Below are 52,456 nucleotides of genomic sequence, written 5' to 3'. Positions count from 1 at the left end.
CCCGGCAGGACAGAGCATCACGGGGTGTCAGTCATAACCGCGTTGGTGTAGACATCGCCCAGGGACCCGTCAAGGTCCATGGCGTCAATGGTCAGCTGGAACTGCTTAGCCTGAGTCCGCTGAAGGGTGATAGCACCCCGCTCAGAAACCATGGAGCGGTTGAGGACGACCCTCCAGTACTCGTTCTTCTGCTTCCAGTCCACAACAAGGCTGAACTCAGCAAGCTCAGGCAGGGAGGACAGGTTCAGCTTGTAGGTACCCGTGGGGGTCGGAACGCCGGCAACGTCCTCCACAACCTCAGTCCACTTGGTCCCGAAGAACGTCTCAGTGACGAGCTTGCTGGCCTCCAGAAGGGTGGCCTGGACCTGGAAGGCAGCGGAGTCGACGTTGTAAAGAACAGGGGCCGCGGACTGCCAGGCCGGCAGGGGCGTGGTCTGAATGGTCGGGGTCAGGGTGACGCCCTCTTCAGTGACATACCCAAGAGCCTTGTAGCCGGCGGGCACGGTGGTACCTCCGTCGCCAACCTCCGCAGGGACCACAAGGGAACCCCCAGTGGGGGCAATAGAAAGCATGCCGCTAGGGGCAAACCGGATCTTACCGGCATCAGTGTTAGCCATAGGTACTCCTCATCAGGGCAACAAAAAAGGCCCCTCGGAAGGGGCCTCAGGTGTGTTGGTTCGTTCAGTTCTCTACGCAGTAAAGGGAGACAACTCCGCAGTAGACGTGCTCCCTTGAGGAGGCGTCAGGCTCGTAGGTCGGGTACTCCTCGTCATGTGCATCAAGGAAGTACAGGTCTCCCACTGAGACATCCCTGAGGCCCTTCAGGAGGTGCTTACGGACCAGGAGTGCGAGATCTACAGCATCACTTCGGTCTGGGCTGTATACCTCGTAGGCAACGTAGATCCGGTCTCCCACATCCCTGAGGAATTGATAGCCATTGTCCAGGTAGACATAGACCGTGGTGTCTCCGACAGTACGAGAAGTCATGTCAGGAGTGACACTGCCCTCAGGAAGGTCAGGAAGACTCATGAGGTAAGACACCACAGGGATCATCGGGTCAAGACTCATCAGTCCTCCCTAGCCTTCAGCAGGGCCTCACGAAGGTAGTGCTTGCCCGGGTGCCGGCGACCTCGTCTGTCCGTCCAACCACGGTCCTGAAGGAATGCGTGACGAACACGGTCATTCAACTCAATGGTGACGTTGCCGTAATAGCCTCTGGCGTCCCTCTCAACAAAGGCGCTCATGGCCTTCTTGAGCTGGTTCCAGGTGGTCTTGGTCGTACGAGACCGAGGGGCCTCACGAACGACGTAACCACGGATCTTCTCCGTGACCTCAGCCACCAGGGCGCCTGCCTCAAGGGTGGAGAACATCTTGGTTTCCCACCCGCGGTCAAACGTCATATGGAACTTGCCTTCTTGGCTCATCCGTTCTTCGCCCTCCAAATGATCAGATGGGTATGACGGGTAGAGCCGTAAGGCCAGAGATCCGGAGGACCGTCCACCTCGAACCAGACACCGCGCCACTTGACGCGGTGCTGGTCGTCTATCAACTCCGTGTAGGGCAGGTAGACATGGAGACGCTCCTGAGCAAGGTCCCTCTCGGGGGACCTCATCTCGAAGTTCTTCTCAGGCTGTACAGAGGCCCGAGAGGTCAGGACCAACACAGGGTTGGTCCAGTCCCTCTTGGTGTAGATGCCGTCCTTGACCTCAGCCGAGGAGTAGACCTCAACGACCTCGTCCCACTGACTCATCAGCAGTCACCCCGCTTAAGGGTGATGGTCCCGGCAGAGGGCCGGTACCTCCGAAGAGCCTGCATGGCAGCAGCAGACAGAGACTGAGGGGAAGACGCCGTGGCGTACTCGACCTCACGTTCTCCAGTCCGCTCCATAGCAAGGCCAGGAGTTTGAGCCATCCAACGGATGACCTCAGCCGCGGTGGCAGTCTTGAGGACTGCCGGCGGAGTGAAGTAGCCCCAGGAGCCGGTGACTGTGACGACCTGGCCCCAACCGTCAGCACGGTAGAGACCAACCTCCAGATCGTTGAGCACCCAGTCAGTGATGACCTCAGTGCCAAGCTTGACCTCGGTCACCTGGAGGAAGGGAAGGTAACGACGAGGGATCTTGAGGAAGCAGCTCCCTGTAGAGGGGAGCTGGAAGCTCTGGTTCTCTCGACGCTCGAAGTCCTTACCGCAGTAGTCCTCAATGAGGACAGTGCAGTCATCAATGAATGCCTGAACTCGGGTCTGCTCTTCGGGAGTGAGGGGGTATCCAAGCCGGATACCCACCTCATCAACAGTGACAAAAGCCACTAGACATCCCTCCCTTCAAAGGGAAGGGTTGGGTCACGGAGTGGCAGTAGCCGTCGCGTTGTGAGTGCCGATCAGGGCCTCAACACCACGGGCCACAACGATCTGCTCAGGGCGGATCACCTTAGCGTCGTAGATGACACGAGACTTCACAGCCGCGGTGAAGGACTTCTCCGGGGAGTACGCCTTCATCTCAGCGTGCGGAATGACCAGGGACGCAGCCTGAGTCGAGCCCATCAGGATGTCCACGGTCTTGAAGGCGTCGTGCGAGCCACGCATCAGCTTGCCCTTGTTGCCACCGGCACCGCCGGTAGCCGGACGGGTGTGAGCGCCGAGCTGGTTTGAGACGCGAACCGGGAGACCGAGGATCTGACCAACCACACCAGACTGCATGACATTCGCACCGAAGTGAGAGGCGTCAATGAACTTCGGGTCAAGCAGAAGCTCGGAGTACAGGTTGGGGGAGATGAACAGGTAACGGCTCAGCGGAGCATTCTTGATGTTCAGGTTGCGGATCATCGCAACAATGAAGTCGTAGACACCGATGACACGGTCAGTCGGGAAGTCAGTGTCCAGAACCTCATCAATCTTCCCGTGCAGAGCCGGCAGGCCCGTGACAACGGCGTTCGGGTCCCGAGTACCGTTCAGGTCCTTACCGCTGACCGCAGCCAGGATGGTCAGAGCCAGGGTCTTGTCAATCGAGACAGCCGCGGCACGAGCACGCTGGCGAACCAGGTTGCTCATCAGGTCCAGGCCGGCCTTGGTCTGGAGCTGGTGAAGGGAGTCCAGCTCGATGTGGAACGAGGAGCCCTTGTTCACGGTCATCTTGATGTACTCAAGCGCCGCACGGTCCGCCGTGCCGATCTCGCCGTACGCCTCAACCATGCCCTTATCAACCACAGTGTCAACAAAGTGGGGAATACGAACAACGTCGCCTTCCCGGCGGAACACACCGTCATAATCACGGTTGGTGATGGTGGACGAGCTAAGCAGAAGCTCGTCCTCAATGTCGTCAAGGAGCTGGTCAGTCCAAATTTCCGGGATGAAGGTGTCCACAACAGTGCTGTTGTAGGTCCCGCCATCCTGGCTGTACCAGCCGTTAACAGGAGCGTTCTCAGTAGCCATAGATATACCTCAGGTTCTTAGTCATTACCTCCGAGGAGAGCGCTACGAACTCGCCCGTCTTCACGGGCCTTCTTGCGGTCCTCACGAGACATCCGGTTGTATTCCTCACGAGAGAGCCCAGGGGCATTACCGCCCTGGCGACCAAGACCGAGATCCTGTCGATAGCCCTGCTGCTGAGGCTTGGGGAGAGAGCTGACGAATGCTTCAATTGCGCTCTTGTCAGGGCGCCCATCAGCTCCCAGAAGGGAACTGGTGTTAATGAATCGCTCCTCAGGGAGCTGAACGCCATTAGAAGCGGCCTGGGCTCGCAGTTCCGCAGCCACAAGGTCAGTGCCAACCTCGGACAGGGCTGCATTGCGCGCTTCCTGCCGAGCCTGCTCAATCTGCTTCTCAGCGTCTGTCATCTGAGATGCCTTGAGCTGGTCACGCTCCTGAGAGACTTCCTTCCACCGGTCCTCATTGGTCCGGGAAAGGCCCTTCCACTTGGTGACGTTCTGGCGCTCTGCATCAAGCAGAGCCAGAGCCTCTTCAAGCGTGCTCGGGGGAGTCTCGGTGTTCTGGTCGTTCTGGTTGTCGTCAGCCATGGTTTGCTCCGTCCATTTCGGCTCTTGAGCTGGAAATAAAAAGAGCCCCCAAGCCATTTCGGCGGGAGCTTCGTTAGTACAGTGGTTTTACTTGGCCGCGGAAGGGTCCTTCTGCTTCCGGGCCTGGTTGCCGGCGTTGCCTTGAGGGGCCTTGGCTGCCATTGCGGCTGCCTTGTCTCCAGGTCGTGCAACTGGCTTGCCGTCAGGGCCCACAGGGGCTTCCGGCTTGGGAAGGTGCTTCTGAATCTCGGCTTCGTCCTTGGCGTCCTGAATCCGCATTTCACGGAACCGCTCAATCTGGGCTGGTGTGTAGCCAGCAGCCGACAGAAGCTCATCACGGGGAACACCAAGTTCCTTCTGCTTGATCAGAGCATCCATGTGTTGAGCTTCAGTTCTGTTTTCGGGGTCTCGCCATATGATCTCCGCACTGAACATTTCGTCCGTGTGCTTACCCTTGACCTTGAAGGCAAGGCGCATTACGCGCTCCCAACCCTCACCAAGGTGAGTCATACTGTCGCGAGTCTTGGCAATGAGACCTGCTTCAGCAGTTGCATTTGCCTCGCCCGAAGGTGCAGCAGACTTGTTGGCCAGCATGTACGAAAAGGGAATTCTCGTAACCGCGGCAAGGTGCTGCACAAGCATGTCAACCAAAGTCACGTAGTTACCAAGGTCAGCCGCTTCGAACTGACCAAACTTGGACAGAGGGTCTTCTGCCTGGAGGATCTTGGTGATACCAGGGTCCCAAGGCTCTCTGGGGTTTCCCTGGTCATCCTCCTGAATCTCCAAACCACTGACCCAACGCTGAGGCCAAGCCGCATACTCACTTGCCACAAGAGCGTCAGCCGTCACCTTGTTGATCGCGTTCTGAATAGGAATGACCGGCTGGAGGTCAGAGACAGGATCGCCCACAAGGCGAGTCCTGCCCATGAGAGGAACGATGGGAACCTCTCCCATTGGGTTGGGGGCAGGACTACCAAGGACCTGTGCTGCAAGACCGTTCATGTCGAACTGATAGACCTCATTGGGGAGGAACAGAGTTCCATACTCCTTGCCCCAGGCGTCCTTGTAGAACTTGGCGCCGGCCAGCAACTCCCTGCGAGAGCCCGGCTTGTACTCGACTACAACCTCAAGAGGGGACTCCACGGAGATAACAGGCTCACCATCATTGTCTCCCCAGACAACGGCGTATGAGACGCCGTTAATAAGGGCTTCACGGTTGCCTGTGTTGGACTCGGAGTCCATGTAGTTCCGCTGCCAAATGGACCGAGCGTCCTTGTCAGCCTCGGTGTCTTCCTCAGTCATCCTGAAGCCGTCAATAGCCATTCGCTCATTGACGGAGTCAATGATGAGGCCAGAGAAGTTGTCACTCCACTGAGCAAAGATGTGGCCATATTGATTGTGATACCTGGCTTGGGAGAACACCAACTTCTGATGCTGACCTTCGTAGTAAGCCTGATATTTCATGAACGTCTGCTTGTTCCGCAAGAGCTTTGAATACAGCCAGTTGACCCATTCAATGGGAGTCTGGGGGGAAGAGAAAATTCCCGCTGCTGCACTGCCATCGCTGTTGTAAGGAGCTGTCTCAGAAGCCAACGACCCTCCCCCTCCTTCGCTTCATTCGTCCGTCTGCAATGGCGTCTGCTCTCGCCTCAAGGGCGAGGATTGCGCACACAGCAAGGTCGATCTTCCGTTTACTCCGTGGGCTGTCCTTCTGAATGAGAATTCCGACTTCTCCACCAACCATGACTTCACGAGTCACGGCATTGAGGACGTGACGAGTAAGACGCTCGTCCCCGTCATGGCAGAGTTCCTTGGTCATTACTGCGGAGCGGAAACGCTCCGTGGCCTGCGTCATCCTGGTTGGCTTGTTGGTCCAGAACTCAAAGACGTACTCGGTATCCCGAGTGGCGAACTGGATTGCCCATCGGCCCATGGCCTCTTGGAAGTACGGAGGGTCTCCGTAGAACCACTCAACCTGGTAGTCCTTGAAGGCTTTGTAGACCGCGGCTTCAACCGCGAGGGTGTCCACTTCCCAGTCATCCCGAGCGTTCTCGGGCTTTTCCCATACGTCCAGGACGAAGAGCTTGCCGTCACTCAGCCTGCAACCCACCAAACCTGTTGAGTCATTTCGGATACTTCCATCAAACCCAATGGCTATCTGGTCCCCAGGCTTGATGGGGTTCTCCTCCTGGAGAACTAGATCCCATTCATCCTTGGGCATCCAAGTGTCTGCGGACTCAGCAATCTGGTTCAGGTAGAACCGATGAGCCACGTTCTTGGGCGTGCGAGGATCCTGAATGGCTTGGATGATGCTATCCACATCAACCCAGTAGGAATCCGCGTAAGCCTCTATGACAGCCTCTCGGACTGCTTCAGTGTCCTTGAGGTCAATCTCAGGATTGGAAGCTTCTACGCAGTCGTACAGGAGGCCAGGAGTACCGGCCTCGAAGGCATCGAAGGTCCCCTGGGCAACAGACGCTTCGTTGGGGGAGAATGCGTTCGTGCTCTCAAGGAGACGAGAGCCGGCGCCCGCGGTCTTACGAACGTTGCGGTCCAGCACCTCGTAGACGTATACGCCCTGGTTATTGGGGACGAGGTGATGTGACTCGTCAAGGCATACAAACGTCTGCCGGGCGCCTTCCAATCCTCGGGACGAGGCTGTAACCGGCTCGATCTTTCCGGGCTTCCCAGACTTGAACTGAACCAGGGTCTTGCCAATGTCCAGGTCAAATTCCCGCTCTGCGGGGGACTCGGCAAGCATGCCGCGGATGGCGTCGTACACGTTCTTCGTCTGGTCGATAGACGTGGCTGCCAAGTTCACCAAGGGAAGCGCAACACGCTTACCAATGGGATGCAGTTCGTTACCAACGTGATGAGGGCCTCTACCCTCCACCTCACAGGAGTAGCACCGTTCTCCCTGTCGGGCCCAATGGGAGAACCGACAGGGACCAATGAACTCAATGATGCAGAGGGCTGCAAGGACGGGGCTCTTCCCCCATCCTTTGCTGCGACGTAGAGAGCCTGTGGAGTAGACCCACTTACCGCGGTCATCAACCGCGAACCAGTGGGCCAGGAACCTAATCTGTTCTGGAGTGAACTTCCAGGGTTGGCCGGCTCGTTCTCCGTCCGGCTGCACAATGAAACGCTGTGCCCAAGCAAGAAGCTCCCAAGCCAATGTGCGCTTGGGAGCCTCACTAGGGGCGTTGCCAGTCTGAATGGCAATCACCCCCTTGAGCTTATTCAGTTACCAAACGCCTTCAAGAAGTTCTCGGTATCGGACACCAACTGTTCCGCGGCTTCCTCTTCGGAGAAACCCTCTTCCTTCTTCTCCTCAAACTTCATCCGGAGCCTGGCTCGGTCTTCGTTGGTCGCTCCGAACTTGGCAACCCTCTGCCGGATCTCGCCGGCCAACTTACGATCACCCTTAATGAAGTCGTCTACGAGGATGGTTACCATCTCCAATTCGAACCAGTCAGTCTCAAGAAAGGTCTCTGACTGGGGAGATGCGGCCCAGGTCTTCCAGAACTCCTTGGCCATAGCAGTGGAGATAGGAAGAGTCCGCGGAAGAGGACGACCAGGACGGGTGTCCTTGGATATCTCAGTTGCCGACTCGTGCTTGTTCCTGCGCACCGCGTTATCCTTCGGTGCTGGCCCACGGCTTCCCATTGACGAACACCTCCCCAGGACTGACGGTGATGTAGTAGTTCCGAGGAATGGTGTAGCCATAGGAAGCCGTCTCCACATCCTCAACAAGTTGATTGATCCTTTGTTGGATCTCCTTGAGCCGAGTCAACTCGTCGTCAGTCAACACATGCTCTTCAGCGATCTGTCCGTCAGGAAGCACCTCAACACGGCAGTTCTCATGTGAACACATCGAAGACCTCCTCAATGGCGTCCACAATCGTCTTGCCCCAGTCCCGCTTCTCTTTAGCCTTCTGAGACCTCTTGGAACGGCTGTAATCTGGGCAGTCAGGGCCGGACTCACAAGCACACTGGCGACAGTAGGGCCGAGAGAACTTACCTAGCATCCGGGCCATCAGAACCCCATCCGAATGAAGGAACACACATCACAACCCTCATGAGTCTTGAAGAAGTCCTGAGTCTTGGCAGCGTTCCTAAAGGCAATTTCATAGTGCTTGGTCAAGTCATCGTGGTATCGGTCGTCATCAACACCGACTCGATACCGCATGCCTTCAGTACAACGTCCTGTGGCACACATCAGAACTCCATCCCCATGACGTACCTCTGAGGCATGGCCTCATAGCAGAGCAGAATGAATCCGAGCCAACCGACTGCAACCATCTCTTCAGTGGTCATCAGATGCCTTCCCGCACAAACTCAAGAGGGCATCCCTCGTCACAAATGGTTTCCTCACACAGAGGGCAGCAGATGCCATCCCAGTTGAGTTCAACTGCCTGGGCAACTGACATGAACTCCGTGGTATCCACTTCAAACCATTGGGAGAGAATCCGAAGTGTTGCAGCAACAGTTGAGACGACTGTAAGGACTTCCTCATCCGTCACAGGTTCACCTCATTCAGCACGTCTGCATACTCCGGATAGAGGTCTGCAAGCTCCTCCAGGTCCGCCTTGGCCTGTTCCTTCCAGGAACGGCGCTCAGACGCCTTGGAAGGCTTGTTGGCCTTCATCAGAACTTCCTCGGAGAAGAACTCAAGCAGGTCATCATCAAACTCAGGCATTAGCTTCTTCCAGGTTCGTGAGGAGCTGGTACAGGTCACCAGGCGTGGAGTCGCCTGGGAACTTGCCGGGGAACAGTTCAACGCCGGCACGGCGGTATGCCTCTACGACGAGCTGAGAACAGATCAGGTGGCCTGACGAGGCCACTCGTTCCAGAACCCACCGCGGGCGGATACCAAGCCGCTCAAGGGCAATGGAGAGGTAGTCAAGGAAGGAGTACGGAGTACCAACGAGAGCGTTGGCCTCGTCAACAATCGTCAGTCGCTGCCAAGGCTTGAGATCAATCAGTCCCGTAGACCACTTCACAACAGGCGAAGCCTCTTCGAGGGGGATCAGCTCTGCACCAGAAGGCATGGCCTGGACGACCAGGCCATTGCCTACGTAGACCAGGGCGTGTTGGACAGGAGCGAAGTCCCCAACGAACCATTGACCGAAGTTCACGAACAGGCCGGCCAGTCCACCTATCTTGGTGAGTCCAATGTCCCCAGGAAGAGGCTGAGTCTCAGTCATTAACACTCCGAGCAATCGCAGCGTTGGCCCAGAACATGACCTCTTCGAGCTTGGTGAAGGCAAGCCACTTCTCGCGGCCCTCAGGAAGAAGCTCGTTCAGATGGTCCGCAAGCTGCCGGCAGCTCTGTCGAGCTGAGGTGTGCTCGTCCCGCTTCTCCTGCCGGCTGGCAGCATGGAAGGCAAATCGGTGCTCAATGTCTTCAGGACTCATCGGCTGGTCTCCTGAGGAGGTGGGGGAGGGGGAGGACACTGGGACATCTCGCAGTTGTGCGTCCAACACCAGGTGGGGCTACGCATCTCTTCTTCGGTAGGCAAGGCCAACTCCTGTTTGAGGGAATGAAAAAGCCCCGCTCACAAGGAACGGGGCTGGGTTAAATGTTGATGACAGGGCCTAGACTGTTCATGACTCAGTCATCATCAGCCCTGCCAAGTGGATGTGGGGGAGTCGAACCCCTGGCTGAGCCGGCACCTTTCGGTCCCTCTGACTTCCAATCAGACTCACATCCATATGCCCATCACGCCATCGGCCATGGGCTCTGATCCGCGGCAAGTAGTCCAGTTCCCTGGTCCTCACGGTTCAGCAAGTCCTAACCAAACTTCCTGGACTTGGCCTTGTGGTCCTCCTTGCAGAGGACTTGCAGGTTCTCCATCTCCCAGGAACCCCCCTTGGCCACAGGGATGATGTGGTCCACCTCCAGGTCGGACCTTGCTCCGCACATCTGGCAGGTGAACCGATCCCTGGCCAACACCTGAGCCCTGATGGAGGGCCAGTTGGCCGGCCTGTTCTGGTTCCTGGCAGAGGTGTTCTGCCAGGGCCTCCGAGTCTGATGCTCTCGGCACCGGCCATCTCGGAACGTCCTGGTGGTGCAGCCGGCTCGCAGGCATATCGATGCGGCTCTGGGCAACTTGTGCACCCCCAAGAAGTCTTGACGCAGAACCAGGCTCCTGGTCTGCCCCAGGCCACCTGATCCCACTTCCGGCTTCCCGCGGAAGCCGGCTAAGTTCTGGCCCCGGCTGGGTACTTGTCTGGCAGCCGGGGCCCAACACCTTCTTGGATCTCTCAAGACCTGGAGACAACAAAGGCCAAGGCTCATAGAAGCCTTGGCCATCTCAACAGGGAGATCGAACAAGAAGGAAACCTGGTAGAGAGTCTCTTCAGGAGACTCTCCTAGTAGTTACCTACTAGTCGGAAGCCCCTTAAGGGCTTCCTCTGTAGTTCTTGTCTATCGGGGCTCCTTAAGAGCCCCTCTAACTACTTACTCTCTTAACTTCAGTCTAGCATGTACCTGTATCGCATGTCAACCAGGCTCTTCAAGGAGCCTGGTCTCTACTTTCTTCTTCTAATATAGATGTCGGTGTCACTGGAAGGTACTTTGTGACAGCCAAGGGAGAAGTGAGATCCAGATCACAGCCTAGGTGGCTGGTTCCAGTCATCTCCGTTGGCCAGAGGTTAACCCGTGTCCTAGAGTGCCCCTCAGGAGTCCTGTGTGCCTTTGTCCAGGCCAAGGTCCATGTGGAGGTCCCAGTGTCTCGTCTGGGTGGTTTGAGGTCCTCTGAGGGGCGTGTGTGGCGTTGGGTGGCTACAGAGCGGGAATGCAAGACTCCGTATAGACATGTGATGCACGTCACACGTTGATATGCGAGACAGGTCTACTCTCTGCTCGTTACGGTAGGTGGAGCCAGCGGGGCAAAGATGCCCCGATAGGAGGGCCCCTGCATGATTTCCCGCCGACTTAAGGAATTAGCATGCCCACGAAGCACCTCAGCGACGCAGCTCTGATCGAGCTATTCCATGAGGGAGTGTCCGACAAGGACATTGCCGCTGAGTTTGGTATCACTGTTCAAGCTGTAAGTAAGAGGCGTCTCCAACTCAACTTGCCTCGGAAGTCGACAGCTCAGAAGGTTGCTGCCGGCCTCCGAGTGAGGTGGAAGCTGCGGAACACGCAGGACGCCGACAGCCACTCCAGGAAGTACGCCAACATGAGGCTCAGGGAGTGGTTGCGTTACCGGTACGGGGACAAGGATCTGAGCGAGGATCAGATCCGGCTTGCCAAGGGGTGGGTCCGTGAGCGGATGGAGCAACAGGACGTCCTCTGTTACAACCCTGACCTTGAGGAGGAGCCCTTCTACTACCGACCACGCCGGCCCGAGGACGGGCGCCTGTTGATCGACTGGCCGGCAGACCTGCCGTTCCCCAGCACCAGGTTCAAGCAGGCCCTTCAACTCCCCTTGGAGCCGCCATCCCAGGACTAAAACCTCAAACAGACCTCAAGACCTCCTGTTGACCAGGAGGTCTTTGGCGTTTCTTAGGACGCCCTAATGGTTGTATGTCAAGGGGTGTGACTATCGTCACGTTGATATGCGATGTTCATCTCTCAACAGGTTGTGTAGATTTCATGAACGTCGAGCCGCTATTTGGTTCGCTGAAGGTCCAACGGGAGGGCCACATGCTCCACTTGATCACGCGTCAGGACGCCATAGAGGCTCCGCAAGACGTACTGGGGATGATCCACGGGGGCACTGTCGCCCACACGGAAGTCTGGGACGAGACGATGGCCATGCTGATCCTGGAAGTCCATGGTCAGCCGTTTGGACGCTACTTCCAGCTCTTCATCACTGACCTGGTGGACCAGGTTGACGCAGAGGTGCTGGAGGTGTTGTCGGCCGAGCTGGGTAAGAGCTTGGCTGACTGTGTAGTTGGGCGGAAGAGGGTCTTCAAGGAACACCCGGACTTCGTCGGCAGCAAGTACTACGACTCTGTGATGGTGTACGGAGGATGAGACCCTACCCACCGGGGGCCGTGTCATTCAGGGACACGGCCCTCACTCATGTCTGGAGGAAGTATGAGCAAGAGCATTGAGAACCAGCCGCGGTCTGTGTCGCAGGTTGACCAGTACGAGAAGTGTGGTTGGCAGTTCTACCTTCAGCGGGTGGAGCGGGTGACCTCGCGGCCGGCGGCCTGGTCGTTCCAGGGCACCGCGTTCCACTCGGCTGCTGAGAAGTTTGAGAAGGAGTATGGGCTTCCCTCGGAGGAGGAGATGGTTCAGCTCTTCTCTGACCAGTACTCAGCCATGGTCAACGGAGCCATGTACAAGCAGCCTGACCTCAACCGTTGGATGACTGCGAACAAGAAGCCCGCTGGTGCGGACATTGAGGAGAGGTACCGCCTCGGTCAGTCTCAGGTTCGGGACTACGTCAGGTGGTCCAAGGAGAACCAGCCCGAGATCTGGTCTGAAGGAGGGGGCTGGAACGGTTTCGACATCTCGGAGGCTGACGACTACACGCCCCGGGTGGGCCTGGAGCTGTACTTCAAGGTGGAGCTGGGAGGCGTGGTCGTCCGCGGGTACATCGATCAGCTCGTTCAGGAGGACGATGGTTCAGTGAGGGTCCGGGACCTGAAGACGGGGACGACAAAGAGTCACTTCCAGTTGGAGACCTACGCCGTGGCCGTGCGTAAGCAGCTCGGGCTTGAGGTCAACAAGGGGGACTGGTACTTCGGCAAGACAGGCAAGCTGTCCAAGACCGTGGACCTCTCCGAGGTGACCGAGGATCAGGTAGCAGCTCGGTTCGTGGAGATGGACCAGGGCGTGAAGGCCGGCAGGTTTGAGGCCAATCCGGGCTTCCACTGCCAGTTCTGTGACGTGTCGCACGCCTGCCGGTTTTCTCGTGCCCGCTAGTTGATATGCGACATAGACTGTGTCATACTGGAAGTAGAGGGAGGGCGAGATGCACTACGTAGGAAGATTCCGAGTTCCCCGTTGGTTGTACGAACTTCTACCTCCATCGGCACACAGAGTTGCCGATAGGTTCGGTGGAGTCGAGTAAGTAGAGGGATCAGGGGCCCGATGGTTAGGGCCCCTTCCCTCGGCCCATTGGTTGATATGCGATATGAGACGGAGTCTCCGAAGTGAGTCTTGACGAGTTTGGAATAGAGACAACTGATCAGGCACTTGAGGTCTTCGCTCTGGCCATCAGTCTGGTGGCAATGGGTCTGGAGGATGCTCTCCATGAGCAGCCGGACAATCCTGTTCTGGTTCCGCTGGCTGCGGACCTGGTCACTGCCTACGTGCAGAAGTCGTTTGGGACGACTGATGCTATTGCGGAGCACATGGCAGACAGTCTGGTCTCCGCCACCCTGAAGGAGATGGATCTGTGAGTGCACGAGACTGGATCTTTGCTCGTTTGACAGGTGCTCTGATTCACCCTGACGTGGCGAATGAGGCGCTGGACGACTTCGCACATGAGCTTGCTGAGGACATTCGAAACCTCTACGCAAGTGGTGCCCCCTGCTGTGACCGATGTGCCGATGGGATTGACCCGGAGGTTGAGAAGTGACTGAGAAGGACACGCTTGCTGAGTGGCTGTTCAATCGGTTCTCCAAGTCACAGCTCTTCGAGGATCGTGACTGGAACAAGCTCCATGACGATGACAAGTCCTTCTGGGAGCACGAGGCCAACGCTGTTCGTCGGGCTGTTGCCCGCGGTGGATTCAAGGAGGAGCTGTAGTGTCTGAAGACTGGACCCTTGAGGCCGGTAAGCGTCTTGCAGTTCAGCGGAGTGACTTCCTTCGAGACTGGTTCGTCTCGTACTCGCCCCGGAACTGTTCGGAGTACGCCGAAGGTCCGTGGGAGCACTGGGTTGATCTGGCTGTGAAGATCCTTCAGGACCCGTTTACTGCCATCACCCGACCCGAGGCCCACGAGCTGAGCAAGCAGCTCGAAGTCAAGGACTACTACAGCGATGCCAACCGCTACCTGACGGATGAGGAGCTGGTTGAGCGGTTTGGGGAGGATCAGTGAACTCCGTCAATCACGCCCAATCGGCCGCCCGTAAGTGGGGTGGTCAGATGGAGGACTACCTTCCAATCGAAGAGTATCTGGATAGCTCCAAGCAGATCATCGGAGACGTTCGACACCGAGCCATCTACCACCACACCCTTGGCGTGTGGCTGGTTCAGCAGAAGTTTGGACCCACCATCTCTGTCACCAAGTCCAGTGGCAAGGTCGTTCAGGTGCCGACTCGGCTTATTGCCGAACGGCACATCATCGAAGACCTGGGTTGGCTTCCCTCGCCGGCTGACTACCTGAAGAACACTCCCGTTGAGAAGTGGATGTCTGGCTCTCAGCGCAAGGAAGTTCCTCTGTCCACTCTCCTTCTCTCCCAGCCTTCGGAGGTCTGACTATGACGACTGACACCAACTTCCTCGGTATGCCTGTCTCTGGTGACATCACCCAGGGCTCGTCCCGAGTTGACCAGAAGCCTATTGAGGAGCTTGCTCCTCTGTTCCAGGCCCTCCTTGATGACCCGACCATCGTCGAGTTCGGGTGGAGTCAGTACACCCCGTACTTCAACGACGGGGACACCTGTGAGTTCGACGCCAACGAGCCCTGGATTCGGACCACTGCTGAGGTGGACACGGATGAGGAGTTCTTCAGCAAGTGGGAACTGGACGTTTGGGGGCACCCGACCCTTGGTAAGATGAACGGCCACTATGAGGGAGAGTGGCCCAACCGTAAGTACGTTGAGGACGGCTACGAGGGTCCCAACGAGCCTCGCTACCGGGCCGTGCAGGCTTTCTCCTCAGCGATTCAGTCTGGGCACTACGACAATGTCCTCCTGGAGCACTTTGGCGACCACGCCCTGATCACTGTTCGGTACAGCGGCATTGAGGTTGAGTTCTACGAGCACGACTAGCTGATGCCGACTAGCCTCTTTTTTTGGTCTCAGGTTGACATGCGACATCGAACCTCGTAGGGTAGGTACTGGGAGGTCAGGGAGCATCCAACCGCTCCTGGTCTCCGGTAAAGTCCCCTCTCACAGAAGGACTTACGAGGGGGGACCTCATGATCAGGAAGTCTGTGTACGCCGTGGCCGGCGTCATCTCTCTGGCACTCACTCTGGGAGCTTGCTCTTCGGATGAGCCGGCAGAGAGCAAGCCGGCTCCAGCCTCCAGCACGACCGCGGAAGTCAGTCCTGTGGCTGACACTCCGACTCGGAAGCAGGGAGCTGACCAGTACTTGAAGCTGGTGGCTCCCTACAACGAGGCACTTGAGGAGTGCTCGAAGGTGATGAACCCTCTGATGGAATCCCAGGCTTCGTCTCCCGATGACTTCCCCAAGCTCCGAGCTGCTTGCAAGGGCATGCCTGAGGCGAACAGGACGTTCGCTGATGAGCTGTCCAAGGCCAAGTGGCCGGCTGAGGCCGCGGAAGCGGTTAGCCAACTGGTGGACGAGTCCCGTGCTGATCAGTTGGCCTGGCAGGAAGTGTCTGAAGTCAAGACACACGAGGATCTGTTCAACCCCGACCATCCTCTGAGTGAGGATGGGCCGGCTGCCGGTCTGGTGAGGGCTCATCTCGGGCTTCCGCCCGTTGAGGATCTTGAGGAGTAGACGTGAGTGCACGTGAAGACCTGGAAGCTCTTCTGGAGTTCTACGGGGTGGGTCCGGTTGGTCGACAGAAGGTTCAGTATGCAGTAGCTGACCTCCTTCATGAGGAGGCTGAGAAGATTCGGGCAAGTCGACTGGAAGCCCCGGAGGGCTTCACTCACCGGGAGTCCTGGATAAATGCCTGGAACTCTGGTCGTGACGACTCTGCTGGCCTGATCGATCCGTACAGCACCGAGTAGCACCCCCCCTGAACGCTGAAGGCCCCGAGACATCACCTCGGGGCCTTTTTGCATGTCCGGAAGGAGATCGATGTACTCACTCGTACAGAGTGCGAGGATCAAGGGCTCTGCTGGAGAGCCCATTCCCAATCCGTCCAAGGCACTTCAGAAGCTGGACGTGGACTTCCGACGAGGGGAACTCTCCCTTGTGGCTGCTGGTCCTGGTACAGGCAAGTCTCTGTGGGCTCTGAACCTGGCTCTCTACGGTTCTCTGCCGGCTATGTACTGGTCCGCGGACTCGAATGCTGCAACGCAGCTCAGTCGTTCCACGGCAATCTTGACTGGCGAGAATGTGAAGGACATCAAGAAGGCTCTCCTGGAAGACAAGTTCTCGTCCTACGAACGTGTCCTGGGTGACAAGTGGTGGATCAGGTTCTCTTACGAAGCCATGCCTACGCCGGCCGATATGGAAGCAGACCTGGAGATCTACTACGAGGTCTTCGGATGTCACCCGCATTTGTGTGTGGTGGACAACATTACCAACGTGGACACCGGGGGAGCCGGCGATGCCGAGTCCTTCACATTTGGCCTCGAAGGCATGTGTGAATACCTGAACGACATGGCCAGGGAAACCGAGGCTCACGTCCAGGCACTTCACCATGTCACTGGTGAGTGGTCTGACGGCTTGAAGCCCATTCCGTTGTCTGGGGTCAAAGGCAAGATCGGTCGTGTGCCGTCCCTCATCATGACCATCCATCGGGAGCCTGATGAGGTTGGCATGAACCGGGTCTTGAACCTGAGTCCTGTGAAGAACCGTGAAGGCTTTGCGGATGCCTCTGGGCAGAAGTTCGCAGCCATGGAGCTGGACAGCAACACCCTTCGTCTCAAGGACGTTGAGGGGCTCGCCTTCTGATGAGTAAGGAGACAGGCATGTTCAAGGTCGGAGACAAGGTTCGTATCCCCGGCAGGGACGAGAACCAGGGAGTAGTGGTGTATGGGCCCTACCTGGGTGATACAGGTGCTTGGTGCCTGGTTGAGAAGCCATGCGGTCATCACTTTGCTGCGGCTGTAGAGATCCTGAGGTATGTCCCGCGGTTCGAGGTGGGTCAGGTGGTTCGTACTCGTAGCGATGGCTTCCTGTACAGGATTGAGGCTGGTCCCTTCCGGCGTGAGGGCAATCCTATGTACGTCCTGGTGGACCCGGATGGGAACCACAAGGTGAGCTATGAGGATCTCATGTCTCCGGTTGAGGAGTGACGTGGATCACTCCTTCACATCTGCTTCACAGGTTGATATGCGACACGACAGGGAGCACACTAGAGACATGAAGCGCACACAAAACACACACAAGAGCAACGGCTTCGGTCTTCAGAAGGACATCACGGGGGACGGGGCAGTCATCCTCCTTCGGATCACGAACCCTCGCCGGCTGAACGCCGAGGCCCTCGGTAAGACCCTGATGCACCTTTTCCAGGGTGGCTACAAGACCCTGATACTGGACCAGGGCAGGGCGGGCAGGGTCAAGATGAGCCTCCTGGAGTTCCTGGGTCGACTCCAGTCGACCTTCACCGAGTCCAAGTATCTTTTTTTTGAGCGTCAGTTGAAATGCGACATCCGTCGTGTCTTCTAGGGCTAGGACACGGAAGTGCACGAGGTGCCTGAAGAACAGAGCACTCAGGTTCTTCACACCGAAGGGCCGGATCTGTTCGGACTGCCGTAAGAAGAGTCGCTCCAAGGCGACTCACGAAGCTCGGGTCACGGACACATATGGGCTCCTTGACGGGGAGTACGAAGCCCTCCTCCAGGCCCAGGGTGGCGTGTGTGCCATCTGTGGCCAGTCCCGGAAGTACCGCCTCAATGTCGACCACGACCACAAGTCAGGGCTTGTCCGGGGTCTTTGCTGTCGTCTCTGCAATGGCCGGCTGCTGACGGCAGCCAGGGACAACCCTCAGACGCTCCTCAATGCGGCTGAGTATCTGACCAATCCTCCTGCTCTTCGAATCCTTGGAGAGCGTCTTCACAAGACCTTCCGTAAGGACACTGACTGATGAACGAGATCAACTCTTACATCTCTACGTTCCGTGAGTACGCCGGCAACGCGCACTTCATGAAGCAGCTCCAGCGGGAGTACTCCTTCCCCGTGAGTGTCTACCAGGAGAACGAGGACGGTTCCCGTGCGCTGGTCCGAGTCGAGTACTCCGCGGCCTAAGCCGTCGATCCTCGAAGCCTTCGAGCAGTACTACCCCGAAGTTGAGATCCCTGAATGGGGAGGGCCTTGGAAGAAGATCCTCTGTCCGATCCATGCGGAGGACAGGCCAAGCGCCACGATCAACCCTGAAGTTGGTTACTGGAAGTGCCATGCATGCGATCTCTCAGAGGACGCCTACAGCGTGGTCATGAGAGAGGAGGGAGTGAGCTTCCTTGAAGCGAAAGCACGGGCAGATGCCTGGTTCGGTGGAGGCAGCGGAGACGTACAACCGTCAGTACCTCGGGAGCCCAGCAGACGAGTACCTGAGCGCCCGCGGTTTGGGCGAGGGGGCCGCAACGTGGCTCCCCGGGTACGTAGGCGATTTGGTGATGGTGGGTCATGAGAAGTACCGGGATCACCTGGTGGTGCCGTACCTTCGGCCGGCTGGAATCCAGTTCATCTCCACTGTCCGCTTCCGGTGCATCCGGGACGAGTGTGTCAAGGACACGGACGGGATCTACCACTTCCTGAAGAACCAGAAGGAGCACCACGAAGGGCACTCCAAGTACCAGTCCCTTCCTGCTGACTCACCGCGGCTCTACAACACCGCGGCGATGAACCGCAGTGATGTTCCGTACATCGCCATCACCGAGGGCGAGTTCAGTGCCTGGGCTGCTGAGCTGGACGGGATTCCCGCGGTAGCTATCCAGGGTGTGAGTGCCTGGAAGGACTTCTTCGATAGGGCCTTCAAGGGCTATGAGAAGGTCTTCCTCCTGGGAGATGGGGACGAGGCCGGCCAGAAGATGAACGAGAAGTTGGCTGAACGACTCCCCAACGGAGTCCCCATCACCCTGCCTTCTATTGAGGACCCTGATTCTCTTCGTCGCCAACAGGGTGACGGTTCTATCCGACGACTGCTTGGTTTGGAGAAGTGATGCTCAAAGTCGGTGACAAGGTTGAGGTCATTACCCCCGGTGATCCACTGTTCGGTGCTCTCGGGGAAGTGAAGCAGCTCTTTGAGGAAGTTGCCGTTCCTCGGGGCGTCGGAATCGTCCTTGAGGACAGGGCGGCCCTTGGTGAGGTCGTTCTCTGGTTCGGTCAGGAAGAGCTTCGTTGGGTGGTGGAGGACTGATGTTCAAGAAGGATGACCGCGTGATTGTGGTTCGAGACAACCACGACAAGGGTGCCTACGTTTTTGAACGGGGCGTTGTCCATCACGTAGAGAACGCAGAGGAGTACGAGGTCCGTGTCCGGATGGACAAGGGTGGTCGTATCAACTTCGACTCCAGTGAGCTGGAGTATGAGGAGCGCTACGACGCTCTGTCTGCTCCGCTGACCCATGAGGGCAATTCTTTTTGCCCAGAGGTTGATATGCGATACACTGGAGATGAGGGGGAGAAGTCGCCTGGTGAGACTGACATGGTGGCTCATCCCAGTCACTACACCTCTCACCCCTCGGGGGTTGAGTGCATCGAAATCACCAAGCACTACAACTTCCCCATTGGCTCGGCCATGAAATACCTGTGGCGTGCTGGTCTCAAGGACGAGGACACGGAGATTCAGGATCTCCGCAAGGCCATCAAGTTCATTGAGTTCGAGATCGAACGTCTCGGGGGGACTGTCTGATGAGGATCTACGAAGCCTGGATTGTCGATGCTCACCAGAGCATCTGTGAATGGAACGTGGGCTCCATGCAGCTTGGGGACCATGACTTTGATTTCGATCTGGAGAGCGCGGGGTTCTCCGTGGAGGAACTTCTTGAGTCCCTGCCGGCCGGTAAGGCTCTTGTCATCAAGGAGGTACAGCAGTGACTGAAGCAGAGATCATCATTGATTACAGGGACTCACAGGGGTCGAATCAGGTTCATATCGTCCGCTCGGAGATTGAGGCAGAGGACTTCTTGGGAGAAGTCCATGAGGCTGTTGAGGTTATCACCAAGGATGGTTTCTTCCTGGTTATGGAGGAGCCTCGGTACGTCTTCATTCCTCCGGGTCAGGTTCTCCAGATTCAGTTCAACCTCATTGAGACGGAGGGCGGCTCTTGAAGCTACTTACGCTGGACATTGAGACCAGTCCGAACCTAGCTCATGTATGGGGCTTGTGGCAGCAGAACGTAGGGCTCAACCAGCTCCTTGAAAGCGGAGAGGTCATCTGCTTCGCAGCGAAGTTCAAGGGTGAGGAGGACGTTGTCTTTCGGAGTTCCTTCCACGACGGGAAGGAGACGATGGTTACCGCGGCTCATGAACTCCTGGACGAAGCTGATGTTGTAATCCACTACAACGGGAAGAGATTTGACATCCCTCATCTCAACCGGGAGTTCGTTGAGGGGGGCCTTAAGCCACCTTCTCCTTACGCTCAGATCGACCTCTTGCAGGTTGTCAAGAAGCAGTTCCGTTTCCCGAGCAACAAGCTCGACTACGTCACCAAGGCCCTCGGCCTGGACCACAAGGTCCAGAACTCTGGCCACACCCTTTGGGTCAAGTGCATGGCCGGCGACTACCAGGCTTGGGAGGAGATGAAGAAGTACAACGTCCAGGACGTTGTGATTACTGAGCAGCTCTATGACCGACTGCTTCCCTGGATTCCTTCCCACCCTGCCCATGGCCTTTACCAGGAAGGCGATGAGGAGACCTGCCCCAACTGTGGGGGAGTTGACCTCAAGAAGAGGGGATTCGCCTATACGCAGGTCTCAAAGTTCCAGCAGTACCGGTGTGAGGACTGCGGTAAGTGGGTCCGCGGTGGTAAGCGACTTGATGGTGTCGAGATTCGAGGAGTGAAGTGATGGCTATGTTCTGGGCTTTCGTTGCTGGTCTGTCTCTGGGATGGCTGACCATGCTTGTCTTCGTGGCCATGATTGTTGGTAACAAGGAGGCGAAGCGATGAAGACTCGCATCTTCACCCCTGAGGAGCTTGAGGGGATTGGAGTTCCCTTCGAGTGTGACAACAGTGAGGGCACTGCCGAAGAGCTGCATGACGAGCTGTTCGACACCTCTCGGTGGTCTCACATCTATGAGTTCGTCTTTCGAGCCCCGGACGACGGTAAGACGTACCTCGTCTATTACGAGACTGGGGCGACTGAAAGCGTTGATCAGGATCTCTGGAACTGGGAAAAGGAGATTCAGGCTGTTGAGGTCGAACAGGTCCAGGTGACCAAGACCGAGTGGAAGCCGGTGAAGACTGATGGCTAAGAAGACGGTGCTCTTCAACCAGACCATCGGAATCTCCGTCACTGTCGAGACGGATTCCACTGATCCTGAAGAGATCATTGATCAGGCGTGGGAAGAAGCTCCTGGCGGTGTCTGTGCTCAGTGTGGTGGTTGGGGCCAGACCTGGAGTCGGGATGATGACGGGGAACTTGAGCCTGTGGTGATCGATGGCGAGTACCAGATTTACACGGAGGACGAGTGACCGAGGAATTTGACTGGGAGCCGGTCATCGAAATCGCAGGCAAGGTTGCCTGGGAGATCGCTGAGAAATGGTCGGTGGTTGAAGCCGATGATGTGAAGCAGGAGATTCTTGAGCACATCCTTCGAGAGCGGGAGAAGCTCTCTGAGCACCTCGGAGATGAGGAGTTCGTTCGTAAGGCTTGCATGGTGGCCGGCAAGCGGTTTGCTGCCAAGGAGCGAGCCCACTATGACCTGATGGATGACCAGTACTGGTACACGCCTTCTGAAGTCCGGATTGCTCTTCGGAGCTTTGTGCACTCAGACGAGGAAATCGGTCAGGTCATGGGCAAGAAGGATGACCTGACCAAGGCTGTTATCTCGGACAACATCGTGACTGCTCGGGCTGATGCTGATAAGGGCCTCATGAAGCTGTCTCAGGGCTACAGGGACGCTGTTAACAAGGTGTTTGTGTACGGAATCCCTCCGGAGTCCGAGAACGAGCGCAGGGCGGCATACAGGGCTGTTGACAGCCTGACGGCAATCATGAACCGCAACATCCGGACGGGACGGTAAAGCAGTGAAGCGGATCACGACCACACTGGTTGTTGAGATCGATGACGATGTGTTTGAGGACGAGTACGACTCTGACGAAGGTCGAGTCCTCTACATGGCTCTTGAGCATGGTGACGCTGGAGGAGAGTTCACCTCCAACTGGACTGACAAGCCTGTCGTTGAAGACGTTGAGGAGAATGTATGACGGAGTTCAAGAACGACACTTCCAAGCAGGTCTACTACCGTACTTACAGCCGGACGAAGCCGGACGGCTCTCAGGAGACTTGGCCTGAGACCGTTCGTCGTGTGGTTGACGGGAACCTGAAGCTGGTTGAGCCGCGGTACATCGAAGAGGGTGAGCGTGAGGCCCTGGTCGACCTCATTGAGTCCTTCAAGGTTCTGCCGGCTGGCCGGCATCTGAAGTCCAGCGGTGTCAATGATTTTGCGCTGAATAACTGCTGGGCTGCTGGCTGGGATGCCGCCCGACCTGAGGAGCACTTCACCTTCACCCTCCTCCGCCTGGCGGAGGGTGGGGGAGTGGGCAGCAACTACTCCTCTCGGTTCCTGGAGGACTTCCCCGCGGTCCAGGTCCCGGTTCAGGTTCACATCGTCTGTGACCCTGAGCACCAGAACTACGAAGACATGGTGGAGGCTGGTCTCATCTCGACTGAGTACAGCCACGATTGGGCCGGCGCGTATGCGGTGGAGGACTCCCGAGAGGGCTGGGCTGAAGCCCTCGGTGACCTGATCCGTACTGCTCATGACCCGAAGACGAGGCACACCCAGCGGGTCTACGACGTGAGTCGTGTCCGGTGTAAGGGCAGCCCGCTGAAGACCTTTGGAGGCACAGCTTCGGGCCCGGAGCCCTTTGCAGAGATGATGTGGGAGGTTGGGGAAATCCTTCGGGATTGTGCCCGAACGGGAGCCTCCTTGGAAGAGGATGTCTCCCTTGGGGGTCTCCGGACAATGCGGATTGACCACGCCATTGCCAAGGCCATCGTTGCTGGTGGTGTCCGTCGTTCTGCTCGCATGTCCATCATGCGTTGGGATGACCCTCTCATCTTCGAGTTCATCAACATCAAGAAGGAGGGAGGTCACTGGACCACCAACATCAGTGTTGAGGTGGATCAGGAGTTCTTTGGCTACCTCCAGGATTACAAGGAGATGGGGGATGAGGCATATGAGTACAGCACTCGTGCTGCTGAAGTCCTCCAGGCCATCGCTGAAGGCATGCTCCACAATGGGGAGCCTGGGGTGTGGAACTCTGCCCTTACGGCAGAGGGAGAGGTCGACGGAACGTATGTGACCAATCCTTGTGGCGAAGCCACACTGACTCCCTGGGAGCCGTGCAACCTGGGTTCGGTGAACATAGCCAAGTTCGTCAACTCGTTTGGAGACGTAGACCTCTGGAGTCTTCTGAGAGCCCACAGGCTCATCACTCGGTACCTGATCCGAGCCACGTTTGCTGACGTGGCTGACCCGAAGTCTGCTGAGGCCATCGCTCGTTACCGTCGTATCGGTGTCGGTCACCTCGGCTTCGCTGACTTCCTGTACCACCAGGGGGTCAAATACACCGAGGCTCCTACCGATGGCTACGTGCGCTCCATGCTGATGGACTGGGCTGACGCAGTGGACGAGGCAGCAGCCGAGTACGCCAACGAACTCCGCATCCCTGTCCCGATCAAGAAGAGGGTGATTGCCCCGACTGGCACCATCAGCAAGTTGGCCGGCGTCTCTGGTGAGGCGACGCATGCTCCGTTCGCTGACTACTTCATCCGGCGCATCAGGTTCTCGGACCTGGAGCCGTCTGAGGTGGCTCAGGTTGAGGAGTACCGGCGCAAGGGCTACCGAGTTGAGAAGGACCGACAGGCAGCCAACACCACGGTGGTGGAGATCCCTACAAAGGACAGCCTTCTTGACGAGCTGGAGTACCCGGAGTACTTCCAGCACGCCGGGGAGCTGACCATCCGGGACATGCTGAACGTCCAGCGGATGTATCAGGAGTACTGGGCTGACCAGGCCGTGAGCTACACGGCCAACGTGGACCCTGGCCAATACTCGGTGGACGAGCTGAGTCGGCTCCTGGCTGAGTTTCTACCTGAGCTGAAGGGGACCACCATCTTCCCTGAGCGGTCCTTCGATCAGGCTCCCTACGAGCGGGTCTCCTTCGAGGAGTACAAGGCCCGTGCTGAAGAGGTGGGCATCGAAGTGACTGACACTGGCTTCGATGAAGTCTGTGCTAGTGGTGCTTGCCCTGTGTGACCCACACCACTTGCTACTAGGTTGATATGCGATACCGAGACTGCCATACTGGAAACAGAGGGAGGGGCTCAACTCCCCTCCCTGCTTGGAGGACTTGATGACTGACTTTGACCCGACTGCGCCTTGGGGGCAGAAGAGCCCCTGGGATGTTGCCCAGCCCGACACCAACACCACTGCCCAGGAGGCGCCTGTGTCCAACCAGACTGTTGCTGCTGCCCCGAACCCTTACAAGATTGGCTTCACCCTTAAGGCTGCTGCCGGCTATGACGCTGAGTGGCTCACGCCGACTGTCTACGGCTCCACTGCGGAGGAGACCGCTCAGCGGGGCAAGGATCTGCTGATGGCCATGAAGGCTGTTGGTCTCATTGAGTTCACTGCTCAGGCTGCTGAGTTCACCCGCGGGCAGTTCCTTGGTGCTGGTGGAGCCAAGCAGGCTCCTGCTCCTGCTGCCCAGCCGTCCTTCAACCCGGCCAGTGGTCAGGTGCAGTACGGGGGCCAGGCGCCGGCCGCGGCCCCTGCTGGTGGTTCGGACCGGCCCGCTCATGTTCCGGCCCACTTCACCTACAAGGAGGGGAACAAGAATGGGAAGACCTGGAAGGGCTGGTTCCCGCCCCGCGGTTCGAGTGAGGCTCCGATCTGGGTCTAATTTTTTTGATCACTAGTTGATATGCGATACGGGGGCCGGTAATCCGGCCGGCCCCCTTGGTTCGGCATCGGAGATGTATGAATGACAAGAAGCTCGAAGTCCTGTTCGTGGCTTGCGGGATTACCGGGGCGGGTTTGATTGCTGCTGGTGCCTTGCTCGGGTCTAGTGAAGATGTTCCAGAGAAGGTCTACCTTCCAGGTCCCACGGTCACTGAGACCGTGCACAAGCCGATGAAGGTAGAGATTCCTGGTCCAACAGTGACCAAGAAGGTGGAAGTCACCAAGACTGTTCGCCCTAAGATCCCTGCCTCTGTGTCCCGCTCCAACGAGCGAAAGACACCCAAGACTTCGGCTGTACCTCAGGGATCTGCTCGGGCTGTCGCCCAGTCCATCTTCGGCTCTCAGTTTGCCTGTGCTGACTCTCTGATTGCCAAGGAGTCCGGCTGGAACGTCTCGGCTACTAACCCAAGTTCGGGAGCCTACGGGCTCCCTCAGGCCCTGCCTGGTTCCAAGATGGCGTCCGCGGGAGCGGACTGGAGAACCAATCCGGCTACTCAGCTCCGATGGATGAAGTCATACGTCGATTCCCGCTATGGCGGGGTCTGTAATGCCTGGGCTCACTCCCAGGCGAACAACTGGTACTGAGGAGACCACGGTGGCTGACCTCGAACTCACTGACTGTGTCAAGAAGTCCATTGAGGACATGAATCTCTTGGAACTCAGGGATTCCATTCTGGTGGAGATGCGAACCAAGCCCATCCTGTCCCCTGAGGCTGCGGAGTTTCTTCTCAGCACCTACGCCAATCGATTTATGGAGATGTTCGGTGGACGTTGACGTTCTGGCTTACACAACCATCAACCTGCCTGACCCGATGTACAAGGCATACGGGTACAGCATGATCCGTGGGGGTGTTTGGGATCTCACTCCGGATGCTGATGTTCTAGCTGAGGCAGCCGGCAGGCTCTGCTACAAGTCCTTCAACCGTCCGAATCCCAAGACGGCTCGGAACGAGGACTACCTGAAGAACATCATCGATCAGGGACACTTCAGTGTCCTGGAGCATTCCTCGGTGACGTTCCTTGCCCGCGGTGTTTCTCGTGCTCTTCTGACTGAGCTGACTCGACACCGGCACCTGTCCTTCTCCGTGGTGTCTCAGCGGTATGTGGACTACTCGAAGACTGAGCCGGTCATCCCGCCGGCTCTGGAGGCTTCGTCTCTGGCTGCTGATGGCATTGAGAACGCCTATGAGCACGCTCTTGCTGTCTATCAGGACCTGGTTGAGCACCTCATGGAGAAGGGCTTCAAGCGTAAGCAGGCCCGTGAGGCTGCTCGGGCTGTTCTCCCGAATGCGGCTCCGGTGGACATGGTGGTTACCGGGAACCTCCGGGCTCTCCGAGACATGTTGACGAAGCGCCACCACGTTGCCGCGGACCAGGAAATTCAGGTCTTCGCCGGCCTGGTCCTCGGGCACCTCCGAGACATCGCCCCTAACTCGGTCCAGGACATCCCCGACGAGCCCTACGGGAGTTGAGATGCCTTTCCTGGAGACATTCACCCTCGTCATCATCGTATTGGCTCTGGGATACGCAGCAGGAGAGGTCCTGATGGGCCTCCTTCGGAGGTGGACCGAGTGAACTGCCCAGGGCACTGCTGGATTACCGGCTGGTGGGACGGCAAATACCAACTCGTCTGCATCAACTGCAAGAAGGAGCGAACGATGAGTGACCTGAAGGTTGGCGACAAGATCCGGATTCTTGAGGATCAGCACAACTGTGCACGGGTCTTCAAGGGGGATGTTCTTGAAGTCGTGGGTGTCGATGACTCAGGATTTGAGACTGAGGCTCCTCGTCTTAAGCACATTACGGGTACGTGGATGTTCGACTTCGAGAGTGAGGGTTCCGGCTGGGAGAAGGTTGAGGGGGACCAGTGATCATTCCTTGTGAAGCCACTAGAGACTTTGTCACTCTCCCACTGGAGTCCTTCTGGGACTTTGATCCCGAAGAGCCTTGGGCTTTCACCCTGTCCTTCGTGGATCAGGATGCAATCTGGGCTATCTCCCTGGACCTGGTGAAGGAGGCCCTGGCCTCCCCTGGGCGCATCCACGGCTATGCAGACGTGATGGTTGAGGTGACAGGGGAGTCCCTGTTCATCCATCTCAACAACGGTGAGGCAGTCTGCACAATCAAGTTTCCTGCCGTCGAAGTTGAGAAGTTCCTGAACGAGATTGACACCTCCAACGCTCAGATGGTCATCGGTCAGAAGCTGGACGAGTTCTTGAATACACTGTAGCCCAGCCTCACAAGGAGAAATATCGTGGATGCCAACCACAAGCACGTGGTCATGTTCAGCAGTGGGGCTGGTTCTTGGGCTGCTGCCAGACGAGTTGCCGATAAGTACGGAACTGACAACCTCTATCTTCTCTTCTCCGATGTTAAGGGGCGCAACGAATCCCCGCACGCTGGGGAAGATGAAGACAATTACAGATTCCTGAAGGAGGCTGCGGAGGATATCGGAGGGGCTGTTGTATGGCTCAACGAAGGTCGTGATATCTGGGATGTCTTCTTCGATGATCGATTCTTGGGGAATAGTCGACTGGCCAACTGCTCGAAGTTCTTGAAGCAGCGTCCAGCCCGCAAATGGCTGGACGATAACTGTGACCCTAAGAGCACCACCATTTATGTGGGAATCGACTGGACTGAGGTGCATCGACTTCCGGCGATTGTCCTCAACTACTACCCGTTCAAGGCTGAGGCTCCAATGTGTGAGTCACCCTACCTGGATAAGGAAGACATCCTTGACGACTTGGAGGCGCGTGGGATTCAGCCCCCTCGGCTGTATGAAATGGGCTTCGCTCACGCCAACTGTGGAGGGTTCTGCGTCAGAGCGGGCCAGGGCCACTTCAAGCATCTTCTTGAGGTGATGCCTGAGCGCTATGCCTACCACGAGAAGAAGGAGGAGGAGTTCAGGGAGTTCATAGGGAAGGATGTGTCAATCCTGCGTACCCGTAAGGGAGGGAAGACGCAAACTTTGACTCTTCGGCGGTTCCGAGAAGAGGTGACTGGGGGGACTGCTGAAGTAGACCCCCTGGATATTGGTGGTTGTGGCTGCTTCGTACAAGACGAAGGAGCTGAACAGCCTTCGGCACAGTGAGTCAACTCAACAGAGGGGAGATCTTCCATGAAGATGCTGAGTGCTGATGTCAAGGGTCCTATCCGGATCTACGTCATAGAGACCGCGGAAGACCTCCCGCACTTCTACCAGTTCGTCAACGAGAACGAGGACTTCCTTGGGTTCGATACTGAGACGACTGGGGGCTTCAACTGGTGGGATGCCCCAGACAACTACGGTTGCCGGCTAGCACAGTTCGGCAACTGGGACACAGCCTTCATTCTCCCTGTGGAGTATGGGGGCCCTTTTGTTGAGGCAATGAAGTGGGCTCTGGACAAGGTCAAGCGGCTGTCTGCCCAGAACCGCGGTTTCGACTTCCACGTAGTTGAGTCCTGCTTCGGAGTTGACCCCTTCCCTCTGATTCAGAAGACCTGGGACACCAAGATCCTCGCCCATCTCGTTGATGGGCGGGCGGTCAAGGAAGGTGGGATTGGCCTCAAGCTCGAAGAGCTGGTCAAGCACTACATCGATGATGGTCTTGGTGCTCGGATCAAGGGCTCCATGAATGAGATAGCCAAGAGCATGAATGCTCAGAAAGAGGTCGTTGGCTTCAAGGCTCGGGACAAGGACAAGGTCACTCATGAGTTCAGGTTCTCGGATCGCCCTGGACTGTCCAAGGAAGACCTGAAGGCCGAAGGCTACTCGTACATCAGGGAGTTCAAGGAAGGCATCTATGGCAAGGTCACTAAGGACAACGTATGGGGCAAGGTCCCTCTGTTCCATGAGGGCTACAACCTTTACGCCGGCATGGACCCGATCTTTGCCTACCGACTGGTCAAGATCCTGTTCCCTCTCATCCCCAAGAAGTCCCTGGACTATGGACTGATTGGCTGGGAGCACCGACTTCACTGGGTGACTTACCAGATGGAGCGGACTGGATACCTGGTCGACGTGCCCTATGTCGAGATGCGGATTGGGGAACTGAAGGAGGAAGAGGCCAAGTGGAGGGCTGTAGCTGCTGAGTGGGGTGTCGACCTCATTGGTTCCTCTGAGCAGATCATTGAGGCCCTCCAGGGCCTTGGTTTCAAGCTCACCAAGAGGACCAAGCCGACAGAGGCCCATCCCAATGGGCAGCTCTCTACGGATGAGTCTGTTCTGAGCGACATTGACCACCCTCTGACTGAGGCGATTCTCAAGGCCAAGTCGGCTGAGAAGAAGCGGTCTACGTGGTTCGAGAACATCCTGAAGAACGTGGACCGTGATGGACGGGTCCACGTGTCCATCAACTCTTGCCAGGCGCGATCGGCTCGTATGACCGTGACTGGGGCTATTGCAGCACAGACCCTTCCCGCCGGCACTGGGTACGTCCGTCATGCCTTCCTGGCTGAGCCTGGACACGTTACGGCCACGGTCGACTACTCGTCCATGGAGCTGATGTTCCTTGCCGCGGACAGCGGTGATCGGACGATGCTCAAGGCTTACAAGGAAGGCAAGGACCTCCACAACATAACCGCGGCTGGCGCCTTTGGTGCTATGGGCTGGAACCCCAGTCAGAAGGACGAGAACGGCAAAGAGGCGTACCACCCCAAGAGGAAGGCGGGGAAGGGCACCAACTACACCGTTTGTTTTGGTGGAGGCAAGAAGGCTGTCCATGAGCAGTGGGACATCTCCATGGAAGACGCGGAGAGGGCAGTCAAGGCTTTCTGGGACACCTACCCGGCTACTAGGAAGCTCTCCGACAAGTGCACCAACGAGGCTAAGCGCAACGGCTACATCATCACGGCCACTGGCCGGCGCATCCTGACGGATGAGCGTCGTCCTTATGCCGGGATGAACTACCGGATTCAGTCCACTTGCCGTGACATCACGGCTCGGGCTGTCATCGAACTCGACAAGGCAGGATTCACGCCTTGGATGCGCCTGGTGGTCCACGACGAAATCGTTTTCAGCTTCCCTAAGGAACGAGCAGAGGAGCTGACCAAGAAGGCAGCTCAGATCATGCAGTTCGTCTACAAGGGTCTTCTGATCCCTGCTGATGGGGAGATCGGAGACCGTTCATGGGGCTCCGTCATTGACAAGGAAGGGTCTAAGCACTGATGGGTGACAGTTGGCTCTCTGAAGGAGAGCGGGTCATTGAGGATCTCCGTGAAGGAGACAGGGTCCTGATGGACATTGGGACTTGTGAGGTTCTAAGAGACCCTGAGGAGACTCGATATGGATTTCACATCCTAGTGAAATCCCCCTATGGCCAGGTCTTCAGCCTGACCTACCGAGCTGGTAGCCCATTTGTAATGGAGGAGAACTGATGAACGAGGACTACCTGAAGAAGTTCGAGGCAATCTCGGAGAACCTGGAGCTTGAGAGGCTGCTTGAGCAGCTCTATAGCAGAACCATGATTGTGGAACAGCTTGTCATTCACACCGCTGGCATCTACCACACAGCAGTAAACGCCGGTCTCCCTGAGGCCATTGCTGACCGACTGGCTCTTAAGTTCTACGACACTGAGATGGCTCCTGTGACTGTCTACCAGATTGACGGAGAGGTTGAGGGCCTGTGAACGACTCCATGGAGTACTGGCTTGTCGAGCAGTATGTAGAACTGGGCAATGAGTCCTTCTGGCATGAGAAGGCTCGGTTCTTCCGAAGGAAGCACCACACGGAGTCTTACCTGTCTCAGAATTGCCACCTTGTCGGTGAGAGGGATGTTCTGAAGCACGGAGGGCGTTACCGAATTCGTGTCATCAAGGAAGAGACCGTGTTCGACTCAGGGGAGGGTCAGTGACCAATGAACGACCTGAGTGGACTGAATATTTCCTGGGCATCGCCACTGCTGTGGCAACAAGAGGTGATTGCCTCCGATGCCAAGTTGGGGCGGTTCTTGTGGGACGAGATCTTCGGATTCGGTCCACAGGCTACAACGGATCGTATCCAGGAGGCCCGTCTTGCAGCGCTGGAGAATGTTGGCGGTGCTCGTCGGACGTTCCGTCAGGAACGGGATATGAGGACTGTATTGAAGTCCATGCCGAGGCCAACGCGCTCCTCTATGCGTCTTGGGAAGACTGCCAGGGCTCGACGTTGTACGTGACCCGAGAGCCCTGCAAGGACTGTACCAAGCTCATCAGAGCCGCGGGAGTTGCTCAGGTGTTCTGGATTGATTCTGACGGATACGAAGGATTCTGGAGTCATTGATGTACACCAAATGGCGGATCAAGAAGATGTGGAGTGGTCAATGGCGCCTCTACATGCCCTATGAGACCCACCCTTTGACCTCTGGAACCTTTGAGCACTGCATCTCCGCTATGAACTATGCCTTCAAGGTCTACTACTTGGGTCAGACCAAGCGTTGGAGGGACGGCTGATGTTCACAGTCATTGTGACGGGTAGTCGGGATTACGAATGCCAGACCGACGTTTGGGGGGAGTTGGACAATCTCTTGGAGGCCACCTACGGAGCATTTCGTGTGGTTCACGGGGGTTGTCCTACTGGAGCGGACCGATTTGCCAGTGACTACACCAAGGAGTTTGGTCCTAACGGAGGGGTGTACGAAGTCGTCTATCCCGCGGACTGGGAACAGCACGGCAAGGCCGCGGGCCCTATCCGAAATCGTGAGATGGCTCAGGCCGGCGCTGATCTCTGCCTGGCCTTCCCCCTCGGGGAATCCCGAGGCACCTGGAACTGTGTCAACGAGTGCAAGAAGGCTGGTATCCCCGTGAAGGTGATCGAGTGAAGAGCGAATGGGTTGCACTGAATAGCGTCGTAGAGAAGGAAGATGACGCTAACCCTGACTTTCCTTGGTATCCGTGCCTCTTCGTTAACGATGGGGGTTACGCCTCTACTGGACTTGACATCTGGTTCTCCACTGAAGAGGAGTGCCGAGACTTCATCAAGGATCACGTACTTGGGGCGACCTTGGAGGAAGAGCAGTGAACCGAGACGAACGCATTGAGAACTACTACGAGGTCTGGTCTGCCTGGGATCTGGCAGAGAAGATCGTAGACCTGGAAGACGCAGTCCACGCCTTCATGGACCTGGACGACAGTCGATGCAAGCTAGTCAAGAAGCTCAATGACGATGTTAAGCGACTGAAGGCGAACAACAAGGAGCTTGCCAAGCTCTACATGAAGTCCACTCGGGAGAAGAACGAGCTTGACCCGAGCCGGCTGGAGTCGGCTCTCCGTATGTACATCGCAGATCTGGACTACGACATTCACAAGATGCTGGAGTCCCCCGAGGACGGGGGACCTGATCAGTACCCGAACGAGGTTGATTACTTCATTCGGTGCTGGGAGACGGCAGGGGAGGGTTGATGGCGTTCTACCGAGACGAAGATGGCGCTATCTGGCAGGACGGACATCCTGATGTCATGTACTGCATTGTCGATCCGGATGATGACTCTACTTCGCTGATTGGCATTCCTATTGCCTGGCATCAGGTCTCTGAGTCGTTTGGTCCACTGGTTGAGGTACGCCCTACTGGCTGGAAGGAAGTCTGATGGCCCGATACATGGCAGAGGGTGAGAAGCTCTACCGAGCAGTCATTACGAAGACTTATGAGAACGGAAGGTCTGTTACAACCTTCCGTGGTCCATTTACCGCGAAGGCTCCTGCTACTTCGGTAGTCAACGAGGAGAAGCACATCCTGGCTTGGCAGGTAAACCGCGGGTGGAACTGGCAGGGGGAGTATGACCTGTCCACTCGTATTGAAGTCTGTGACCCTACCTGGGAGGAAGTCTGATGAAGCTGCGAGTGCACTACGAATATAAGCTCAAGGTCCGCACCAAGGACTTTTCTGGAGAAAACATCGATATCGACAAGATGGCGGAAGAGGTAGCGAAGCAGAGGAAGTTTGATCAGGACGGCTATGTCACTTTCACTGATGACACATGCAAGGGCTTCTCTCTTCCGGCCAGGAACATTGTTCTGATGGAGGTCATCGGTTGAGTTACATCGTCTGTTATTCAACCTGTTGGGGCTGCAAGTTTGGCCAGTGCTTTGATGAGCCAACACCACACCCTTGGTGGGACCAGGAGGACGCTGAGTACAACGAGAGCGCTGGTCTGCCAGCCCCGGAGGGGGACTGCGCTTGTCCCTGTGGGCGGGTGACTGAGTGAGCCAAGAGGAGTGGCTTGAGAAGTGGCTCTCCGAGGCTCCTGAACTTGATGAAGAGACCGCGGACGAGATCCTTGAGTTGATGAAGCTGAAGTAAGACATGATTGAGCCCCTCTCCCTTCCGGGAGAGGGGCCTTGTTGCGTTTAGACGAAGACTGGCTCTACTCGGGCAGGATCGAAGGGTCCACCCTTCTTGCCTTCCCTGGCAGGATGGATGATGACTGCCTTGAGTACAGACCTGATGATGATCCGTTGTCTCTCGACAGAGAGACCCTCCCAGCCGTTCTTCAACAGCTCGGGTGTGATAACCCTGATGGCCGGCGTAGCTGTGTGGAAGGCCCGCTCAGCCTTGAGTTGGGTCCTCTGGGACTCCAGATCGTCAAGGGTGGTGACGTAGGTAGCGGCTCGAACCTTCTTGGCCTCCCACAGAGCCTTCAGCTCTGCAATCTGGCTCTCAACGTCCTTGAGTTCGGCTTCCTTGGACCAGGACTCATGAGGCTCTGGAACCTGCCGGTTCTTGCTGGCTCGAAGGACTTGAGCCCAGACAAGGGACTTCACCAGCTCATCTACCCGCGGACCAGTGACCCCCATCTTCCCGCAGGCATCGGGGTTGCTCTTGTTGCAGTTGTAGGCGAAGGACTGAGACTTGGTCCCGCGGACCCACACAGTCTTGCCAACCATGGGATAGCCGCATCGTCCACACCTGACGATGCGTGAGAGCAGGTACTTGACCGTGCTCTTTTCCTGCGAGCCCTCAGGGCTCTTGCCCTTCCTCAGTGCCTCCAGGCGCTCCCAGAGGTCAAAGTCCGGAGTCCCGTCGTCCTTGGTGAAGATCGGCTCCCAGTCTCCAAGGATGTAGTTGCCCTCGTCGTCTAGCTGGGGCTCACCTTGGTAGATCCTGATGCTGAAGTTGCGGGCCCTGAAGATGAGAGTCTTGGTGCCGGCCCAAGTGAAGGGCTTCCCTGAGGTGGGGTTCACAGCCCCCTTGTTGCTCAGGTACTCCATGCAAGTGGCGATCTTGTCACCCTTCAGGTGACCGAGGACGATGTCCCGGACCAGGCCCGCGGCCTTGGGGTCGAGCTTCGTCCTGTCGTCCTCCTTCCAGCCGTAGGAAGGTCCCCCACCGTGGTAGACACCCTTCCGGGCCTTGGAGGCGTTGTCCCTGATGATGCGCCGGCTGGTGTCCTCAGATGACTTGTTGGCAATGTTGACAAAGAGCCGGGCGGAGAAGCGTCCGTCTCCAGTGGAGAGGTCGAAGTTCTGGCCAGACATGGTGTCAAAAACCAAGCGGATCTTCTTCCGTTCGGAGAAGTCCTGGTAGATGTCAATGACAGACTCAAGATCCCGCGGCTGACGGTACACACGATCAATGTCGTAGGCGAGGACTCCTCCGATCTTGAGCCCAGCAAGATCCTTCTTCATCCTCTCAAAGTCCTTGCGCTTCACGTTCCTCTTGAAAGCGCTGAGGTTGTTGTCCTCGTACCAGAGGATCGTACGTCCTGGGTACTCCCTATCCCGAAGGCTCAGGATGTCGTCCTTCTGCTTCAGGACACTCTTCCGCTCCAGCTCCGCGGCTTCCTCTGGGGTGATGTCTCCGTTCCGCAGGGCTCTTCTGATGTCTGCTAGGTCTGCATCCGAGATCCGGCAGTACCCTGCTAGTGGCAGGTCTGCAAGTGCCACAGCAACTCACCCACTCCCATAGGTTCCTGTGGGGTGAGACTAGCGCTGGAGTACGTACTTGTGTCAAACTTCGGATGGGCCGGGTAGGCGTGGTAGCAGTTCGTCCACACGCGCCCCGCCTGGATCGCGCGGCCGGCGCGGTAGGCGGTGTTCATGTCGCGGGTCCACACGCCGGCGCCGAGGCCGTACAGGGTGTCGTTGGCGGTCTTGATCGCGTCGTCGAAGTCGTCGAAGGACGTCACCGACACGACCGGGCCGAAGATCTCCTCCTGGAAGATCCGCATGCGGTTGTGGCCCTCGAAGATCGTCGGCTGGACGTAGTAGCCGCCCTTCAACTCGCCGTCGTGCTCGATCCGCTCACCGCCGGTGAGTACCTTGGCGCCCTCCTGGCGGCCGATGTCCAGGTAGGAGAGGATCTTCTCCAACTGGTCGTTGGACGCCTGGGCGCCGATCATCGTGTCGGTGTCCAGCGGGTGGCCCGGCTTGATCAGCTCGGTGCGGGCGACGGCGGCCTCCATGAACTCGGCGTAGCTGCCGCGCTGCACGAGCGCCCGGGACGGGCAGGTGCAGACCTCGCCCTGGTTGAGCGCGAACATCGTGAAGCCCTCGAGCGCCTTGTCGCGGAAGTCGTCGTCCCGCGCCCAGACGTCGTCGAAGAAGATGTTCGGAGACTTGCCGCCCAGCTCCAGCGTGACCGGTTTGATGTTCTCCGAGGCGTACTGCATGATCAGCCGCCCGGTGGTGGTCTCGCCGGTGAAGGCCACCTTCGCCACCCGAGGGCTCGACGCCAGCGGTTTGCCCGCCTCCACGCCGAAGCCGTTGACGACGTTCAGGACGCCGGGCGGCAGCAGGTCCGCCACCAGGCTCAGCCAGTAGTGGATCGAGGCCGGGGTCTGTTCCGCGGGCTTCAGGACCACCGCGTTTCCGGCGGCCAGGGCAGGGGCGAGCTTCCAGGCCGCCATCAGGATCGGGAAGTTCCACGGGATGATCTGCGCGACGACTCCCAGGGGCTCGTGGAAGTGGTACGCCACGGTGTCGTCGTCGACCTCGCCGAGAGAGCCCTCCTGGGCACGGATCGCGCCCGCGAAGTAGCGGAAGTGGTCGATGGCGAGCGGGATGTCGGCCGCCAGCGTCTCGCGCACCGGCTTGCCGTTCTCCCAGCTTTCGGCGACCGCCAGGCGCTCCAGGTTCGCCTCCATGCGGTCGGCGATCTTCAACAGGATGTCGGAACGCTCGGTCACCGATGTACGGCCCCAGCCCGGGGCGGCCTCGTGCGCGGCATCGAGCGCCAGCTCCACGTCGTCCGCCGTGCCGCGCGCGATCTCGGTGAACGGCAGGCCGTTCACCGGGGAGGGGTTCTCGAAGTACTGCCCGCGCGCCGGCGGCACGTACTCGCCGCCGATGAAGTGGTCGTAGCGCGACTGATAGGAGACGATCGCGCCCTCGGTGCCGGGCGCCGCGTAACGGGTCATCCTTCGTGCCTCCCTCATCGTGCGCTGCCCGCCGTTGGACAGCTCTGCGCGTGAGGCTAGGGAGCGGGACGTTGCAGAGACGTTGCGCGGGCCGCCGGCCGGCGCGCGGTCTCCCGGAGGGCCCCTCACCGGCGGGCGCTCACCCCGTGTTGGGCGCCGTCAGTTCGGTCTCCAGTGCCGCGAGCCGGGAACGCGTCGCCGCCGTGGGCCGGACCGCCGCGAGCGCGCGCCAGACGTCGAGATCGTCCTCCCCCCACGGTGCGTGGGCCCAGTCGGCCAGCAGGTCGGGATCACCGCAGGTGATCAGCGCGGCGCGCAGACCGTCGGCGAGCCGCCGCCTGAGCCGTACGACCGCCGGTGCCTGGGATCCGGGCAGCAACGGACCCGCGTACGTCGTCGCCGCCGCCGTCACCGCTCCGGCCCGCAGCCGACGCTCGACGACGGCCGCGTCGGAGTCGACCGGCATCGTGAGCCGGTACGGCCGGGAGGCCAGCCGGCCGGGCCCAAGGATGCCGCGCAGGCGTGCCAGTTCGGCCCGCAGCGTCACCGGCGGCACCGTCTCGTCCTCGTACAGCGCGCACAGCAACTCGTCGCCCGTCAGACCCTCCGGATGGTGGGCCAGCAGCACGACGATCTCGCTGTGCCGCCGGCTCAGCCGCACCCGGCGGCCGTCCGCGCTCAGCAGTGCCTCGTCACGGCCCAGCGCGGTCAGCTCGGCCGCCTGGGGACCGGGCCGCTCCGGAGTGAGCAGCGCCAGCTGCGACTCCGCGGCACGCGCCACCGCCTGCACGAAGCCCAGACTGTGCGGATGCGCCAGACCGTCCCCGCCCGTGATGTCCACGGCGCCGAGCACCCGCCCGGTACGGGGATCGTGCACCGGAGCGGCGGCGCAGGTCCACGGCTGGACCCGGCGTATGAAGTGCTCGGCCGCGAAGACCTGCACCGGGCGGCCGACGGCCACCGCCGTGCCCGGTGCGTTCGTCCCGACGGCCGACTCCGACCAGCGGGCCCCGGGCACGAAGTTCATCCGTCCCGCCCGGCGCCGGGTGGCCGGGTGCCCCTCGACCCACAGCAGTCTGCCGTGCGCGTCGCACACCGCCAGCAGATGCTCGCCGTCGGAGGCGAACGTGCCCAGCAGCTCCCGGACCAGCGGCATCACCCGCGACAGCGGGTGCTCCGCCCGGTAGGCGCCGAGATCGCCGTCCATCAGCTCCACGCTCGCGGTACCGTCCGGGCCGACCCCCGCCCGGACCGACCGCCGCCACGACTCCGCCACCACGGCGCGCACGGGGCGCGGCACCGTCCCCGCCTCGGTGAAGGTCTCGTGGGCCCGGCGCAGTGTCCGCGCACGCTCGGCGGGGTCGGCTCCCGGTTCCAGAGCCAGCCACGAATCAGTCAACTCGGCCTCCCCGGACGGTGGTGCGGTGTGGACATCGTGACTCCGCCGCTACGCGCGGACAACCACTTCGACCAGCCGGATCACCCGAAGGTGGCGTTCCGAGTGGACCGGGTGAAACGGCCGGACGAGGGCTCAGACCAAGTTGACCAGTCTGATGTAGCGGGTCCAGTCCCAGAAGGGCCCCGGGTCCGTGTGGTCACTGCCGGGCACCTCGTGGTGCGCGATGATGTGCGTGCGGTCCTTGGGAATCCCGTAGGCGGTGCAGATCGCCGCGGTGAGCTGGGCCGACTGCTCGTACAGGGCGTCGGTGAAGTACTCGGGCCGGTCCACCCATCCCTCGTGTTCGATCCCGATGCTGCGGGTGTTGTAGTCCCAGTTGCCCGCGTGCCAGGCGATGTCCGTCTCGCGGACGCACTGCGCGACGTGCCCGTCGGAGGACCGGACGACGTAGTGCGCGGACACCTGCCTCTCGGGATCGCGGAAGATGGACAGGGTGTCGGCGTATGTCTCCTGCGTGACGTGGACGATCACGTAGTCGACGGGATAGGCCGTGGGGCGGCTGGACAGGCTGTAGTTCGACGTGTTCGCCGGCAGCCACTCCGCCGTGGGGTAGTCGACGGCACGGGAGCGCGCGGCGGCCTGCGTACCGGAGAGCAGGGTGTACGGGACGGTGGCCAGCGCGGCGCCCTTGAGGAGGAGCCGCCTGGTCGGAGCGGGTGTTGCCCTTTCCCTTTCCATGGGATTGCCCTTTCGTCGGAGGGGCCCTGGGCCCGGTGGGGGGTGGCTGCTCGGCCGTTCGACGTGACGGACCGACGTGACGGGCCGGCGTGACGGAGCGTCACGACGGACACGGCACCACGGACACGACACCACGATCACGACACGACGGAGTGACATGCCACGGCGGCATGGCAGAGCGACATGAACGCCGAGCAGAACGCCGACGCGGACACCCGACCGCCCCGGGGAGCGAGGTGCGTCCGCGTGAATCACCGTACGGGGAGCGGGGGTTGCGCAGTAGAGCGCCGCGCCGTTCCGTGGACAGCCACCGCCTTGTGGACACAGCGCTCACTCGATCGAGTGAACGGAGGTGATGTCTCAGGTGGTCGGTGGACCTGGCCGGGCAGGTGTCAGGCGCGCTCCGCCACCGCGCCCGGGTCGTCCAGGACGGCCCGCACCACGGAGTGCGCGGCGCCGAGCAGCGGTCCCTGCGGACCCAGCTCCGAGACCGCGACCGGGCAGGCGGGCCCGGCCGTGCGCCGGGCCAGTTCGTCACGCAGCGACGGCAGCAGCCAGGGCGCGAGACCGGCCAGGGCACCGCCCAGCACCACGCCCTCGGGGTCCAGCAGGTTCACCGCCCCGGTCAGGGCGATGCCGAGTGCCGTGCCCGCCTCGCGCAGGGCGCGCCGTACGTCCTCGTCGCCCTCCGCCGCCCGTCCGGCGAGCAGGCCGACCCGGTCTTCCCCGGGCTCCATGCCCGCCGCACGCAGGACCGCCTTCTCACCGGCGTACTGCTCCAGGCACCCGCGCCCGCCGCAGGCGCATTCGGGTCCGTCGGGATGGACCGGCACATGTCCCAGCTCACCGGCGAAGCCGCGGGTACCGCGCAGCAGCCGGCCGTCGAACACCACGGCCGCACCGATGCCGATCTCGGCCGATACGTGCAGGAAGTCCCGGGGAGTGCCGTCGCCCAGCCAGAGTTCGGCGAGCGCGCCGAAATTCGCCTCGTTGTCCACCGTCGGCGGCAGGTCGGCGGGCAGCAGCGCGCCGAGGTCCGCGTCGTGCCAGTCCAGGTTCGGGGCGCGCACGACGGTCCGGCCGTCCCGGGCCACCAGACCCGGCACGGCCACCGCGAGCCCGGCCGGCCACAGTCCCCCGGCCTCCGCCTCCGCCACGACCTGCCGCACCAGGCCGGCGAGCTGGGCGAGCACCGGTTCCGGTGAACGGCCCCGATTGCTGCCGTACCGTACGGCACGCGTGCGTACCCGGCCCCGCAGGTCGACCGCGCAGACCGCGAGATGGTCGACGCCGACCTCGGCCCCGATGCCGGCCGGGCCCTGCGCGCTGACGGCGAGTGCGGACCCGGGCCGGCCGACGCGGCCTGGGCGCTCGGGGCCCAGCTCCTCCAGCAGGCCGGAGCGGACGAGTTCGTCCACGAGGGTCGACACCGCCGCTCGCGTCAGCCCGATCCGTGAGGCGACCGCGGCCCGGGACAGCGGGCCCTCGGCGCTGACGGTGTGCATCACCCGCGCGAGGTTGCGACGGCGCATTCCCTGCTGGGTGTCCGGCAGCGCGCGCCCGGGACGGGCGGGGTCGGCTTCGTGCGGCGGTGCGGTCATACCTCCGTCAGTCCTTGTTCTGTCGTCGTTCTGTCGTCGTTCTGTCGTCGCTCGGTCAGGTCTCCGGTCGGCCGAAGACCACTGGCCGCGGTGCAGGGACGCGCCGTCCGACGCCGGGACACGCCGGGCGGGGTGCCTGCGCCACGCCCCGGTCCGGAGGCGCTCCTGCGCGCGAGCACGTCCTCAGTGGGAGGCCGCGTCCCGTTCCAGCAGCGGTGCCGCGTCGGAGAGTACCCCGGTGATCCTGTTCAGCGTCGCCTGGTCCCGCTCCACGGCGTCGAGCACCGGTCCGGCGGCCGTGTCCCAACGCCGGGCGACGGCGGCCGCGTCCTCGCCGGTCAGCAGGCCGGCCGCCTGTGCCGCGGCGCCGAGCGCGACCAGCTCCCTGGCCTCCGGGATCTGGACCGGGCGTCCCGACAGCCGCCGCACCGTCTGCTGCCAGGCCGCCCCCCGGGCGCCGCCGCCGATCAGCAGCAGTGGCGCGGACGGGTCCGCGTCGGCGTCCAGGACGAGGTCGAGCGCGCCGAGCAGTGAGTGGACGGCGCCGTCGTACGCGGCCTGGAGCAGCTGGCCGGCGGTCGTGTCGTGCCGCAGCCCGTACAGGAGGCCGGAGGAGTGCGGGAGGTTCGGTGTGCGCTCGCCGTCCAGGAAGGGCAGGAGCGTCACGTCGGTGCCCGGCTCGACGGCTTCCCGGTCCAGGCCCAGCAGGGACGCGACGCGGTCGACGGCGAGCGTGCAGTTGAGAGTGCAGGCCAGCGGCAGCCAGTCGCCGCGCGCGTCGGCGAAGCCCGCCACCGTGCCGGTCGGGTCGGCGGGCTGGCGCTGCGACACGGCGTACACCGTGCCCGACGTGCCGAGGCTCATCACCGGGACGCCCGGGCGCAGTCCGAGGCCCAGTGCGGCGGCCGCGTTGTCGCCGGTGCCCGCGGCGACCAGGGTGCCCTTGGAGAACGGCAGGCCGTGGCCGTCGCGCACGGTGCCGGCCACCTCGCCGGGCCGGACGACCCGGGGCAGCAACGCCGGATCGAGCCCCACGCGCGCGAGGATCCCCTCGTCGTACGCCTCCGTGCCCGACGCCCACCAGCCGGTGCCGGAGGCGTCGCCGCGGTCGGTGGTCCCCTCACCGGTGAGGCGCTCGGTGAGGTAGTCGTGGGGGAGCCGTACGGCCTTCACCGCGCGGGCCGCCTGAGGCTCCTGCTCGGCCAGCCAGGCCCACTTGGTGACCGTGAAGGAGGCGCTGGGGACACTCCCGGTGCGTTCCGCCCAGACCTTGGCCCCGCCCAGCTCCTCGATCAGGCGGCGGGCCTGCGGGGCCGATCGCACGTCGTTCCAGAGCAGGGCGGGGCGCACCGGCTCGCCCTGCGCGTCCAGCGTGACCAGACCGTGCTGCTGCCCGCCGATGGACACCGCGGCGGCCTCGCGGGCGGCGTCGCCGCACTGGGCCAGGGCCTCGCCCAGCGCGTCCCACCACTGGCGCGGGTCGCTCTCCCGGCCGGCCCCGGAGGACACGGTGTGGGGCGCCTGGCCACTCGCGACGACCCGGCCGGTGGCCGAGTCGACGACCAGTGCCTTGGTGGACTGGGTGGACGTGTCCACGCCGACGACGAGCGGACCCTCGGCTGCTGACATCGGGCTTCTCCCTCTTCCGCGGGTCCTGTGACCCGGCCTTCACTCCTTCGGGGACACCTTGTCCCTTCCCAGGACCGTGTGTGCATACTAATTTGTAAAGCGCCATGACGAAATAGTCGGCAGCGATTGACCGGCAGCGAGTGAGGAGCCGCGGAATGAACTACCAGCCCACTCCCGAGGACAGGTTCACGTTCGGTTTGTGGACGGTCGGCTGGCAGGGCCGTGACCCGTTCGGTGACGCCACCCGGCAGGCCCTGGACCCGGCGGAGTCCGTGCGGCGTCTGTCCGAGCTGGGCGCGTACGGCGTCACGTTCCACGACGACGACCTGATCCCCTTCGGGTCGAGCGACACGGAGCGGGAGTCGCACATCAAGCGGTTCCGGCAGGCGCTGGACGCGACCGGCATGAAGGTGCCGATGGCGACGACGAACCTGTTCACGCACCCCGTGTTCAAGGACGGCGCCTTCACGGCCAACGACCGGGACGTGCGCCGCTACGCGCTGCGCAAGACGATCCGCAACATCGACCTCGCGGTCGAACTGGGCGCGAGCGTCTACGTGGCCTGGGGCGGCCGCGAGGGCGCGGAGTCCGGCGCCGCCAAGGACGTGCGGGACGCCCTGGACCGGATGAAGGAGGCCTTCGACCTGCTGGGCGAGTACGTCACCGAGCAGGGCTACGACCTGAAGTTCGCGATCGAGCCGAAGCCGAACGAGCCGCGCGGTGACATCCTGCTCCCGACGGTGGGACACGCCCTGGCCTTCATCGAGCGTCTCGAGCGGCCGGAGCTGTACGGCGTGAACCCGGAGGTCGGCCACGAGCAGATGGCCGGTCTGAACTTCCCCCACGGGATCGCCCAGGCGCTGTGGGCGGGCAAGCTCTTCCACATCGACCTCAACGGCCAGTCGGGCATCAAGTACGACCAGGACCTGCGGTTCGGTGCGGGCGACCTGCGGGCCGCCTTCTGGCTCGTCGACCTGCTGGAGCGGGCCGGGTACGCGGGTCCGCGGCACTTCGACTTCAAGCCGCCGCGGACCGAGGACCTCGACGGCGTGTGGGCCTCGGCGGCCGGCTGCATGCGCAACTACCTGATCCTCAAGGACCGGGCCGCGGCCTTCCGCGCCGACCCGCAGGTGCAGGACGCGCTGGCCGCGGCCCGGCTGGACGAGCTGGCCCGGCCGACCGCCGAGGACGGTCTCGCCGCCCTGCTGGCCGACCGGAGCGCCTACGACACCTTCGACGTGGACGCGGCCGCCGCGCGCGGCATGGCCTTCGAGCACCTCGACCAGCTCGCCATGGACCACCTCCTCGGCGCCCGCTGATCACTCCGGCCCCAGTGTGCGTGCTCCGGCCCCCTCCCTCGTGGACGGGGCCGGAGCACGTGCGGGTCGTCAACAGCCCGAATCCCTACGCCTGGACAGGACGGCGGAGAGACACAGGACGAGGCCATACCGGGCAGGACGGCGCCGGGCTCGGTCTCAGGGCTCGTCCCCCGTCGCGAGGGTCGCCGAAGCCAGCGCCGTCGCCGGGTCCTGACTCGGGTCGCCCGCGGGGACCCATCGGCCGTGCTCCCTGCGGTACGGCCACCAACGCCCCTCGCGATCCAGGCGGAGCTGCTGCGGTGCGCCGACGACGGTCCACCGGTTGGCCCGCGCCCGCAAGGACGGCCGCTCGTCCTCCTCCCAGGCTGTCTCCAGCGCCGCACGCGCGCGAGTGAGCGTGTCGCCCTCCACCGCCCATTCCTCCTCGAGCACGGACAGGGCGGCTCCACCGCCCAGCCGCCACGCGCGCACGGCCGCGGCCATGGCCTCCCGCGTGCGCCCCGAACCCTCACCGAGGCGGTCCAGCCCATCCGGTCCGGGATCTCCCGCGGCCAGGCGCACCGCATCCTGCGTCACGGTCGGCTCCGGGGCCACGGCGCGCCGGTCGTGCCCGCCGCGCAGGGCCTCGACGAGCAGGCGGTGGGCCTCCGCCGCCGTCCGGGAGGCCAGGAAGGACAGGCCGGCCGGGTCGACACCCGGCGGGGCGGCCGCCTCCGTGTCCAGGGACGGCGGTACACCCGGAAGGTCCGCGAGGCCGGGCGGCGCGGGCAGTGGAGGCAGCACCTGCCCCGCCGCGTACGCCTCGGCGGCGTCCACACCCTCCGGTCGGGCAGCGGCCTCCTCCGCGGGTGCGGAGCCGCGTGTCTGGAGGGCCTCCAGCACGGCGCTCTCCGCGCGGCCTCGCATCAGCAACAGGACGAAGGGATCCTGGTCCAGCAGCCTGGCCACCTGGTAGCAGAGGGCCGCGGTGTGCCCGCAGTGGTCCCAGGCACCGCAGTCGCACTCCGGTTCCAAGTCGCCCATGCCCGGCAGCAGGTCGATGCCGGCGGCCGCGGCGTCCTCCACGAGGTGCGGCGGCATGTCGCGGTCCAGCAGCGCCGCGACATGCCCGGAACGCTCGATCGCCATGTCGACGAAGCGGTCCCACTGTGCGCCGGAGAGCTGCTCCAGCAGGACGTCGGCCCGGTGCGCCGTACGGTCCCGGTCCTGGACGACCGCGGTGATGCGTCCCGGCCGCACCGACACCGCGCCGACCGCTCCCGCGCGCGCCAGCCTGCGCCCGGTCTTCACCTGCGCCGCGTCCATCGCCGCGTCCTCCAGCGCCTTCAGCCAGGCCCGGCCCCACCAGGTCTGCGCGAAGCCCTGTCCCTGCGCGGGCGGCAGCGCGACGAACGTCAGTTCCACCTCGTCGTCGTACCGAGTCATCGCGTACCCCCTCGCAGTTCGACCAGGTCGGCCAGTTGGGCGTCCGTCAGTTCCGTGAGCGCCGCATCGCCCGAGCCCAGAACGGCGTCGGCGAGTTCCCTCTTGCGGTTCAGCAGGGCGGCGATACGGTCCTCGATGGTCCCCTCCGCTATCAGCCGGTGCACCTGCACGGGGCGGGTCTGGCCGATGCGGTAGGCACGGTCGGTGGCCTGTGCCTCGACGGCCGGGTTCCACCAGCGGTCGTAGTGCACGACGTGCTCCGCGCGCGTGAGGTTCAGTCCGGTGCCCGCCGCCTTCAGCGACAGCAGGAAGACCGGGACCTCGCCGTCCTGGAACCGCCGCACCAGCGACTCCCGCGCGGTGACGGACGTGCCGCCGTGCAGGAACAGCGACGACACGCCGCGCGCGGCCAAGTGCTGCTCGAGCAGCCGCGCCATCTGCACGTACTGCGTGAAGACCAGCACGCTCGCCCCCTCGGCGAGGATCGTGTCGAGCAGCTCGTCCAGCAGTTCCAGCTTCCCGGAGCGACCGGTGATCTTCGGCCGGTCCTCCTTGAGGAACTGCGCCGGGTGGTTGCAGATCTGCTTGAGGCTCGTCAGCAGCTTCACGATCAGACCGCGCCGCGCCATGTCATCGGCCCCGGCGATCTCCGCGAGCGCCTCGCGCACCACCGCCTCGTACAGGCCCGTCTGTTCCGTCGTCAGCGACACGGGATGGTCCGTCTCGGTCTTCGGCGGCAGCTCCGGCGCGATTCCGGGATCCGATTTGCGGCGCCGCAGCAGGAAGGGCCGTACGAGCCGGGCCAGTCGCTCCGCCGCCGCCGGGTCCTGTCCGCCCTCGACGGCCTGGGCGTAGTGCCGCCGGAAGCTGCCGAGCCGGCCCAGCAGCCCGGGGGTGGTCCAGTCGAGGACGGCCCACAGCTCCGAGAGGTTGTTCTCCACCGGGGTGCCGGTCAGCGCCACGCGCGCGCGGGCGCCGATGGAACGCAGTTGCCGCGCGGTCTCGGAGTACGGGTTCTTCACGTGCTGCGCCTCGTCCGCCACGACCATGCCCCAAGACACGGCGGAGAGCCGGTCGGTGTCCAGGCGCATGGTGCCGTAGGTGGTCAGCACGAACTCGCCGTCCACGAGGTCGCCGAGGTCGCGGCGGGTGCCGTGGAAGCGGCGCACGGGCGTGCCGGGCGCGAACCGCTCGATCTCCCGTTGCCAGTTGCCCATGAGGGAGGTCGGGCAGACCACCAGGGTGGGGCCTGCGGCGTCCACGTCCGTCTGCCGGTGCAGGTGCAGGGCGATCAGCGTGATGGTCTTCCCGAGCCCCATGTCGTCGGCGAGACAGCAGCCGAGGCCCAACGACGTCATGCGGACCAGCCAGTTGAGGCCTCGCCGCTGGTAGTCGCGCAGCGTGGCCCGGAGGGCGGCGGGCTGCGCCACGGCGTCCTGCGCCTCGGGGTCGGCGAGCCGCTCCCGCAGGGCCGCCAGCCATCCCGTGGGACGCACCTCCACGCGGCGTCCGTCGACCTCCGTCGAGCCCGTCAGGGCGGCGGCGAGCGCGTCGACCGGCGTGACCTTGTGGTCCTGCCGGGCACGTGCCCGGTGGGCCTTCTCGGGGTCGACGAGCACCCACTGGTCGCGCAGCCGCACGACGGGGCGGTTGGCCTCGGCGAGCAGGTCCAGCTCCTCACGCGTGAGGCCCTTGCCGCCCAGGGCGAACGTCCAGTTGAAGGCGAGCAGCGCGTCGGCGGACAGGAACGACGCGCCGGCCTCGGACGCAGCCGTACGCGACTGCGGATCGCCGTCGCCGGGCCCCACCTCGGCGTGCTCGGTCAGGCCGCGGGCCAGCTCTCTCGGCCAGTGCACGTCGACTCCCGCACCGGTGAGCGCTCGGGAGCCGGGGCCGAGCAGCTCGGCGACCTCTTCGTCGGTGAGCTCGACCGCGTCCGGCACGGCCGCCGACAGCAGGGGCGTGAGCGAGGGCCAGGCCCGAGCCGCCCGCCGAAGGGCGAGCAGGGCGTCCATCCGCGCGCGTGTGCCGAACGCGGCGCCCACCGTGCCGGCCCACACCTGAGCGGTGTCCGCGACGATCGCGGGATCACTGACACTGTGCACCTGGGGCACCGCCCGGAACGTGGGCCGGGCGTCCTGGGGAGCCGCGGCCGACAGCCCCCGCACCTCGATGCGCAGGGACAGCCGTACGCCCGTGTCGTGTCCCGCGGCGACGTCCAGGGCCCATTCGCGCAGCTCGGGCGAGAGCCGAGGCTCCCGCGAGGCGTAGGCGGGCCCGGCCGTGAGGAGTTCGGCGGCGGGGGAGCGGGGCAGCGTGTCCGCGACGGCGTCCAGGAAGGAGCGCACCAGCCGTTCCGGGTCGGGCAGGCGCAGGGGAGCGGTGTCGTCGACCGGGACGGCGTGCGCCTCGGGCGGCATGGCGGCGGCGAGGTGGCGGACCCGCTCGGTCTCCTCCGCGCCCAGCGGGCCCGCGCGCCAGGCGTCGTGCCCGGCCGCGGACAGGCCGGGCAGCAACAGCCCGCGCGCCACGAGGCGCAGGGCCTCCACGGCGACCGCGCCCCAGAACACCGGCGCCCGATGTCCGTCCGCGCGGGCACGCGCGCGCGTGAGCACCGGCAGGGCGGCCCGTACCGGGAGCAGCACCGCCGGCACGCGCACCGCTTCGACGCCTTCGTCGTCGGGCAGTACGACGGCCAGGTTTCCCACGGCCCCCGACGGGAAGGTGCCGGGCGCTTCGCCGTCGGGCCGCCAGAAGGCGACCGTTCCGGTGCGGGCCGGATCACCGGGCAGGAAGACGGCGCAGCAGTCGACGAGTGCGGAGATCTCGGAGGAGGTCGGAAGAGCGTTCTGCGCAGCGATGACGTATACCTCAAATTTGAGTAGCCAGAATGCAGCGGCCGATTGTACGCGATCAACGAAACTGTGGGCTGCGATTGCGTTGTGGCATGGCTCACTCTTCAGATGGGGAGGTGTCTTCGCAGTCCCTCCGGCCTCGGCCGCCGACGAGCTCTCGCCGACAAGCTCTCAGGGGCGCGTAGGGGTCGGTCCTCAGGGAGTTCTCAGGGTCGCGCCGCGGAACTGCCGGGAGCGCGGGTCCGTTTTCAGGACAGAGAGCGGCAGTGGCCGCGAAGGAGGCGACATCATGTCGAAAAACGCCAAGGTCGCAGCGGGGGGTGTGGCGGTCGGGCTCATCCTGCTGATCTGGCTGCCCTGGTGGGCCGCCCTGCTGATAGTTCTGGGGGTCCCGGCCGCCGCTTACCTCACGCTCGATCCCTCACAGCGGCGCAGGCTGCGTCGCGTCTCGCGCAGGGAGATAGGCCGTTGAGGCGCTAATCCCGCGATGGGGCCGACTGGGCCAGAGCGCAGGCGTTGAGCACGTCGCCGTCCGCGGGCTCGCCGACCGCGTGGTCGGCGGGCGGCGGGGTTCCCCGCTCCACCCACCCGGTCAGCGCGTCGAAGGCGGACCGGAAGCAGGGCAGGATCGGCCGCAGCCTGTCGGGATACGTGTCGTACAGCCCGTCGACATGGGTTCCGCCCGGGACCGTGTAGTAGCGGTGCAGCCGCCCGCGCCCGCTCGCGTCGATCATCCGTGCGTAGACGTCGGAGTCGGTGGCCTCGGGCAGCAGCGCGTCCAGATCGCCGTGCAGCGTGATCAACGGCTTCCCGATGCGTCCGGTCAGTGCCACCCGTGCCACCGCGCGGTGGACGGAGGCGGGGCGTGCCGCGTAGTCGTACGTCGCGTCGGACGGGCACGGCGCCAGTATCTCCTCGGGGGAGGACCCGGCGGTGGGCCCGGGACAGTGGAGATCGTAGGCCGGGTCGAACTCGGCACGGTAGATCTTCTGCGTCACGCCCCAGTAGGCCTTTTCGTGGTACGGCCACAAAAACTCCGAACCGCGCGCGAACCCCGCCGCGTACAGGTCCTCGTCGCCGGCCGTACCCAGCGTCCGGGCCACCGCCGCCGGAAGGGAGGTGAGCAGTCCGGGGCCGTCTGCGGTCCACAGCGCCCCCTCCCAGTCCACGCCGCCGTCGTAGAGCCCGGGGTGGTTCTCCAACTGCCAGCGGGTGAGATAGCCGCCGTTGGAGATGCCCGCGATGTACGTGCGCCGCGGGGCGTGCCCGTAGCGCCGTGCGGCGGCCTGGCGGGCAGCCCGGGTGAGCTGGGTGGTGCGTGCGTTCCACTCCGCGACCGCGTCTCCGGGTCGCCTGCCGTCCCGGTAGAAGTCCGTTCCGCTGTTGCCCTTGTCGGTCGCGGCGTACGCGTACCCCTGGGCCAGTACACGGTCGGAGATCGCCTTGTCCGTGGCGTACTGCTTGCGGGTGCCCGGCGCCCCCGTCACGACGAGGCCGCCGTTCCAGTGGTCCGGCAGCCGGATCACGAACTGGGCGTCGTGCCGCCAGCCGTGCGTGGCGTTGAAGCGTGAGGAGTCCGGGAAGTACCCGTCGACCTGGATGCCGGGCACCCCGGACGGCGTTCTGGTACCACTCGCCGTCAGCCCGGCCTGGTCCGCGAGGTCGGTGTACGGGGTGCCCGCCAGTCCCGTGGTCGTCAGATCGGCCAGGCAGGCGCTGCGCTGCACGGCCGCGCCCGGCACCCGCACCCGTTCCTTCCGGGCGCAGTGCGCGCCGGCGTCGGCAGCCGCGGCGGTGGTGGGCGACGGCCCGGTGAGCGTGAGGGCGGTCAGGACGGCGGCGAGGATCGGGACACCACGGGGCAGACGCATCAGGTCCTCCGAGCGCGACGGGGAAGTGGAGCCGAGGGCTGCCCCATCGTGCGGCTCCGCCACGACCTGCTCCATGGGCTGGAGCCACATACGCGGAGAGCGGGTCATGGCGGCCGAAGACAGTCGGAGACCCGTGCTTCCCCGGCCCCGAACCGTCGGAGGCCTTAGGTGTTCCCGGTCAGCTCGGCCGTACGGCCATCCTGTCGAGAGCCTCCAGAAGTCCGGGGAGCGACGGCCCCCGCCCCACCGGCAGAACCTCACCGGGCTCCTCGTCGAGCAGGACGAACGCGATGTCGTCGGTCCTGGCGACGAGCGACCAGCCGGGGCCGTCCGCGCGCAGCGTCCGCGCGTCTCCCGGTGCGAACGAGGACCGGACCCGGCCGAGCGGCGGCGGTGTGTCGATGTAGGCGCGGGCCTCCGCGAGGACCCGCCGGACACCCCCGTGCCGAAAGGTTCCGTCGCCGGTCCGCTCGTCCGGGGCACCGGCCTGGTCCGCGGCGCCGGCCGGTGCGCCCCCGTCGGTGCTCGCCTCGGCGCCCGCGCCGGCTTGCCCTCCGTCGCCGGGAGTGGCGTCCGGCGAGCCGGCGTCGCCGCCCGGCGTCGGGAACTCCGCGTCGTCGATCTGCTCCCGCCACTGGGCCCACTGCAGGGCGATCTCGTCGGCCCCCAGACGGCGCTGCGCCGGACCCCAGACCGTGGTGTCCGGCGGGCACAGCGCGGGCTGGTCGGTGGACTCGGGTCCCGGGTCGTGCGGCACGGGCACACCGGGTGCCGCCACGGCGACCGCGAGGGGCCAGCCGGGGAGCACGGTGACGACCGTTCGCTCGTCCGGCGACAGGTCGTACTCCATGCCGCAGTCCCAGGACGCCACGGCGACCGCGACCAGGGAGACGTCGTCGATGACGACGGTCCACCGGGCACCGTCACCGTCCTGGCCGAGCACCAGGCCGTAGCCGTCGGCCAGCGGTGGGAGACCGAGCGCCGCGCACGCCTCCGGGTAGTCGTCGCCCAGCACACTCGGAAACTTCGCCGGCGTCAGCAGTACCGCCGTGAGCACATAGAGCGCATCGTCCGCGGCGGCGACGGCGTCCTCGTCCGTCCCGGCCATCCCAGCCTCCCCATCGGTTCGTCCAATGGCGGGCACCCTAGTGCGCCCGGGAAGCCCTTGTCACGACTCCCAGACGCGCCCGAGCTGCAGCTTTCCGGTTGGAGGGGGACGAATCGACCATGTGGTACCCGGCGCACGACGCTCAGACCGCGGGCAGTCCGAGGAGCGCACGGGCCACGTCCCGAGGGGGCTCGTCCCGTTCCCGCGCGAGCGCGATCACGGCCCGGCACGCCAGTTCGTTGACCCCGAACGACAGCGCCTCCGGTGACACGCGGCCCGCCGCCTCGTCGATCCGGTCCTGATCGTCGTCCACACACGCCGAGACGTAGGCGGCCGCGGCCTCGAACAGGTTGTGTGAGCGGGACCCGCCTCTCGCGCTCGCCCCCTTCCCTTTCTCCTCCGTGCGCCGAGCGGTGCGGGATCTGTCCCAAGCCTCGCGGATCCTGCCGAACAAGCGGACCACCCTCCCCATACGATCACCCTGGCTGACCGTGCATCTCCTGCTACTCAACGTAGAGTTGAAGCCTCGGCGGCAGAAGGGGGCGGTCAGGGTGCGACGGTTCGAACTACTGGCACGGATCCGGCGCATGGATCCCTACGAGAACGCTTCGGAGATCTACCGGCTGTCCTCGGCCTACGAGTTCCCCTGGGACTTCGCCCGTGCCCTGGAGCTGGCGCTCTACCGCACCTACGCCGTGCCGAGCATCGGGCGGCTGCTCGCCGAGACGGCGGAGTTCACCGACCGGCCCCAGAAGCGGTACGACGACACGGCGCTGCTGCTCGACGCCGTGGTCGAGCACGGCTTCGACAGCGAGCAGGGCCGCACGGCCATCCGGCGCATCAACCGGATGCACCGCAGCTACGACATCACCAACGACGACATGCGGTACGTCCTGTGCACCTTCGTCGTGATCCCCAAGCGCTGGATCGACACCTACGGGTGGCGCAGGATGTCGCGCCACGAGACCGTCGCCTCCGCCGTCCACTACCGCACGCTGGGACGGCACATGGGCATCAGGGACATCCCCGGCACCTATGAGGAGTTCGAAGCCTGTCTCGACGCCTACGAGGAGGCCCACTTCGCCTGGGACGAGGGCGCGCGCCGCGTCTCCGACGCCACGCTCGACCTCATGGCGTCCTGGTATCCGCGCCCTCTCGCGCCGCTCCTGCGCGCCGGGACCCTCGCCCTGCTCGACGAGCCCCTTCTCCGGGCCTTTCGGTACGCTCCGCCGGGTCCCGCCACCCGCGCGGCCGTGCGCCGCGCCGTCCGGCTGCGCGGACGCGTGGTCCGTCTGCTGCCGCCGAGGCGTGCCCCGCACCACGCCCGTCAGAACCGGGAGATCAAGGGCTACCCGAACGGCTACCGACTGACCGACCTGGGCACCCGCCCGGTTCCCGGCGTCCGGGGCTGTCCGGTCCGCCACATCGGCGCGTCAGCCGCCGAGTGAAGCGATCGTCTCCCGCAGCCAGCTGAGTTCCGCCCGGGAGGTCGCCCTCGCGACGATCAGGACGCCACGCCGGAAGGGGTCGTCCAACTCCTCGGCGCACAGCGGCCGGTCACCGTCGTAGAAGAAGCTCGCGGGTTCCTCCAGGAAGGCGAGCCGGCGGCGCAGCACGGCGGCCTGGGCGGGGGCGTCGTCCAGGTGCCGGAGGAAGGCGAGCACCGTGAACCAGCGGTTCTCGTCGGTGATGTCGCGTTGAACGGGCTCGGCGAGCCGGAGGCGCAGCTCCCGTCGCCCCTCCTCGGTGAGGGTCAGGACGTGGCGCGGCGCAGCCACGGAGCCGGGCTGCGTGGTGCGTGCGAGGAGGCCCGCCTTCTCCAGACGTTTGATCGCGGGGTAGAGCGTGCTCTCGGCGACCGGCCGCACGTGCCCCGTCAGCGCGGTGATGCGCTTGCGCAGCTCGTAGCCGTGCAGCGGGGCGTCGTAGAGGAAACCGAGGACGGCGAGCTCCAGCATGCCCGCATTATCTCCCACGGTGCTTGGGGTTCCGTGCACGCTGTACATCGGTTCCTCAATACATCGGGCTCGATGTATCCTCCGGGGAGGACGGGAAACGTGACACTCCACAGGGGGACGGTTTGAACGAGGCACGGTTCGACGACAGGGGCAGCCGCATTCGCTGGACGGAGGCGCCCGGCGAGGAACCCGCGCGGGTGTACGTGCACGGGCTCGGCTCGGTCTCCTCCGTGTACCACGCCCACATCGCGGCGCATGCGGAACTGGCGGGCCGGCGCAGCCTCTTCGTCGATCTGCCGGGCCACGGCATCAGCGACCGACCGGAGCACT

71 protein-coding genes and 2 pseudogenes (1 of these 73 only partly in view) are annotated in these 52,456 nt (G+C 62.4%); 45 read left to right on the top strand and 28 right to left on the bottom strand.

Annotated features, from left to right (window positions below):
* Window positions 1-17: 17 nt before the first annotated feature.
* The 16 genes from ACZ6IM_RS07145 to ACZ6IM_RS07070 form a co-directional block, all read right to left on the bottom strand.
* Window positions 18-617: a phage tail tube protein gene (locus tag ACZ6IM_RS07145; protein ID WP_469554709.1), complete on the bottom strand. Its 600-nt coding sequence runs from the start codon at window positions 615-617 to the stop codon at window positions 18-20.
* Window positions 618-681: 64 nt separating this feature from the next.
* Window positions 682-1,068, bottom strand: a complete 387-nt coding sequence (locus tag ACZ6IM_RS07140; RefSeq protein ID WP_469554708.1) for a hypothetical protein — start codon at window positions 1,066-1,068, stop codon at window positions 682-684.
* Window positions 1,068-1,424, bottom strand: coding sequence for a hypothetical protein (locus ACZ6IM_RS07135; RefSeq protein WP_469554705.1), 357 nt, complete (start codon window positions 1,422-1,424; stop codon window positions 1,068-1,070). The genes ACZ6IM_RS07140 and ACZ6IM_RS07135 overlap by 1 nt, the downstream gene beginning before the upstream one ends.
* Window positions 1,421-1,750, bottom strand: coding sequence for a head-tail adaptor protein (locus tag ACZ6IM_RS07130; protein WP_469554704.1), 330 nt, complete (start codon window positions 1,748-1,750; stop codon window positions 1,421-1,423). Before ACZ6IM_RS07130 ends, ACZ6IM_RS07135 begins: the two co-directional genes overlap by 4 nt.
* Window positions 1,750-2,307, bottom strand: a complete 558-nt coding sequence (locus ACZ6IM_RS07125) for a phage gp6-like head-tail connector protein (RefSeq protein WP_469554703.1) — start codon at window positions 2,305-2,307, stop codon at window positions 1,750-1,752. The genes ACZ6IM_RS07130 and ACZ6IM_RS07125 overlap by 1 nt, the downstream gene beginning before the upstream one ends.
* Window positions 2,308-2,340: 33 nt before the next feature.
* Window positions 2,341-3,429: a hypothetical protein gene (locus ACZ6IM_RS07120; RefSeq protein WP_469554701.1), complete on the bottom strand. Its 1,089-nt coding sequence runs from the start codon at window positions 3,427-3,429 to the stop codon at window positions 2,341-2,343.
* A 17-nt stretch (window positions 3,430-3,446) separates the two neighbouring features.
* Window positions 3,447-4,013: a hypothetical protein gene (locus tag ACZ6IM_RS07115; RefSeq protein ID WP_469554699.1), complete on the bottom strand. Its 567-nt coding sequence runs from the start codon at window positions 4,011-4,013 to the stop codon at window positions 3,447-3,449.
* Between the two features lie 87 nt (window positions 4,014-4,100).
* Entirely contained in the window at window positions 4,101-5,606 is a 1,506-nt protein-coding gene (locus ACZ6IM_RS07110) for a phage portal protein (RefSeq protein WP_469554697.1), read from the bottom strand.
* Window positions 5,596-7,239 (bottom strand): hypothetical protein, encoded by a 1,644-nt coding sequence (locus ACZ6IM_RS07105; protein ID WP_469554696.1) that lies wholly within the window; start codon window positions 7,237-7,239, stop codon window positions 5,596-5,598. The genes ACZ6IM_RS07110 and ACZ6IM_RS07105 overlap by 11 nt, the downstream gene beginning before the upstream one ends.
* A 14-nt stretch (window positions 7,240-7,253) precedes the next feature.
* Window positions 7,254-7,643 carry a phage terminase small subunit gene (locus ACZ6IM_RS07100; protein WP_469554694.1) on the bottom strand — a complete coding sequence of 130 codons (390 nt, stop codon included), beginning with the start codon at window positions 7,641-7,643 and terminating at the stop codon, window positions 7,254-7,256.
* A gap of 4 nt (window positions 7,644-7,647) precedes the next feature.
* Window positions 7,648-7,887 (bottom strand): hypothetical protein, encoded by a 240-nt coding sequence (locus tag ACZ6IM_RS07095; RefSeq protein WP_469554693.1) that lies wholly within the window; start codon window positions 7,885-7,887, stop codon window positions 7,648-7,650.
* Between the two features lie 442 nt (window positions 7,888-8,329).
* Entirely contained in the window at window positions 8,330-8,536 is a 207-nt protein-coding gene (locus ACZ6IM_RS07090) for a hypothetical protein (protein ID WP_469554691.1), read from the bottom strand.
* Window positions 8,533-8,712, bottom strand: coding sequence for a hypothetical protein (locus tag ACZ6IM_RS07085; RefSeq protein ID WP_469554690.1), 180 nt, complete (start codon window positions 8,710-8,712; stop codon window positions 8,533-8,535). Before ACZ6IM_RS07085 ends, ACZ6IM_RS07090 begins: the two co-directional genes overlap by 4 nt.
* Window positions 8,705-9,220: a hypothetical protein gene (locus ACZ6IM_RS07080; protein WP_469554689.1), complete on the bottom strand. Its 516-nt coding sequence runs from the start codon at window positions 9,218-9,220 to the stop codon at window positions 8,705-8,707. The genes ACZ6IM_RS07085 and ACZ6IM_RS07080 overlap by 8 nt, the downstream gene beginning before the upstream one ends.
* Window positions 9,213-9,431, bottom strand: coding sequence for an Acb2/Tad1 domain-containing protein (locus ACZ6IM_RS07075; protein WP_469554687.1), 219 nt, complete (start codon window positions 9,429-9,431; stop codon window positions 9,213-9,215). Before ACZ6IM_RS07075 ends, ACZ6IM_RS07080 begins: the two co-directional genes overlap by 8 nt.
* Window positions 9,432-9,807: 376 nt before the next feature.
* On the bottom strand, window positions 9,808-9,939 hold the full coding sequence (locus tag ACZ6IM_RS07070) for an HNH endonuclease (protein WP_469554686.1): 132 nt from the start codon (window positions 9,937-9,939) through the stop codon (window positions 9,808-9,810).
* A gap of 1,027 nt (window positions 9,940-10,966) precedes the next feature.
* Between ACZ6IM_RS07070 and ACZ6IM_RS07065 the strand changes: the two genes are divergently transcribed.
* From ACZ6IM_RS07065 to ACZ6IM_RS06865, 41 genes and pseudogenes are all read left to right on the top strand, one after another.
* Entirely contained in the window at window positions 10,967-11,473 is a 507-nt protein-coding gene (locus tag ACZ6IM_RS07065; protein ID WP_469554685.1) for a hypothetical protein, read from the top strand.
* 143 nt (window positions 11,474-11,616) lie between these two features.
* Complete coding sequence (locus tag ACZ6IM_RS07060; protein WP_469554684.1) at window positions 11,617-12,000, top strand: hypothetical protein; 384 nt, start codon at window positions 11,617-11,619, stop codon at window positions 11,998-12,000.
* A gap of 63 nt (window positions 12,001-12,063) precedes the next feature.
* Entirely contained in the window at window positions 12,064-12,897 is an 834-nt protein-coding gene (locus ACZ6IM_RS07055) for a RecB family exonuclease (protein ID WP_469554682.1), read from the top strand.
* A gap of 230 nt (window positions 12,898-13,127) precedes the next feature.
* Window positions 13,128-13,376, top strand: coding sequence for a hypothetical protein (locus tag ACZ6IM_RS07050; protein WP_469554680.1), 249 nt, complete (start codon window positions 13,128-13,130; stop codon window positions 13,374-13,376).
* Window positions 13,377-13,551: 175 nt separating this feature from the next.
* A complete protein-coding gene (locus ACZ6IM_RS07045; RefSeq protein ID WP_469554679.1) occupies window positions 13,552-13,725 on the top strand; it encodes a hypothetical protein in 174 nt (57 codons plus the stop codon).
* The gene (locus ACZ6IM_RS07040) at window positions 13,725-14,018 is read left to right on the top strand and encodes a hypothetical protein (RefSeq protein ID WP_469554677.1); all 294 of its coding nucleotides are present in this window, start codon (window positions 13,725-13,727) and stop codon (window positions 14,016-14,018) included. Before ACZ6IM_RS07045 ends, ACZ6IM_RS07040 begins: the two co-directional genes overlap by 1 nt.
* On the top strand, window positions 14,015-14,398 hold the full coding sequence (locus tag ACZ6IM_RS07035) for a DUF6915 family protein (protein ID WP_469554676.1): 384 nt from the start codon (window positions 14,015-14,017) through the stop codon (window positions 14,396-14,398). Before ACZ6IM_RS07040 ends, ACZ6IM_RS07035 begins: the two co-directional genes overlap by 4 nt.
* 2 nt (window positions 14,399-14,400) lie before the next feature.
* Complete coding sequence (locus tag ACZ6IM_RS07030) at window positions 14,401-14,913, top strand: hypothetical protein (protein WP_469554675.1); 513 nt, start codon at window positions 14,401-14,403, stop codon at window positions 14,911-14,913.
* Window positions 14,914-15,062: 149 nt separating this feature from the next.
* On the top strand, window positions 15,063-15,608 hold the full coding sequence (locus ACZ6IM_RS07025; RefSeq protein ID WP_469554674.1) for a hypothetical protein: 546 nt from the start codon (window positions 15,063-15,065) through the stop codon (window positions 15,606-15,608).
* A 2-nt stretch (window positions 15,609-15,610) separates the two neighbouring features.
* Window positions 15,611-15,844, top strand: a complete 234-nt coding sequence (locus tag ACZ6IM_RS07020; RefSeq protein WP_469554673.1) for a hypothetical protein — start codon at window positions 15,611-15,613, stop codon at window positions 15,842-15,844.
* Window positions 15,845-15,914: 70 nt separating this feature from the next.
* Window positions 15,915-16,736 carry an AAA family ATPase gene (locus tag ACZ6IM_RS07015; protein WP_469554671.1) on the top strand — a complete coding sequence of 274 codons (822 nt, stop codon included), beginning with the start codon at window positions 15,915-15,917 and terminating at the stop codon, window positions 16,734-16,736.
* Between the two features lie 17 nt (window positions 16,737-16,753).
* Window positions 16,754-17,080: a hypothetical protein gene (locus ACZ6IM_RS07010; protein ID WP_469554669.1), complete on the top strand. Its 327-nt coding sequence runs from the start codon at window positions 16,754-16,756 to the stop codon at window positions 17,078-17,080.
* Between the two features lie 67 nt (window positions 17,081-17,147).
* Complete coding sequence (locus tag ACZ6IM_RS07005; protein ID WP_469554667.1) at window positions 17,148-17,453, top strand: hypothetical protein; 306 nt, start codon at window positions 17,148-17,150, stop codon at window positions 17,451-17,453.
* Window positions 17,443-17,871 (top strand): endonuclease domain-containing protein, encoded by a 429-nt coding sequence (locus ACZ6IM_RS07000; protein WP_469554665.1) that lies wholly within the window; start codon window positions 17,443-17,445, stop codon window positions 17,869-17,871. Before ACZ6IM_RS07005 ends, ACZ6IM_RS07000 begins: the two co-directional genes overlap by 11 nt.
* Window positions 17,871-18,032, top strand: a complete 162-nt coding sequence (locus tag ACZ6IM_RS06995) for a hypothetical protein (RefSeq protein WP_469554663.1) — start codon at window positions 17,871-17,873, stop codon at window positions 18,030-18,032. Before ACZ6IM_RS07000 ends, ACZ6IM_RS06995 begins: the two co-directional genes overlap by 1 nt.
* Window positions 17,968-18,198: pseudogene (locus tag ACZ6IM_RS06990) on the top strand (hypothetical protein); the annotation flags it as partial. The gene ACZ6IM_RS06995 and the pseudogene ACZ6IM_RS06990, both read left to right, overlap by 65 nt.
* Window positions 18,199-18,244: 46 nt before the next feature.
* The gene (locus ACZ6IM_RS06985; RefSeq protein ID WP_469554661.1) at window positions 18,245-18,946 is read left to right on the top strand and encodes a toprim domain-containing protein; all 702 of its coding nucleotides are present in this window, start codon (window positions 18,245-18,247) and stop codon (window positions 18,944-18,946) included.
* Window positions 18,946-19,143 (top strand): hypothetical protein, encoded by a 198-nt coding sequence (locus ACZ6IM_RS06980; protein ID WP_469554659.1) that lies wholly within the window; start codon window positions 18,946-18,948, stop codon window positions 19,141-19,143. Before ACZ6IM_RS06985 ends, ACZ6IM_RS06980 begins: the two co-directional genes overlap by 1 nt.
* Window positions 19,143-19,637, top strand: a complete 495-nt coding sequence (locus tag ACZ6IM_RS06975) for a DUF3310 domain-containing protein (RefSeq protein ID WP_469554658.1) — start codon at window positions 19,143-19,145, stop codon at window positions 19,635-19,637. Before ACZ6IM_RS06980 ends, ACZ6IM_RS06975 begins: the two co-directional genes overlap by 1 nt.
* Entirely contained in the window at window positions 19,637-19,822 is a 186-nt protein-coding gene (locus ACZ6IM_RS06970) for a hypothetical protein (protein WP_469554656.1), read from the top strand. Before ACZ6IM_RS06975 ends, ACZ6IM_RS06970 begins: the two co-directional genes overlap by 1 nt.
* Window positions 19,819-20,055 carry a hypothetical protein gene (locus tag ACZ6IM_RS06965; RefSeq protein ID WP_469554655.1) on the top strand — a complete coding sequence of 79 codons (237 nt, stop codon included), beginning with the start codon at window positions 19,819-19,821 and terminating at the stop codon, window positions 20,053-20,055. Before ACZ6IM_RS06970 ends, ACZ6IM_RS06965 begins: the two co-directional genes overlap by 4 nt.
* The gene (locus ACZ6IM_RS06960) at window positions 20,052-20,792 is read left to right on the top strand and encodes a ribonuclease H-like domain-containing protein (protein WP_469554653.1); all 741 of its coding nucleotides are present in this window, start codon (window positions 20,052-20,054) and stop codon (window positions 20,790-20,792) included. Before ACZ6IM_RS06965 ends, ACZ6IM_RS06960 begins: the two co-directional genes overlap by 4 nt.
* 97 nt (window positions 20,793-20,889) lie before the next feature.
* Window positions 20,890-21,198, top strand: a complete 309-nt coding sequence (locus tag ACZ6IM_RS06955; protein ID WP_469554652.1) for a hypothetical protein — start codon at window positions 20,890-20,892, stop codon at window positions 21,196-21,198.
* Window positions 21,191-21,418, top strand: coding sequence for a hypothetical protein (locus ACZ6IM_RS06950; RefSeq protein ID WP_469554651.1), 228 nt, complete (start codon window positions 21,191-21,193; stop codon window positions 21,416-21,418). The genes ACZ6IM_RS06955 and ACZ6IM_RS06950 overlap by 8 nt, the downstream gene beginning before the upstream one ends.
* Window positions 21,415-21,969 carry a hypothetical protein gene (locus ACZ6IM_RS06945; protein WP_469554650.1) on the top strand — a complete coding sequence of 185 codons (555 nt, stop codon included), beginning with the start codon at window positions 21,415-21,417 and terminating at the stop codon, window positions 21,967-21,969. Before ACZ6IM_RS06950 ends, ACZ6IM_RS06945 begins: the two co-directional genes overlap by 4 nt.
* Window positions 21,970-21,973: 4 nt before the next feature.
* Window positions 21,974-22,153, top strand: a complete 180-nt coding sequence (locus ACZ6IM_RS06940) for a hypothetical protein (RefSeq protein WP_469554648.1) — start codon at window positions 21,974-21,976, stop codon at window positions 22,151-22,153.
* Window positions 22,150-24,210, top strand: a complete 2,061-nt coding sequence (nrdJ, locus tag ACZ6IM_RS06935) for a ribonucleoside-triphosphate reductase, adenosylcobalamin-dependent (RefSeq protein ID WP_469554647.1) — start codon at window positions 22,150-22,152, stop codon at window positions 24,208-24,210. The genes ACZ6IM_RS06940 and nrdJ overlap by 4 nt, the downstream gene beginning before the upstream one ends.
* A 97-nt stretch (window positions 24,211-24,307) precedes the next feature.
* Entirely contained in the window at window positions 24,308-24,856 is a 549-nt protein-coding gene (locus ACZ6IM_RS06930; RefSeq protein WP_469554645.1) for a hypothetical protein, read from the top strand.
* Between the two features lie 77 nt (window positions 24,857-24,933).
* The gene (locus ACZ6IM_RS06925; RefSeq protein ID WP_469554643.1) at window positions 24,934-25,500 is read left to right on the top strand and encodes an aggregation-promoting factor C-terminal-like domain-containing protein; all 567 of its coding nucleotides are present in this window, start codon (window positions 24,934-24,936) and stop codon (window positions 25,498-25,500) included.
* A 10-nt stretch (window positions 25,501-25,510) separates the two neighbouring features.
* Complete coding sequence (locus ACZ6IM_RS06920; protein ID WP_469554641.1) at window positions 25,511-25,690, top strand: hypothetical protein; 180 nt, start codon at window positions 25,511-25,513, stop codon at window positions 25,688-25,690.
* A complete protein-coding gene (gene thyX, locus ACZ6IM_RS06915) occupies window positions 25,680-26,387 on the top strand; it encodes an FAD-dependent thymidylate synthase (protein ID WP_469554640.1) in 708 nt (235 codons plus the stop codon). Before ACZ6IM_RS06920 ends, thyX begins: the two co-directional genes overlap by 11 nt.
* Before the next feature lie 186 nt (window positions 26,388-26,573).
* Entirely contained in the window at window positions 26,574-26,786 is a 213-nt protein-coding gene (locus tag ACZ6IM_RS06910) for a hypothetical protein (protein WP_469554639.1), read from the top strand.
* A complete protein-coding gene (locus ACZ6IM_RS06905; RefSeq protein ID WP_469554637.1) occupies window positions 26,783-27,145 on the top strand; it encodes an SsgA family sporulation/cell division regulator in 363 nt (120 codons plus the stop codon). Before ACZ6IM_RS06910 ends, ACZ6IM_RS06905 begins: the two co-directional genes overlap by 4 nt.
* A 24-nt stretch (window positions 27,146-27,169) precedes the next feature.
* Window positions 27,170-28,006 carry a hypothetical protein gene (locus ACZ6IM_RS06900; RefSeq protein WP_469554636.1) on the top strand — a complete coding sequence of 279 codons (837 nt, stop codon included), beginning with the start codon at window positions 27,170-27,172 and terminating at the stop codon, window positions 28,004-28,006.
* 27 nt (window positions 28,007-28,033) lie between these two features.
* Entirely contained in the window at window positions 28,034-30,061 is a 2,028-nt protein-coding gene (locus ACZ6IM_RS06895; RefSeq protein ID WP_469554634.1) for a DNA polymerase, read from the top strand.
* A gap of 208 nt (window positions 30,062-30,269) precedes the next feature.
* Window positions 30,270-30,521 (top strand): hypothetical protein, encoded by a 252-nt coding sequence (locus tag ACZ6IM_RS06890; protein WP_469554632.1) that lies wholly within the window; start codon window positions 30,270-30,272, stop codon window positions 30,519-30,521.
* A gap of 220 nt (window positions 30,522-30,741) precedes the next feature.
* Window positions 30,742-31,152, top strand: coding sequence for a deoxycytidylate deaminase (locus ACZ6IM_RS06885; RefSeq protein WP_469554631.1), 411 nt, complete (start codon window positions 30,742-30,744; stop codon window positions 31,150-31,152).
* A 169-nt stretch (window positions 31,153-31,321) separates the two neighbouring features.
* A complete protein-coding gene (locus ACZ6IM_RS06880; protein ID WP_469554629.1) occupies window positions 31,322-31,690 on the top strand; it encodes an SLOG family protein in 369 nt (122 codons plus the stop codon).
* Between the two features lie 196 nt (window positions 31,691-31,886).
* Window positions 31,887-32,270 (top strand): hypothetical protein, encoded by a 384-nt coding sequence (locus tag ACZ6IM_RS06875; RefSeq protein ID WP_469554628.1) that lies wholly within the window; start codon window positions 31,887-31,889, stop codon window positions 32,268-32,270.
* On the top strand, window positions 32,270-32,455 hold the full coding sequence (locus tag ACZ6IM_RS06870) for a hypothetical protein (protein ID WP_469554626.1): 186 nt from the start codon (window positions 32,270-32,272) through the stop codon (window positions 32,453-32,455). Before ACZ6IM_RS06875 ends, ACZ6IM_RS06870 begins: the two co-directional genes overlap by 1 nt.
* A gap of 241 nt (window positions 32,456-32,696) precedes the next feature.
* Window positions 32,697-32,903: a hypothetical protein gene (locus ACZ6IM_RS06865; RefSeq protein WP_469554624.1), complete on the top strand. Its 207-nt coding sequence runs from the start codon at window positions 32,697-32,699 to the stop codon at window positions 32,901-32,903.
* Window positions 32,904-33,215: 312 nt separating this feature from the next.
* Here the strand turns inward: ACZ6IM_RS06865 and ACZ6IM_RS06860 are convergent, their stop codons facing one another.
* From ACZ6IM_RS06860 to xylB, 6 genes and pseudogenes are all read right to left on the bottom strand, one after another.
* Window positions 33,216-34,751, bottom strand: coding sequence for a recombinase family protein (locus ACZ6IM_RS06860; RefSeq protein ID WP_469554622.1), 1,536 nt, complete (start codon window positions 34,749-34,751; stop codon window positions 33,216-33,218).
* A gap of 65 nt (window positions 34,752-34,816) precedes the next feature.
* Window positions 34,817-36,223 (bottom strand): annotated as a pseudogene (locus tag ACZ6IM_RS06855) (aldehyde dehydrogenase family protein); the annotation flags it as partial.
* A gap of 139 nt (window positions 36,224-36,362) precedes the next feature.
* Window positions 36,363-37,622 carry a GAF domain-containing protein gene (locus ACZ6IM_RS06850; protein WP_469554621.1) on the bottom strand — a complete coding sequence of 420 codons (1,260 nt, stop codon included), beginning with the start codon at window positions 37,620-37,622 and terminating at the stop codon, window positions 36,363-36,365.
* A gap of 132 nt (window positions 37,623-37,754) precedes the next feature.
* Entirely contained in the window at window positions 37,755-38,360 is a 606-nt protein-coding gene (locus tag ACZ6IM_RS06845; protein WP_052837038.1) for an N-acetylmuramoyl-L-alanine amidase, read from the bottom strand.
* 392 nt (window positions 38,361-38,752) lie between these two features.
* Window positions 38,753-39,961, bottom strand: a complete 1,209-nt coding sequence (locus tag ACZ6IM_RS06840) for an ROK family protein (protein ID WP_469554619.1) — start codon at window positions 39,959-39,961, stop codon at window positions 38,753-38,755.
* 183 nt (window positions 39,962-40,144) lie between these two features.
* Window positions 40,145-41,590, bottom strand: a complete 1,446-nt coding sequence (gene xylB / locus ACZ6IM_RS06835) for a xylulokinase (RefSeq protein ID WP_469554617.1) — start codon at window positions 41,588-41,590, stop codon at window positions 40,145-40,147.
* A gap of 155 nt (window positions 41,591-41,745) precedes the next feature.
* On the opposite strand from xylB, the gene xylA reads away from it, so the two are divergent.
* Entirely contained in the window at window positions 41,746-42,909 is a 1,164-nt protein-coding gene (xylA, locus tag ACZ6IM_RS06830; protein WP_469554616.1) for a xylose isomerase, read from the top strand.
* Between the two features lie 156 nt (window positions 42,910-43,065).
* Here xylA and ACZ6IM_RS06825 read toward each other — a convergent pair whose 3' ends face one another.
* Both ACZ6IM_RS06825 and ACZ6IM_RS06820 read right to left on the bottom strand, forming a co-directional pair.
* The gene (locus tag ACZ6IM_RS06825; protein WP_469554614.1) at window positions 43,066-44,334 is read right to left on the bottom strand and encodes an SWIM zinc finger family protein; all 1,269 of its coding nucleotides are present in this window, start codon (window positions 44,332-44,334) and stop codon (window positions 43,066-43,068) included.
* Entirely contained in the window at window positions 44,331-47,195 is a 2,865-nt protein-coding gene (locus ACZ6IM_RS06820; RefSeq protein WP_469555253.1) for a DEAD/DEAH box helicase, read from the bottom strand. Before ACZ6IM_RS06820 ends, ACZ6IM_RS06825 begins: the two co-directional genes overlap by 4 nt.
* Window positions 47,196-47,478: 283 nt before the next feature.
* Between ACZ6IM_RS06820 and ACZ6IM_RS06815 the strand changes: the two genes are divergently transcribed.
* A complete protein-coding gene (locus ACZ6IM_RS06815; RefSeq protein ID WP_052837043.1) occupies window positions 47,479-47,661 on the top strand; it encodes a hypothetical protein in 183 nt (60 codons plus the stop codon).
* 4 nt (window positions 47,662-47,665) lie between these two features.
* On the opposite strand, the gene ACZ6IM_RS06810 is transcribed toward ACZ6IM_RS06815, so the two are convergent.
* From ACZ6IM_RS06810 to ACZ6IM_RS06800, 3 genes are all read right to left on the bottom strand, one after another.
* Complete coding sequence (locus ACZ6IM_RS06810) at window positions 47,666-49,060, bottom strand: tannase/feruloyl esterase family alpha/beta hydrolase (RefSeq protein ID WP_469554613.1); 1,395 nt, start codon at window positions 49,058-49,060, stop codon at window positions 47,666-47,668.
* Window positions 49,061-49,238: 178 nt separating this feature from the next.
* On the bottom strand, window positions 49,239-50,168 hold the full coding sequence (locus tag ACZ6IM_RS06805; protein ID WP_469554612.1) for a hypothetical protein: 930 nt from the start codon (window positions 50,166-50,168) through the stop codon (window positions 49,239-49,241).
* 142 nt (window positions 50,169-50,310) lie between these two features.
* Window positions 50,311-50,640: a hypothetical protein gene (locus ACZ6IM_RS06800; RefSeq protein ID WP_052837045.1), complete on the bottom strand. Its 330-nt coding sequence runs from the start codon at window positions 50,638-50,640 to the stop codon at window positions 50,311-50,313.
* 115 nt (window positions 50,641-50,755) lie between these two features.
* Between ACZ6IM_RS06800 and ACZ6IM_RS06795 the strand changes: the two genes are divergently transcribed.
* Window positions 50,756-51,616, top strand: a complete 861-nt coding sequence (locus ACZ6IM_RS06795) for an oxygenase MpaB family protein (protein ID WP_469554610.1) — start codon at window positions 50,756-50,758, stop codon at window positions 51,614-51,616.
* Here the strand turns inward: ACZ6IM_RS06795 and ACZ6IM_RS06790 are convergent.
* Entirely contained in the window at window positions 51,602-52,126 is a 525-nt protein-coding gene (locus ACZ6IM_RS06790; RefSeq protein ID WP_052837047.1) for a PadR family transcriptional regulator, read from the bottom strand. The two genes, ACZ6IM_RS06795 and ACZ6IM_RS06790, sit on opposite strands and share 15 nt — an antisense overlap.
* A gap of 122 nt (window positions 52,127-52,248) precedes the next feature.
* On the opposite strand from ACZ6IM_RS06790, the gene ACZ6IM_RS06785 reads away from it, so the two are divergent.
* Window positions 52,249-52,456 carry the beginning of an alpha/beta fold hydrolase gene (locus ACZ6IM_RS06785; RefSeq protein ID WP_052837048.1) on the top strand. Its footprint extends 548 nt past the window's final position, so 208 of the gene's 756 nt are visible here — the first part of the coding sequence; its start codon is at window positions 52,249-52,251; its stop codon lies beyond the right edge, outside the window.

The sequence above is a fragment of the Streptomyces sp. NPDC042336 genome (genome assembly GCF_055581985.1).
This window is presented reverse-complemented; position numbering and strand designations above follow the sequence as displayed.

What these genes read in the sequence shown, in the direction of transcription:
- ACZ6IM_RS07140 (WP_469554708.1), bottom strand. Translation starts at nt 1,068, where the DNA reads ATGAGTCTTGACCCGATGATCCCTGTGGTGTCTTACCTCATGAGTCTT.
- xylB (WP_469554617.1), bottom strand. Translation starts at nt 41,590, where the DNA reads ATGTCAGCAGCCGAGGGTCCGCTCGTCGTCGGCGTGGACACGTCCACC.
- ACZ6IM_RS06955 (WP_469554652.1), top strand. Translation starts at nt 20,890, where the DNA reads ATGAAGACTCGCATCTTCACCCCTGAGGAGCTTGAGGGGATTGGAGTT.
- xylA (WP_469554616.1), top strand. Translation starts at nt 41,746, where the DNA reads ATGAACTACCAGCCCACTCCCGAGGACAGGTTCACGTTCGGTTTGTGG.
- ACZ6IM_RS06815 (WP_052837043.1), top strand. Translation starts at nt 47,479, where the DNA reads ATGTCGAAAAACGCCAAGGTCGCAGCGGGGGGTGTGGCGGTCGGGCTC.
- ACZ6IM_RS06825 (WP_469554614.1), bottom strand. Translation starts at nt 44,334, where the DNA reads ATGACTCGGTACGACGACGAGGTGGAACTGACGTTCGTCGCGCTGCCG.
- ACZ6IM_RS07120 (WP_469554701.1), bottom strand. Translation starts at nt 3,429, where the DNA reads ATGGCTACTGAGAACGCTCCTGTTAACGGCTGGTACAGCCAGGATGGC.
- ACZ6IM_RS06970 (WP_469554656.1), top strand. Translation starts at nt 19,637, where the DNA reads ATGAGGATCTACGAAGCCTGGATTGTCGATGCTCACCAGAGCATCTGT.
- ACZ6IM_RS06895 (WP_469554634.1), top strand. Translation starts at nt 28,034, where the DNA reads ATGAAGATGCTGAGTGCTGATGTCAAGGGTCCTATCCGGATCTACGTC.
- ACZ6IM_RS07075 (WP_469554687.1), bottom strand. Translation starts at nt 9,431, where the DNA reads ATGAGTCCTGAAGACATTGAGCACCGATTTGCCTTCCATGCTGCCAGC.
- ACZ6IM_RS06995 (WP_469554663.1), top strand. Translation starts at nt 17,871, where the DNA reads ATGAACGAGATCAACTCTTACATCTCTACGTTCCGTGAGTACGCCGGC.
- ACZ6IM_RS06845 (WP_052837038.1), bottom strand. Translation starts at nt 38,360, where the DNA reads ATGGAAAGGGAAAGGGCAACACCCGCTCCGACCAGGCGGCTCCTCCTC.
- ACZ6IM_RS06870 (WP_469554626.1), top strand. Translation starts at nt 32,270, where the DNA reads ATGGCGTTCTACCGAGACGAAGATGGCGCTATCTGGCAGGACGGACAT.
- ACZ6IM_RS07025 (WP_469554674.1), top strand. Translation starts at nt 15,063, where the DNA reads ATGATCAGGAAGTCTGTGTACGCCGTGGCCGGCGTCATCTCTCTGGCA.
- ACZ6IM_RS07010 (WP_469554669.1), top strand. Translation starts at nt 16,754, where the DNA reads ATGTTCAAGGTCGGAGACAAGGTTCGTATCCCCGGCAGGGACGAGAAC.
- ACZ6IM_RS06795 (WP_469554610.1), top strand. Translation starts at nt 50,756, where the DNA reads ATGGATCCCTACGAGAACGCTTCGGAGATCTACCGGCTGTCCTCGGCC.
- ACZ6IM_RS07070 (WP_469554686.1), bottom strand. Translation starts at nt 9,939, where the DNA reads ATGTGCGGAGCAAGGTCCGACCTGGAGGTGGACCACATCATCCCTGTG.
- ACZ6IM_RS07030 (WP_469554675.1), top strand. Translation starts at nt 14,401, where the DNA reads ATGACGACTGACACCAACTTCCTCGGTATGCCTGTCTCTGGTGACATC.
- ACZ6IM_RS07065 (WP_469554685.1), top strand. Translation starts at nt 10,967, where the DNA reads ATGCCCACGAAGCACCTCAGCGACGCAGCTCTGATCGAGCTATTCCAT.
- ACZ6IM_RS06910 (WP_469554639.1), top strand. Translation starts at nt 26,574, where the DNA reads ATGAGTGACCTGAAGGTTGGCGACAAGATCCGGATTCTTGAGGATCAG.
- ACZ6IM_RS06865 (WP_469554624.1), top strand. Translation starts at nt 32,697, where the DNA reads ATGAAGCTGCGAGTGCACTACGAATATAAGCTCAAGGTCCGCACCAAG.
- ACZ6IM_RS06790 (WP_052837047.1), bottom strand. Translation starts at nt 52,126, where the DNA reads ATGCTGGAGCTCGCCGTCCTCGGTTTCCTCTACGACGCCCCGCTGCAC.
- ACZ6IM_RS06890 (WP_469554632.1), top strand. Translation starts at nt 30,270, where the DNA reads ATGAACGAGGACTACCTGAAGAAGTTCGAGGCAATCTCGGAGAACCTG.
- ACZ6IM_RS07135 (WP_469554705.1), bottom strand. Translation starts at nt 1,424, where the DNA reads ATGAGCCAAGAAGGCAAGTTCCATATGACGTTTGACCGCGGGTGGGAA.
- ACZ6IM_RS06950 (WP_469554651.1), top strand. Translation starts at nt 21,191, where the DNA reads ATGGCTAAGAAGACGGTGCTCTTCAACCAGACCATCGGAATCTCCGTC.
- ACZ6IM_RS07145 (WP_469554709.1), bottom strand. Translation starts at nt 617, where the DNA reads ATGGCTAACACTGATGCCGGTAAGATCCGGTTTGCCCCTAGCGGCATG.
- ACZ6IM_RS06880 (WP_469554629.1), top strand. Translation starts at nt 31,322, where the DNA reads ATGTTCACAGTCATTGTGACGGGTAGTCGGGATTACGAATGCCAGACC.
- ACZ6IM_RS07085 (WP_469554690.1), bottom strand. Translation starts at nt 8,712, where the DNA reads ATGCCTGAGTTTGATGATGACCTGCTTGAGTTCTTCTCCGAGGAAGTT.
- ACZ6IM_RS07015 (WP_469554671.1), top strand. Translation starts at nt 15,915, where the DNA reads ATGTACTCACTCGTACAGAGTGCGAGGATCAAGGGCTCTGCTGGAGAG.
- ACZ6IM_RS07005 (WP_469554667.1), top strand. Translation starts at nt 17,148, where the DNA reads ATGAAGCGCACACAAAACACACACAAGAGCAACGGCTTCGGTCTTCAG.
- nrdJ (WP_469554647.1), top strand. Translation starts at nt 22,150, where the DNA reads ATGACGGAGTTCAAGAACGACACTTCCAAGCAGGTCTACTACCGTACT.
- ACZ6IM_RS07115 (WP_469554699.1), bottom strand. Translation starts at nt 4,013, where the DNA reads ATGGCTGACGACAACCAGAACGACCAGAACACCGAGACTCCCCCGAGC.
- ACZ6IM_RS06840 (WP_469554619.1), bottom strand. Translation starts at nt 39,961, where the DNA reads ATGACCGCACCGCCGCACGAAGCCGACCCCGCCCGTCCCGGGCGCGCG.
- ACZ6IM_RS06805 (WP_469554612.1), bottom strand. Translation starts at nt 50,168, where the DNA reads ATGGCCGGGACGGACGAGGACGCCGTCGCCGCCGCGGACGATGCGCTC.
- ACZ6IM_RS06810 (WP_469554613.1), bottom strand. Translation starts at nt 49,060, where the DNA reads ATGCGTCTGCCCCGTGGTGTCCCGATCCTCGCCGCCGTCCTGACCGCC.
- ACZ6IM_RS06925 (WP_469554643.1), top strand. Translation starts at nt 24,934, where the DNA reads ATGAATGACAAGAAGCTCGAAGTCCTGTTCGTGGCTTGCGGGATTACC.
- ACZ6IM_RS06975 (WP_469554658.1), top strand. Translation starts at nt 19,143, where the DNA reads ATGTTCAAGAAGGATGACCGCGTGATTGTGGTTCGAGACAACCACGAC.
- ACZ6IM_RS06930 (WP_469554645.1), top strand. Translation starts at nt 24,308, where the DNA reads ATGACTGACTTTGACCCGACTGCGCCTTGGGGGCAGAAGAGCCCCTGG.
- ACZ6IM_RS06800 (WP_052837045.1), bottom strand. Translation starts at nt 50,640, where the DNA reads ATGGGGAGGGTGGTCCGCTTGTTCGGCAGGATCCGCGAGGCTTGGGAC.
- ACZ6IM_RS07095 (WP_469554693.1), bottom strand. Translation starts at nt 7,887, where the DNA reads ATGTGTTCACATGAGAACTGCCGTGTTGAGGTGCTTCCTGACGGACAG.
- ACZ6IM_RS07060 (WP_469554684.1), top strand. Translation starts at nt 11,617, where the DNA reads ATGAACGTCGAGCCGCTATTTGGTTCGCTGAAGGTCCAACGGGAGGGC.
- ACZ6IM_RS06980 (WP_469554659.1), top strand. Translation starts at nt 18,946, where the DNA reads ATGCTCAAAGTCGGTGACAAGGTTGAGGTCATTACCCCCGGTGATCCA.
- ACZ6IM_RS07130 (WP_469554704.1), bottom strand. Translation starts at nt 1,750, where the DNA reads ATGAGTCAGTGGGACGAGGTCGTTGAGGTCTACTCCTCGGCTGAGGTC.
- ACZ6IM_RS07055 (WP_469554682.1), top strand. Translation starts at nt 12,064, where the DNA reads ATGAGCAAGAGCATTGAGAACCAGCCGCGGTCTGTGTCGCAGGTTGAC.
- ACZ6IM_RS07080 (WP_469554689.1), bottom strand. Translation starts at nt 9,220, where the DNA reads ATGACTGAGACTCAGCCTCTTCCTGGGGACATTGGACTCACCAAGATA.